Source organism: Embleya sp. NBC_00896 (assembly GCF_045207785.1).
Classification (GTDB): domain Bacteria; phylum Actinomycetota; class Actinomycetes; order Streptomycetales; family Streptomycetaceae; genus Embleya.
In genome coordinates, this window is record NZ_CP108776.1 from 3,668,526 (window position 1) to 3,726,196 (window position 57,671).

At 70.8% G+C, this 57,671-nt stretch carries 47 protein-coding genes, 2 pseudogenes and 1 riboswitch (1 of these 50 only partly in view); of the genes and pseudogenes, 25 read left to right on the plus strand and 24 right to left on the minus strand.

What is annotated here, in order from left to right; all coding sequences use genetic code 11:
- Nucleotides 1-48 precede the first annotated feature (48 nt).
- Entirely contained in the window at nt 49-447 is a 399-nt protein-coding gene (locus tag OG928_RS16625) for an SseB family protein (RefSeq protein WP_078976240.1), read from the minus strand.
- A gap of 203 nt (nt 448-650) precedes the next feature.
- Between OG928_RS16625 and OG928_RS16630 the strand changes: the two genes are divergently transcribed.
- The 3 genes from OG928_RS16630 to OG928_RS16640 all read left to right on the plus strand — a co-directional run bounded on the left by OG928_RS16630 (nt 651) and on the right by OG928_RS16640 (nt 4,525).
- Nucleotides 651-2,477, plus strand: a complete 1,827-nt coding sequence (locus tag OG928_RS16630) for an acyl-CoA dehydrogenase (RefSeq protein WP_406284378.1) — start codon at nt 651-653, stop codon at nt 2,475-2,477.
- A gap of 372 nt (nt 2,478-2,849) precedes the next feature.
- Nucleotides 2,850-4,136: a M18 family aminopeptidase gene (locus tag OG928_RS16635; protein ID WP_406284380.1), complete on the plus strand. Its 1,287-nt coding sequence runs from the start codon at nt 2,850-2,852 to the stop codon at nt 4,134-4,136.
- Nucleotides 4,137-4,249: 113 nt separating this feature from the next.
- Entirely contained in the window at nt 4,250-4,525 is a 276-nt protein-coding gene (locus OG928_RS16640) for a DUF6458 family protein (protein ID WP_406284382.1), read from the plus strand.
- Nucleotides 4,526-4,652: 127 nt separating this feature from the next.
- Here the strand turns inward: OG928_RS16640 and OG928_RS16645 are convergent.
- Nucleotides 4,653-6,095 (minus strand): annotated as a pseudogene (locus OG928_RS16645) (thioredoxin-like domain-containing protein); the annotation flags it as partial.
- Nucleotides 6,096-6,242: 147 nt separating this feature from the next.
- Between OG928_RS16645 and OG928_RS16650 the strand changes: the two are divergent.
- From OG928_RS16650 to OG928_RS16660, 3 genes are all read left to right on the plus strand, one after another.
- A complete protein-coding gene (locus OG928_RS16650; RefSeq protein WP_406284384.1) occupies nt 6,243-6,794 on the plus strand; it encodes an LURP-one-related/scramblase family protein in 552 nt (183 codons plus the stop codon).
- A 112-nt stretch (nt 6,795-6,906) separates the two neighbouring features.
- Nucleotides 6,907-7,476 carry a SigE family RNA polymerase sigma factor gene (locus OG928_RS16655; protein WP_406284386.1) on the plus strand — a complete coding sequence of 190 codons (570 nt, stop codon included), beginning with the start codon at nt 6,907-6,909 and terminating at the stop codon, nt 7,474-7,476.
- Between the two features lie 11 nt (nt 7,477-7,487).
- On the plus strand, nt 7,488-8,156 hold the full coding sequence (locus tag OG928_RS16660; RefSeq protein WP_406284388.1) for a hypothetical protein: 669 nt from the start codon (nt 7,488-7,490) through the stop codon (nt 8,154-8,156).
- A 41-nt stretch (nt 8,157-8,197) separates the two neighbouring features.
- Here the strand turns inward: OG928_RS16660 and OG928_RS16665 are convergent, their stop codons facing one another.
- Nucleotides 8,198-8,971 (minus strand): carbon-nitrogen family hydrolase, encoded by a 774-nt coding sequence (locus OG928_RS16665; RefSeq protein ID WP_406284389.1) that lies wholly within the window; start codon nt 8,969-8,971, stop codon nt 8,198-8,200.
- A gap of 148 nt (nt 8,972-9,119) precedes the next feature.
- On the opposite strand from OG928_RS16665, the gene OG928_RS16670 reads away from it, so the two are divergent.
- The gene (locus OG928_RS16670; protein WP_406284391.1) at nt 9,120-9,932 is read left to right on the plus strand and encodes a maleylpyruvate isomerase family mycothiol-dependent enzyme; all 813 of its coding nucleotides are present in this window, start codon (nt 9,120-9,122) and stop codon (nt 9,930-9,932) included.
- 22 nt (nt 9,933-9,954) lie between these two features.
- On the opposite strand, the gene OG928_RS16675 is transcribed toward OG928_RS16670, so the two are convergent.
- From OG928_RS16675 to pdhA, 4 genes are all read right to left on the minus strand, one after another.
- Nucleotides 9,955-11,232: an MFS transporter gene (locus OG928_RS16675; RefSeq protein WP_406284393.1), complete on the minus strand. Its 1,278-nt coding sequence runs from the start codon at nt 11,230-11,232 to the stop codon at nt 9,955-9,957.
- Between the two features lie 223 nt (nt 11,233-11,455).
- Complete coding sequence (locus OG928_RS16680) at nt 11,456-12,841, minus strand: dihydrolipoamide acetyltransferase family protein (protein ID WP_406291025.1); 1,386 nt, start codon at nt 12,839-12,841, stop codon at nt 11,456-11,458.
- Between the two features lie 32 nt (nt 12,842-12,873).
- The gene (locus tag OG928_RS16685; RefSeq protein ID WP_406291027.1) at nt 12,874-13,839 is read right to left on the minus strand and encodes an alpha-ketoacid dehydrogenase subunit beta; all 966 of its coding nucleotides are present in this window, start codon (nt 13,837-13,839) and stop codon (nt 12,874-12,876) included.
- Between the two features lie 35 nt (nt 13,840-13,874).
- On the minus strand, nt 13,875-15,005 hold the full coding sequence (gene pdhA, locus OG928_RS16690) for a pyruvate dehydrogenase (acetyl-transferring) E1 component subunit alpha (RefSeq protein ID WP_406284395.1): 1,131 nt from the start codon (nt 15,003-15,005) through the stop codon (nt 13,875-13,877).
- A gap of 364 nt (nt 15,006-15,369) precedes the next feature.
- Between pdhA and OG928_RS16695 the strand changes: the two genes are divergently transcribed.
- Nucleotides 15,370-16,026 (plus strand): response regulator, encoded by a 657-nt coding sequence (locus OG928_RS16695; RefSeq protein WP_406284397.1) that lies wholly within the window; start codon nt 15,370-15,372, stop codon nt 16,024-16,026.
- Between the two features lie 39 nt (nt 16,027-16,065).
- On the opposite strand, the gene OG928_RS16700 is transcribed toward OG928_RS16695, so the two are convergent.
- The 6 genes and pseudogenes from OG928_RS16700 to OG928_RS16725 form a co-directional block, all read right to left on the minus strand.
- Nucleotides 16,066-17,604, minus strand: a complete 1,539-nt coding sequence (locus OG928_RS16700; RefSeq protein WP_406284399.1) for a hypothetical protein — start codon at nt 17,602-17,604, stop codon at nt 16,066-16,068.
- Between the two features lie 437 nt (nt 17,605-18,041).
- Nucleotides 18,042-19,562 carry a flotillin family protein gene (locus OG928_RS16705; protein ID WP_406284401.1) on the minus strand — a complete coding sequence of 507 codons (1,521 nt, stop codon included), beginning with the start codon at nt 19,560-19,562 and terminating at the stop codon, nt 18,042-18,044.
- 84 nt (nt 19,563-19,646) lie between these two features.
- Nucleotides 19,647-19,856 carry a hypothetical protein gene (locus OG928_RS16710; protein ID WP_406284403.1) on the minus strand — a complete coding sequence of 70 codons (210 nt, stop codon included), beginning with the start codon at nt 19,854-19,856 and terminating at the stop codon, nt 19,647-19,649.
- An 86-nt stretch (nt 19,857-19,942) separates the two neighbouring features.
- Nucleotides 19,943-20,566 (minus strand): hypothetical protein, encoded by a 624-nt coding sequence (locus tag OG928_RS16715; RefSeq protein ID WP_406284405.1) that lies wholly within the window; start codon nt 20,564-20,566, stop codon nt 19,943-19,945.
- A 168-nt stretch (nt 20,567-20,734) separates the two neighbouring features.
- Nucleotides 20,735-21,676 (minus strand): metallophosphoesterase family protein, encoded by a 942-nt coding sequence (locus OG928_RS16720; protein WP_406284407.1) that lies wholly within the window; start codon nt 21,674-21,676, stop codon nt 20,735-20,737.
- Nucleotides 21,677-21,906: 230 nt separating this feature from the next.
- Nucleotides 21,907-22,969 (minus strand): annotated as a pseudogene (locus tag OG928_RS16725) (LacI family DNA-binding transcriptional regulator); the annotation flags it as partial.
- Nucleotides 22,970-23,173: 204 nt separating this feature from the next.
- Between OG928_RS16725 and hisC the strand changes: the two are divergent.
- From hisC to OG928_RS16750, 5 genes are all read left to right on the plus strand, one after another.
- The gene (gene hisC, locus OG928_RS16730; protein ID WP_406284409.1) at nt 23,174-24,280 is read left to right on the plus strand and encodes a histidinol-phosphate transaminase; all 1,107 of its coding nucleotides are present in this window, start codon (nt 23,174-23,176) and stop codon (nt 24,278-24,280) included.
- Between the two features lie 309 nt (nt 24,281-24,589).
- Entirely contained in the window at nt 24,590-26,026 is a 1,437-nt protein-coding gene (locus OG928_RS16735) for a cytochrome ubiquinol oxidase subunit I (protein ID WP_406284411.1), read from the plus strand.
- A 12-nt stretch (nt 26,027-26,038) separates the two neighbouring features.
- Complete coding sequence (gene cydB, locus OG928_RS16740) at nt 26,039-27,076, plus strand: cytochrome d ubiquinol oxidase subunit II (protein WP_406284413.1); 1,038 nt, start codon at nt 26,039-26,041, stop codon at nt 27,074-27,076.
- A 31-nt stretch (nt 27,077-27,107) separates the two neighbouring features.
- Complete coding sequence (cydD, locus tag OG928_RS16745; protein ID WP_406284415.1) at nt 27,108-30,758, plus strand: thiol reductant ABC exporter subunit CydD; 3,651 nt, start codon at nt 27,108-27,110, stop codon at nt 30,756-30,758.
- 178 nt (nt 30,759-30,936) lie between these two features.
- A complete protein-coding gene (locus OG928_RS16750; protein WP_406284417.1) occupies nt 30,937-32,676 on the plus strand; it encodes a GAF domain-containing protein in 1,740 nt (579 codons plus the stop codon).
- Between the two features lie 12 nt (nt 32,677-32,688).
- On the opposite strand, the gene OG928_RS16755 is transcribed toward OG928_RS16750, so the two are convergent.
- Nucleotides 32,689-33,120 carry an ester cyclase gene (locus OG928_RS16755; protein ID WP_406284419.1) on the minus strand — a complete coding sequence of 144 codons (432 nt, stop codon included), beginning with the start codon at nt 33,118-33,120 and terminating at the stop codon, nt 32,689-32,691.
- Between the two features lie 380 nt (nt 33,121-33,500).
- Between OG928_RS16755 and OG928_RS16760 the strand changes: the two genes are divergently transcribed.
- Both OG928_RS16760 and OG928_RS16765 read left to right on the plus strand, forming a co-directional pair.
- Nucleotides 33,501-34,481, plus strand: coding sequence for a helix-turn-helix domain-containing protein (locus OG928_RS16760; protein ID WP_406284421.1), 981 nt, complete (start codon nt 33,501-33,503; stop codon nt 34,479-34,481).
- Nucleotides 34,435-34,728 carry a putative quinol monooxygenase gene (locus OG928_RS16765; protein ID WP_406284423.1) on the plus strand — a complete coding sequence of 98 codons (294 nt, stop codon included), beginning with the start codon at nt 34,435-34,437 and terminating at the stop codon, nt 34,726-34,728. Before OG928_RS16760 ends, OG928_RS16765 begins: the two co-directional genes overlap by 47 nt.
- A 66-nt stretch (nt 34,729-34,794) precedes the next feature.
- On the opposite strand, the gene thiC is transcribed toward OG928_RS16765, so the two are convergent.
- The 4 genes from thiC to OG928_RS16785 all read right to left on the minus strand — a co-directional run bounded on the left by thiC (nt 34,795) and on the right by OG928_RS16785 (nt 38,038).
- Nucleotides 34,795-36,519: a phosphomethylpyrimidine synthase ThiC gene (thiC, locus tag OG928_RS16770; RefSeq protein ID WP_406284425.1), complete on the minus strand. Its 1,725-nt coding sequence runs from the start codon at nt 36,517-36,519 to the stop codon at nt 34,795-34,797.
- A riboswitch (TPP riboswitch) is annotated at nt 36,511-36,619 on the minus strand. It overlaps the preceding gene by 9 nt.
- Nucleotides 36,620-36,679: 60 nt before the next feature.
- The gene (locus OG928_RS16775) at nt 36,680-36,880 is read right to left on the minus strand and encodes a hypothetical protein (RefSeq protein ID WP_406284427.1); all 201 of its coding nucleotides are present in this window, start codon (nt 36,878-36,880) and stop codon (nt 36,680-36,682) included.
- Between the two features lie 119 nt (nt 36,881-36,999).
- Complete coding sequence (gene tenA, locus OG928_RS16780; protein ID WP_406284429.1) at nt 37,000-37,665, minus strand: thiaminase II; 666 nt, start codon at nt 37,663-37,665, stop codon at nt 37,000-37,002.
- A 55-nt stretch (nt 37,666-37,720) separates the two neighbouring features.
- Entirely contained in the window at nt 37,721-38,038 is a 318-nt protein-coding gene (locus OG928_RS16785) for a cupin domain-containing protein (RefSeq protein WP_406284431.1), read from the minus strand.
- Between the two features lie 81 nt (nt 38,039-38,119).
- On the opposite strand from OG928_RS16785, the gene OG928_RS16790 reads away from it, so the two are divergent.
- From OG928_RS16790 to OG928_RS16805, 4 genes are all read left to right on the plus strand, one after another.
- Nucleotides 38,120-38,497, plus strand: coding sequence for a phage holin family protein (locus OG928_RS16790; protein WP_406284433.1), 378 nt, complete (start codon nt 38,120-38,122; stop codon nt 38,495-38,497).
- Between the two features lie 62 nt (nt 38,498-38,559).
- Entirely contained in the window at nt 38,560-39,681 is a 1,122-nt protein-coding gene (locus tag OG928_RS16795; protein ID WP_406284435.1) for a cystathionine gamma-lyase, read from the plus strand.
- A 74-nt stretch (nt 39,682-39,755) separates the two neighbouring features.
- Nucleotides 39,756-40,655, plus strand: coding sequence for a LysR family transcriptional regulator (locus OG928_RS16800; RefSeq protein WP_406284437.1), 900 nt, complete (start codon nt 39,756-39,758; stop codon nt 40,653-40,655).
- Nucleotides 40,656-40,756: 101 nt separating this feature from the next.
- On the plus strand, nt 40,757-41,218 hold the full coding sequence (locus tag OG928_RS16805) for an NUDIX domain-containing protein (protein ID WP_406284439.1): 462 nt from the start codon (nt 40,757-40,759) through the stop codon (nt 41,216-41,218).
- 99 nt (nt 41,219-41,317) lie between these two features.
- Here OG928_RS16805 and OG928_RS16810 read toward each other — a convergent pair whose 3' ends face one another.
- Genes OG928_RS16810 through OG928_RS16820 form a run of 3 tightly spaced genes read right to left on the minus strand, consistent with a single transcriptional unit; the run spans nt 41,318 to nt 45,500 of the window.
- Complete coding sequence (locus OG928_RS16810) at nt 41,318-41,986, minus strand: response regulator (RefSeq protein ID WP_406284441.1); 669 nt, start codon at nt 41,984-41,986, stop codon at nt 41,318-41,320.
- Nucleotides 41,983-43,308 (minus strand): sensor histidine kinase, encoded by a 1,326-nt coding sequence (locus tag OG928_RS16815; protein WP_406284443.1) that lies wholly within the window; start codon nt 43,306-43,308, stop codon nt 41,983-41,985. The genes OG928_RS16810 and OG928_RS16815 overlap by 4 nt, the downstream gene beginning before the upstream one ends.
- 23 nt (nt 43,309-43,331) lie before the next feature.
- Nucleotides 43,332-45,500, minus strand: coding sequence for an MMPL family transporter (locus OG928_RS16820; protein ID WP_406284445.1), 2,169 nt, complete (start codon nt 45,498-45,500; stop codon nt 43,332-43,334).
- Nucleotides 45,501-46,172: 672 nt separating this feature from the next.
- On the opposite strand from OG928_RS16820, the gene OG928_RS16825 reads away from it, so the two are divergent.
- The 5 genes from OG928_RS16825 (at nt 46,173) to OG928_RS16845 (ending at nt 50,938) form a co-directional block, all read left to right on the plus strand.
- On the plus strand, nt 46,173-48,128 hold the full coding sequence (locus OG928_RS16825; RefSeq protein ID WP_406284446.1) for an AAA family ATPase: 1,956 nt from the start codon (nt 46,173-46,175) through the stop codon (nt 48,126-48,128).
- Nucleotides 48,129-48,145: 17 nt separating this feature from the next.
- Entirely contained in the window at nt 48,146-48,457 is a 312-nt protein-coding gene (locus OG928_RS16830; protein WP_406284448.1) for a response regulator transcription factor, read from the plus strand.
- A gap of 72 nt (nt 48,458-48,529) precedes the next feature.
- Nucleotides 48,530-49,030, plus strand: a complete 501-nt coding sequence (locus tag OG928_RS16835) for a nuclear transport factor 2 family protein (protein ID WP_406284450.1) — start codon at nt 48,530-48,532, stop codon at nt 49,028-49,030.
- A gap of 170 nt (nt 49,031-49,200) precedes the next feature.
- The gene (locus OG928_RS16840; protein ID WP_406284452.1) at nt 49,201-50,142 is read left to right on the plus strand and encodes an ABC transporter ATP-binding protein; all 942 of its coding nucleotides are present in this window, start codon (nt 49,201-49,203) and stop codon (nt 50,140-50,142) included.
- A gap of 124 nt (nt 50,143-50,266) precedes the next feature.
- On the plus strand, nt 50,267-50,938 hold the full coding sequence (locus tag OG928_RS16845) for a hypothetical protein (protein WP_406284453.1): 672 nt from the start codon (nt 50,267-50,269) through the stop codon (nt 50,936-50,938).
- Between the two features lie 39 nt (nt 50,939-50,977).
- Here OG928_RS16845 and OG928_RS16850 read toward each other — a convergent pair whose 3' ends face one another.
- The gene (locus OG928_RS16850) at nt 50,978-51,538 is read right to left on the minus strand and encodes a MepB family protein (RefSeq protein WP_406284455.1); all 561 of its coding nucleotides are present in this window, start codon (nt 51,536-51,538) and stop codon (nt 50,978-50,980) included.
- Nucleotides 51,539-51,540: 2 nt separating this feature from the next.
- Entirely contained in the window at nt 51,541-54,123 is a 2,583-nt protein-coding gene (gene dnaB, locus OG928_RS16855; protein ID WP_406284456.1) for a replicative DNA helicase, read from the minus strand.
- Between the two features lie 422 nt (nt 54,124-54,545).
- Here dnaB and OG928_RS16860 point away from each other — a divergent pair, with 422 nt between their 5' ends.
- Nucleotides 54,546-55,913, plus strand: coding sequence for an MATE family efflux transporter (locus OG928_RS16860; RefSeq protein ID WP_406284458.1), 1,368 nt, complete (start codon nt 54,546-54,548; stop codon nt 55,911-55,913).
- Between the two features lie 79 nt (nt 55,914-55,992).
- Here OG928_RS16860 and OG928_RS16865 read toward each other — a convergent pair whose 3' ends face one another.
- On the minus strand, nt 55,993-57,671 hold the 3' portion of the coding sequence (locus tag OG928_RS16865) for a heavy metal translocating P-type ATPase (protein ID WP_406284460.1). Its footprint extends 661 nt past the window's final position; 1,679 of the gene's 2,340 nt are visible here — the last part of the coding sequence; the start codon falls outside the window, past its right edge — the gene reads right to left on this strand; the stop codon is at nt 55,993-55,995.

Consider the following 57,671-nt stretch of genomic DNA (forward strand, 5'->3'; position numbering starts at 1 on the left):
CATCCGGGTGACGCGTGGGTGTCGATCCGGGCGGTTCGGTCGATCGCGTCAGCCGTACATCCGGCGCATCGCGAAGGCGATCATCTGTTCTATGGCCTTCGCGTCGAACATCACGCGGTGCTCGCCGTCCAGGTCGAGCACGAAGCCGTAGCCGTTCGGCAGCAGGTCCAGGACCTCCGCGCCGGTCACCGTGAAGTGTCGGGATTCCTCGCCGGCGTACTTCTTCAGCTCGGCGAGCGAGCTGAACATCGGGATCACCGGTTCCGGGGTGTTGTGCAGGGCCAGGAAACCCGGGCGATCACCTCTCGGGCAGAAGACCTTGGACGCTATGAAGATGGACTGGAAGTCCTCGCCGTTCATGACACCCGTGGCGAACGCGCGCACGGCGTCGGTGAGCGCCGGCGCTTCCGCTCGGGCCTGGGGTTCTTCCGTTGCGTAGCCGTACACACCACGAGGCTAGCGGGTCCGGGGCCCGGGTTTGAGCCCTCCATCGAGACGGTCACATGTACCTGGTGGTAACCGGATGGGAACCTCACGGGCATTGAAAAAGTTACCCATGGGTACGATCATTATGTTACTCACCAGTACACTGGGTTCAGTTCAGTTCAGTCAGCGCAGTTCACCAGACGCAACCACGGGCGGAGCCTGTCATGGGTCACTACAAGTCGAATCTCCGCGACCTGGAGTTCAACCTGTTCGAGGTCTTCGGACGCGAGCAGGTCTATGGCACGGGTCCGTACGCGGACATGGACGTCGACACCGCGCGGTCGATCCTCGAAGAGGTCGAGCGCCTCGCGGTCAACGATCTCGCCGATTCCTTCGCGGAGGGCGACCGCAACCCACCGGTCTTCGACCCGACGACGCACTCGGCCACGCTGCCGGAGGCGTTCAAGAAGTCGTACAAGGCGTACATGGACTCGGAGTGGTGGCGCCTCGCGCTCCCCGAGAACATGGGCGGCACCAACTGCCCGCGTTCGCTGCGCTGGTCGGTGGCCGAGCTGGTGCTCGGCGCCAACCCTGCCCTGTGGATGTACGCGGCCGGTCCCGACTTCGCCCAGGTGCTGCACTCGCTCGGCACCGAGGAGCAGAAGCAGGTCGCCATGCACATGGTCGACCGCCAGTGGGGCTCCACGATGGTGCTGACCGAGCCCGACGCGGGCTCCGACGTCGGCGCGGGCCGGACCAAGGCGATCAAGCAGGAGGACGGCACCTGGCACATCCAGGGCGTCAAGCGCTTCATCACCTCGGGTGACCAGGACATGACCGAGAACATCATCCACCTGGTGCTCGCGCGCCCGGAGGGTGCGGGCCCCGGCACCAAGGGCCTGTCGCTGTTCGTCGTGCCGAAGTTCCACTTCGACCAGGCGACCGGCGAACTCGGCGAGCGCAACGGCGCCTTCGTCACCAACGTCGAGCACAAGATGGGCCTCAAGGTCTCCACGACCTGCGAGCTCACCTTCGGCGAGCACGGCGTCCCCGCGGTGGGCACGCTCGTCGGCGAGGTGCACAGCGGCATCGCGCAGATGTTCAAGATCATCGAGTACGCCCGAATGATGGTCGGCACCAAGGCCATCGCGACGCTGTCGACCGGCTACCTCAACGCGCTCGAGTACGCGAAGGAGCGCGCGCAGGGCGCCGACCTCGCGCAGATGACGAACAAGGCCGCGCCGCGCGTGACCATCACGCACCACCCCGACGTGCGCCGCTCGCTGCTCACCCAGAAGGCGTACGTCGAGGGCATGCGCGCACTCGTGATGTACACGTCCTCGTGGCAGGACCGGATCGAGGGTGCCGCGCTCGTCGGCGAGACGGACGAGACCGCCGACCGCGTCAACGACCTGCTGCTGCCGATCGTCAAGGGTTACGGCTCGGAGAAGTCGTACGAGCAGCTCGCTCAGTCGCTGCAGACCTTCGGCGGCTCGGGCTTCCTCCAGGAATACCCGATCGAGCAGTACATCCGGGACGCCAAGATCGACACCCTCTACGAGGGCACCACCGCGATCCAGGGCCAGGACTTCTTCTTCCGCAAGATCGTCCGTGACCAGGGCAAGGCGCTGACCGTCGTGGCCGGCGAGATCCAGGAGTTCATCGCCGCGAACGCCGAGGGCGCGCTGGCCGCCGAGGTCAAGCTGCTCGCGACCGCCGCCGAGGACGTCCAGGGCATGGTCGCCGCGATGATCAACCAGCTGATGGCGTCCGAGCAGGAGATCGACTCGATCTACAAGGTCGGCCAGAACACGACGCGGCTGCTGATCGCGGCGGGCGACCTGGTGGTGTCGTGGCTGCTGCTGCGCCAGGCGAGCGTGGCGCTGGAGAAGCTGGGCGGGACGCCGGGTCGGGACGAGGCGTTCTACCAGGGCAAGGTCGCGGCCGCGAAGCACTTCGCGCGGGAGATCCTGCCGCTGCTCACGCCGCAGCGGTTGATGGTGGAAGAGATCGACAACGCGATCATGGAGCTGCCGGAAGCGGCTTTCTGATTGGGCGGCTGCTTTTTTTGGGCGGCTTCGCCGCCGGCTCGCGAGGCGCCGCTTTTTGCTCCCCCGCTTCGCTCCTCCGCAAAAAGCGGCGCCTCGCTCGTGACGTCGTGCCCCTCCACTTCGTTCCGGGGCACGACGTCTTACCTCGCGGCTCCGCCGCTCTCCTCGCTTCGCTCGTCGATCCCGAGCGTGGCGCCGTCGGTGGGCGCTGACGCACCGGGGGTGGGGGGCTCGGTGGGGGTTGTTCAAGGCCGTCCTTCGTCCTCCCGTGTCGGGGGCGGGGGGCGGTCTCGTGGTTTTGGCGGGCGTAGTCTCGGGGGCGGAGTGCCCGAAACGATCTTCGCGGCGGCCGCCGTGGACCTTGGAGTGTGTATGACCTCGCGCCGGTTCGACCGGACCCACACCGACGACCTGATCGAGTTCATCGGAGCCAGTCCGTCCCCGTACCACGCGGCGGCGAACGTGGCCGAGCGGCTGGAGGCCGCAGGCTTTCGGCGGCTCGTGGAGACGGCCGCGTGGGACGGCGAGGCGGGCGGGCGGTACGTGCTGCGCGGCGGTGCGATCGTGGCCTGGTACGTGCCCGAGGGCACCGAGGTCACCCGCGGGTTCCGGATCTTCGGCGCGCACACCGACTCGCCCACGCTGCGGGTCAAGCCGCACCCCGACACCGGTGCGGCCGGGTGGCGGCAGGTCGCCGTCGAGCTGTACGGCGGCACGCTGCTGAACACCTGGCTCGACCGCGACCTGGGGCTGTCGGGGCGGATCGCGCTGCGCGACGGCACCGAGCGCCTGGTCCTCGTGGACCGCCCGCTGCTGCGCGTGCCCCAGCTCGCCATCCACCTCGACCGCACGGTCAACGAGGCGGGCCTCCAGCTCGACAAGCAGCAGCACATGACCCCGATCTGGGGGCTCGGCAAGATCGACGAGGGGGCGCTGATCCGCTTCGTCGCGGACGAGGCCGGGGTCGACGCCGAGGACGTCGCCGGGTGGGACCTGATGGTCCACGACGTGCAGAAGCCGGCCTACATCGGCCGCGACGGCGAACTGCTCGCGGCCGCCCGCCTGGACAACCTGCTGTCCGTGCACGCGGGCCTGGCGGCCCTGCTCGCGGCGGCGCACGACGGTGCGGCGCACATCCCCGTGTTCGGTGCGTTCGACCACGAGGAGACCGGCAGCGAGTCGACCACCGGCGCGGCCGGGCCGCTCCTGGAGACCGTGCTGACCCGGGTGGTCAGCTCGCGCGGCGGGTCGCTCGACGACCGGGCCCGCGCGTTCGCCGACTCGTTCCACCTCTCCAGCGACGTCGGCCACGCGGTGCACCCGAACTACGTCGGACGGCACGAGCCCGGCCACCACCCGGTGCCCAACGGCGGCCCGATCCTGAAGGTCAACACGAACCAGCGCTACGCGACCGACGCGCGCGGGCGGGCCGTGTGGGCCGCCGCGTGCGAGCGCGCCGGGGTGCCGTGGCAGACCTTCGTCGGCATCAACTCGATGGGCTGCGGGACCACGATCGGCCCGATCACCGCGACCCGCCTGGGGATCGAGACCGTGGACGTCGGCGCGGCGTGCCTGTCGATGCACTCGTCGCGCGAGCTGTGCGGCGCCGAGGACCCGCACCTGCTCGCCTCCGCCGCGGCCGCCTTCCTGGCGGGCTGAGCGCGTTCCGAATCCGTTCGCATGGGTTGCGACACTCCGGGTAGACGCGAGCCGACAGACAATCGGGCACAGCGAAAACCCGCCGCACGCAAGCGGATCGGAGTGAACGACTCATGGGCATCGGAGCGGGCATCCTGCTGATCGCGGTGGGCGCGATCCTGACCTTCGCAACCGACTGGAGCGTGTCCGGCCTCAACCTGGACATCGTCGGCATCGTGCTCATGCTCGCCGGCGTCGTCGGCATCGCGATGTTCCTCGTCGTATGGGCGCCGCGGCAGCGCGACGCGTCGCTCAACCCCGGCCCGCCGCCGGTGGACGGCTACATCGAGCAGCCGCCGGTCGAGCGCGTCGTCCAGGAACGGCCGACCCGCCGCTACTACCGGCGCTGAGACCACGACCACCGCCCCCTGACGACCGCGGCCCCGGAGTCCTTCCCCTCCCGCTCCGGGCCGCGGTCGTCGCCGTCCGGCCCGGGAGCAACCCGAGAGCAGCACCCGGGAGCGCCGCTCAGGTGTGCGGCATGCGCAGCCGGCGCACGCGGTGCCCCGCCGACTCGACCACGGTCAGGTACAGCTCCTCGTCGAGGTCGGCGACCACCGCCGCCGGCTCCTCCAGGCTCGTCAGCAGGGTGGAGACGAACCCGTCGGCCGGGTCGTAGCGACGCAGCGCGCCGTTGTAGGTGTCCGCGACCACCACCGAGCCGTCCGGCAACGCATCGACGCCCAGCGGGTGTTGGAACAGCGCGTGGTCGGCCGGGCCGTCCCGCAGACCGAAGTCGAACAGGCCGCGGCCGACGACCGTCTCGATCCGGCCGTCGACCAGCCGGCGCAGCGCCGAGCTCTCCGCGTCCACGATCCACAACGTGTGCCGGTCCGGCGAGACCGCCAGGCCCGAGGGCTGGGCGAAGTTGGCGGTGTCGACCGGGCCGTCCTCCATCCCCTCGTCGGTGGTGCCGGCCAGCACGCCGACCCCCTCGCCGACCGGGTCGAACTCCCAGAGCTGGTGCACGCCGGCCATCGCGACGATGATCCGGCCGCCGAACCACGCGAGGTCCCACGGGCTGGACAGATCGATCGAGCGGGCCGCGCCGTGGTCGGACGCGCCGCTCCGCCACTGCCGCCCGGTGCCCGCGACCGTCCGGGTCGAGCCGGTGGCCAGCGAGACGCCGCGCAGGGCGTGGTTGGCGGTGTCGGCGACCACGATGTCGTACCGCACGTGCGCGGCGACCTCGGTGGGCAGCAGGGCCATCCCGTGCGGCTCGGCGAACATCGCGTGCCGCGGGCCGCCGTCGAGCATGCCGCGCCGGCCGGTACCGATCCGGCGCAGGACCGTGCGGCCGTCGTCGGACAGTTCGGCGAGCGAGTGGTGGCCGGTGTCCGCGACCAGCAGCGCGCCGGAGGGCAGCCGCAGCACCTTGCCCGGGAAGCGCAGGTCGGTGCGCGGCGATTCGAGCCGCTCGTACTCCTCCGGGACCCGGCGCAGCGTGCCCTTGCCCTCGTGCTCGGCCGTCAAATCGCGGATCAGCGCCTCGATTTCGGTGCTGTGCCCCGCACCGGACAACTGTGCGACGACATAGCCCTCGGGGTCGACGACCACCAGGGTGGGCCACGCGTGCACCGCGTACTGCTTCCAGGTGGACAGCTCGGGGTCGTCCAGGACCGGGTGCCGCACCTCGTGCCGCTGTACGGCGCACACGACCGTGCCGTGCTCGGCCTCGTGCTCGAACTTGGGCGAGTGCACGCCGATCACGGTGAGCACGTCGCGGTGGCGGTCCTCGATGTCGCGCAGTTCCTCCAGCACGTGGTGGCAGTTCACGCAGGCCGACGTCCAGAAGTCGAGCAGCACGATCCGCCCGCGCAGATCGGCCAGGGTCGGGCCGGGCCCCTCGGTGTTGATCCAGCCGCCGGAACCGGACAACTCGGGGGCCCGGACCCGGGCTCGGCGCGCGGAGCTGCTCATGATCCGAAGTGAACCATCCGGGTCGGCCACAGTCGGCCGCCGTGGGCGTGTACGGGACGCACCCCACCCAACCGGGCGTATCCGGACAGTGCCCGCACGACTGATCGCCGTCGAACGGGGAAGTCTGCTCGACAACGTGTCGCGACCGTGGAGGCAGCAGTGTTCGGGGACGAGTACGACGGAGCCCAGGTGTATCCGGGAGTAGCTCCCGGCCGCTATCTCGTGCGCGAGAAGATGTTCGCGATCGGCGACGACTTCTGGGTCACGACCGAGGACGGCGAGAAGGTCTATCTCGTCGACGGCAAGGCACTGACCCTGCACGACCGGCTGGAGCTCAAGGACGCGGCCGGCACGGTGCTCGCCACCGTGAAGAAGAAGATCATGACGATCCACCACGCGATGAAGGTAGAGGACTCGACCGGCGAAACGGTCGCGACGGTGCGCAAGAAGATGTTCACGCCGCTGCACGAGGCGTTCGAGGTGGAGCTCGCGATCGGGCTCGAACTGTCCGTCCGCGGCGACATGTTCCACCACGAGTACGGGATCTCGGGCCCGAACGGGCCGGTCGCGCAGATCACCCGCAAGTGGTTGCGCGTGCGCGACACGTACGGCGTCGACATCGCGCCCGGGTGGGACCACGCGCTGATCATCGCGATCGCGGTGTGCGTGGACCGGTTGAGCAGCGAGGACGACGACTGAACCGCACGGATCGACGCCGAGCGATCGGTGGGCACGCCGCTCGAAATCGAGTTCGAGGCGCGGCATAGATTTCCCCCTTCCCCCCTGTCTTTACGGGTGGAAGGGGGCACGGTTGAGATCCCGAAGCGAAGAAGACGAGTTCCGAACCTACGTCGAGCTACACCGCACGGCCCTGGTGCGCACCGCGTACCTGCTGTGCGGTGATCGCGACGAGGCCGAGGACCTGGCCCAGACCACGGTCACCAAGGTCTTCACGGCGTGGGAGCGCGTGCGCGCGGCGGAGAATCCGGACGCCTACGTCCGCCGCATCCTCGTGAACGTCAATCTGTCGCGGACCCGAAGACGCCGGGTCCGGCAGTTCCTGACCGACCGCCTGCCGGATCGGGCGGGGCCCGATCCGACCTCGGCCGTGGCCCAACGCAGCGTGCTGATGGCCGCGTTGAGCCGGCTGCCGGCCGGGCGGCGGGCGGCCGTGGTGCTGCGGCACTGGGAGGACCGGTCCGAGTCCGAGGTCGCGAAGATCCTCGGGTGCACGGTCGGTACGGTGCGCAGCCAGACGTTCAAGGGCCTCGCCCAACTCCGCAAGGACCCCCAACTCGCCGATCTGATCCCACGTCAGACGGATACCCCTTCCACTTCGGATACGGAGGTGCGGCCATGGCCGACGACGGCACCGCACTGAGGGAGGCCTTCATGGCAGAGATCCAGGCGACCGAGTTGACTCCGCCGTCGGCGGAGGTGGCGATCGAGCGGTCGAGGAAGCGCCGGTGGCGCGGGTTCACGGTGGGGGCGACCCTGGCGACCGCGCTGGTGGTGGGTGGCGGCGGTGCCGTCATCGCGGGAGGTGTGCTGGACGAGGACGGCCGATCCACCGACATCGTCTCCGTCGACGGCGGCACCAGGCCGCCCGGCGCGGGTCCCGACATCGTGGCCGCGGGCGTGGTGGCCGGGAAGCCGTGGAAGTTCCGGGCCTGGACGGAGGGTTCGGAGCGCACCTGCTTCGAGGAGGTCGAGAAGCAGGTGTTCACCGAGACGCTGAAGATGTGCGGCAGCACGCCGGGCCGGACCGAGCAGGACAAGGCGGCCGACCGGAACCGGTTCGGCGGTGGCGGCACCACCGGACCGGTCGTGGGCGAGGACGACCTCTTCGCGGCGGTGTACCAGGCCGAGGTGTCGCCCGACGTGGACCACTTGGAGGTCACCTGGAAGGGACACAAGGACCCCGTGGTGATCCGCCCCGTGCAGATCGCCCCCACCACGCGCGTCTACGTACTCGTGGTGACCTCGCGCAAGGCCGACCCCGCGTACGACCTCAAGGCGTACGACGCGGCGGGCAAGGAGCTCAAGAACATCCACCTCTAGGGCGCCCTAGGTGTATTCACCCGTGCGGCCCGCTCGGCGGCTCAGAACACCCGGTTCTGCAGGACCGGGAAGTCCTCGCGGGTCTTGGCCACCAACGCCGGGTCGATCTCGGCGGTCAGCACGGTCTGTTCGGCACCGGCCTCGGCGACGATCTCGCCCCACGGGTCGATCACCATGCTGTGACCGCCCATCGCCTGGCCGCCCTGGCTGCCCGTCACGTTGCAGGCGAGCACGAACATCTGGTTCTCGATCGCCCTGGCGCGGGCCAGCACGCGCCAGTGCTCGACCCGCCGCGCCGGCCACGCGGCGGGGATCACCAGCACCTCGGCGCCCGCGTCGAGGATGCGTCGGAACAGCTCCGGGAAGCGCAGGTCGTAGCACGTCGCCAGGCCGACCTCGGCCCACGGCATGCGGACCTGCGCGGTCTCGGTGCCGCGCGAGATGAGGGTGGCCTCGCCGCCGGTGAAGCCGAAGCGGTGGATCTTGCGATAGGTGCCGCGCAGCGCGCCGTCGGGGTCGAAGACGAGCGAGGTGTTGTAGAGGTTGTCGTCCGCGCCGCGCTCGATGATGCTGCCCGCGTGCAGCCAGACCCCGGCGTCGCGCGCCGCGCGGGCCATGGCCTGGGCGACCGGGCCGTGTACGCCCTCGGCACCCGACGCCCAGCCGTCGTAGACCCACCCGGTGTGCAGCCACAGCTCGGGGAGCACCACCAAGTGATCGCCGCTCCGGCTCCGGACCAGGGCGGAGACCTCGGCCAGGCGGTCCTCGGCGGGGACCGCCGGATCGACGTCGAGTTGTACGAGCGAAACGCGCACTTTCCTCACCTACCAGCGCTTACTTCCCGCGAACGGGCTGACCGCGGGATCTGTGGCAGCGTAACGTGCCTGCAAGGATCCCGGACCACGTCAAAGCAGCGGTCGCACCCGTCCAGTCGACCGGTGACGCAGCGACAAGAGGTAGTACGTGACCAACGACCTGAAAACGCACGCCGACGCTTGGGAGCACTCGGTACGCTCCCTCAAAGATCTGGTCTCCACCCTCACCGAGGGCCGATGGAGCAGCGCGACCGAATGTCCGGGCTGGTCGGTCCGCGACATCGTGTCGCATGTGATCGGGATCGAGCTCGAACTGCTCGGCGATCCGCGGCCCATCCACACGCTGCCGCGTGATCTGCGGCACGTGCACGACGAGTTCAGCCGCTACACGGAAATACCCGTCGATGTCCGGCGCTGCCACACCTCGCCGGAGATGACCGGCGAGCTGGAGTACGTGATCCTGCGTCGGCGCCGGATGCTCGACGAGTCCGACCGCGGCCCGGAGGACGAGGTGCGCGGCATCATGGGCCGCAGCGTCCCCTACCGCTTCCTGCTCAGCCAACGCGTGTTCGACGTATGGGTGCACGAGCAGGACGTACGGCGCGCGATCGGCGCGCCCGGCAACCTGGACTCGCCCGCCGCGCTGATCACGCGCGACTTCCTGCTGGCCGGGCTGCCCCGGGTGGTGGCCAAGGACGCGAAGGCACCCGCCGGCGCGTCCGTCGTGTTCGACGTGACCGGGGCGGTCGAGTTCATGCGCACCGTCACGGTCGACGAGAACGGCCGGGGCCGGCTCGACGGGCAGGTCCCGCTCGGGCCGCTGGTGACGCTGTCCACCGACTGGGAGACGTTCGTCCGGCTGATGTGCGGGCGGGTGTCCGCGGGCCGTGCCGAGGTGAAGATCGAGGGCGATCCCGACCTCGCGCAGCGGATCCTGGGTTGTATGGCCGTCACGCCCTGACCGGTGGGTGTCGGGCGCGGCGTCAGCCGGCGTCGGGGACGCTCTCGCGCTCCGGCAGCCGCCGCGCCACGACACACACCGCGTCGCGCGACCGGCCCTTGGCCCGGACCCGGCGGGCGTAGTGCACGACCAGGCCGACGCCGAGCAGCAGCGGCACCGCCTGTACGGCCATCGCGACCCGGTAGGCGTCCAGGCTGTGCGCGCCGTCGCCGGGCTCGACCAGGTCCAGGACCAGGCCGATCGCGAACAGGCACAGGGTCGCGGCGGCGAACCCGCCGACGTTGACGATGCCCGACACCGTGCCGAGCCGGTGCGGCGGATTGCCGGCGCGCGCGAACTCCATGCCGACCAGGGACAGCGCGCCGCCCGGGCCGATCACGAGCGCGAGCAGGACGAGCAGCCACAGCGGCGAGGGCTCGGACGGGATCAGCACGGCCGCCCACAGCAGGCCGGCGAGCACGGGCATGCCGACGCACAACGGGAGCTTGCTGCGCGGGCGGCGGGTGATCAGCGGGCCGACCACCAGGCACGCGACCATGTTGATCACGATCGCCACGGTGAGCAGCGTGCTCGCGGTGCCCTTCGACAGGCCCTGGCCCTCGACCAGGAACGGGAAGCCCCACAACATCAGGAAGACCTGGGGCAGGCATCCGCACGCCCAGTGCGCCCACAACCCGAGCCGGGTGCCGGGCTCGGCCCACGCCGCGCGCACCTGGGACCACATGCCGGGCCCGCCGACCGGCCTGGCCCGAACGACCCCGTCCGGGTGGTCGCGCAGCACCGCCAGGACCACGAGCAGTACCAGGACCCCCATCCCGGCCGAGACCGCGAACGTGCGGCTCCACCCGAACGCGTGCAGCGCGCCGGCCAGCGGCGTGGCGCTCGCGAGGTTGCCGGCCATCCCGAGCAGCGCGGTCAACTGGGTGAGCACGGCTGCCCGCTGCGACGGGAACCACACCGAGACCACCCGCAGCACGCTCACGAAGGTCATCGCGTCGCCCATGCCGACCAGCACGCGCGCGAACACCGCGCCGGTGAACCCGTGCGCGAAGGCGAAGGTGAACTGACCCGCCGTCATCAGCACGAGTCCGCAGGTGAGGACCCGTTTGGCGCCGAACCGGTCGGTCAGCGCGCCGACGGGTATCTGCAGGCCGGCGTACACGAGCAGTTGCAGCATCGGGAACAGCGACAGCTGCGACGCGGAGACGTCGAACCGCTCCTGCGCGTCGATGCCGGCCACGCCGAGGCTGCTGCGATGGAACACCGCGACGACGTATACCGAAGCCGCGACCGCCCACATGATCCAGGCGATCTTTCCACCGGGCCGGGACGGGGCTGTGCTCGCGGATGGCTTCACAGTACATAGACATTAGGGGGCGCCCCCGGACATACATGCGACCGGGCCCTCGGAAGGCACGGCCGACCCGCGGCCGGTTCGTCCGCAAAACGCCGGCCGGGCTTGGTTTTCAAGCCCGGCCGGCGTTCGAGGCCGGCATCGCCGGCCGCCGGGCCGCGATCAGCCGTCAGCCACGCGCAAAGAGCAGCTTCGGCCGCTCCAGCATCTCGGCCACGTCCGCCAACACGCGCGAACCCAACTCACCGTCCACCATGCGGTGGTCGAACGACAGCGACAGCGTGGCCACCTGACGAGGCTTCACCTTGCCCTTGTGCACCCACGGCTGTTCGCGAATCGCGCCGACCGCCAGGATCGCGGCCTCGCCCGGGTTGAGGATCGGCGTACCGCCGTCCACCCCGAACACGCCCACGTTGGTGATCGTGACCGTGCCGCCCGCCATGTCGGCGGGGGACGTACGGCCGTCCCGAGCCGTCGCGACCAGCTCGGTCAGCGCGCTCGCCAGCGCGGTCAGGCTCTTCGCGCCCGCGTTCTTGATGTTCGGCACGATCAGCCCGCGCGGCGTCGCGGCGGCGATGCCCAGGTTGATCCGGTCGCGGATCACGATCTCCTGGTTGTCCTCGTCCCACGACGCGTTGACGTCCGGGTGCCGCGCGATCGCCACGAGCAGCGCCCGGGCGACCACGAGCAGCGGACTCACCTTGATGTCGGCGAAGTCGGGCAACTCGCGCAGCTTGCGCACGAGCTTGACCGTGCGGGTCACGTCGACCGTCACCCACTCGGTGACGTGCGGCGCGGAGAACGCGCTCGCCACCATCGCCTGGGCGGTCGCCTTGCGGACGCCCTTGACCGGGACGCGCCGCTCGCCCGCGATGGTCTCGCCCGGCAGCGTCGCGGGGAACGCGACGGCGGGTTCGGGCCGCGTGGCGGCGTGTACGTCCTCGCGCGTCACCGTCCCGCCGGGGCCCGACGGGCGCACCGCCGCGAGGTCCACGCCCAGGTCCCGGGCCAGCTTGCGGACCGGTGGCTTGGCGAGCACGATCGAGCCGCCGCCGGCCGGTCCGCGGGCGGCCGAGCCGTTCGCGGTCGGGACGACCGGGGTGTCGGTCCTGCGGGGCCGGCGCCGACCGGTCGTGGTGCGGACGCCGTAGCCGACCAGGACCGCCGTGCGGGCGTCCTTCTTCGCCGCCGGCGCGGCCTCGGCCGGCTCGGGCACCAGGTCCTCGGCGAGGGCCTGGCCGCGATCGGCCGGCGCGGGGGGCGCGGGGATTGGGGCCGGTGCGGCCGGCTCCGCAGCGGGAGCCGGTACGGGCGCGGGAGCCGGTACGGCGCTGCCGGCCGGAGCGACCGCGATGATCGGCGTACCGACCGCGACCGTCTCGCCCTCGCCCGCCAGCAGCTCGGTCACCACCCCGTCGAACGGACAGGGCAGTTCGACGAGCGCCTTCGCCGTCTCGACCTCGACGATGACCTGGCCGTCGCTGACCTCGTCACCGACCTTGACGTGCCACGCGACGATGTCGGCCTCTTCGAGGCCCTCGCCGACGTCGGGCATCAGGAACTTCTTCACCTCGGACACGTGGTTCCTCACCAGGCCAGGGAGCGGTCGACGGCATCGAGCACACGGTCCAGGTCGGGGAGGTACTCCTCCTCGACCCGGGACGGCGGGTAGGGCGTGTGATAGCCGCCGACCCGCAGCACCGGCGCCTCCAAGTGGTAGAAGCACCGCTCGGTGATCGTCGCGGCGATCTCCGCGCCGATCCCCAGGAACGAGGGCGCCTCGTGCACGACCACGAGGCGGTGGGTCCGCTCGACCGACTCCTCGACCGCGTCGAAGTCCAGCGGAGACAGCGAGCGCAGGTCGATCACCTCCAGCTCACGCCCCTCCTCGGCGGCCGCCGCGGCAGCCTCCAGGCAGGTCGCGACCATCGGCCCGTACGCGACCACCGTGCACGCGTCACCCGAGCGCACCAGCCGCGACCCGTGCAGCGGGTCGGGCGTGGCGGTCGGGTCCACCTCGGCCTTGGTCCAGTAGCGCCGCTTGGGCTCCAGGAAGATCACCGGGTCGTCGGACTCGATGGCCTGCTGGATCATCCAGTAGGCGTCCACCGGATTCGAGCAGGACACCACGCGCAGCCCGGCGGTGTGCGCGAAATACGCCTCCGGCGACTCGCTGTGGTGCTCGACCGCGCCGATGCCGCCGCCGAACGGGATGCGGATCACGATCGGCAGCTTCACGAAGCCCAGCGACCGGGCGTGCATCTTCGCGACCTGGGTGACGATCTGGTCGAACGCGGGGAACACGAAACCGTCGAACTGGATCTCCACGACCGGCCGGTAGCCCGCGAGGGCGAGGCCGATCGCGGTGCCGACGATGCCGGACTCGGCGAGCGGGGTGTCCACCACCCGGTCCTCGCCGAAGTCCTTCTGCAGGCCGTCGGTGACCCGGAAGACGCCACCGAGCTTGCCGATGTCCTCACCCATGATCAGGACCTTGGGATCGGTCTCCAGCGACTTGCGCAGACCCGCGTTGAGGGCCTGTACCAGCGACATCTGACGGGCCGTGCCCGTCGACTGTGCGGGAGCCATCAGTGCCCGTCCTCCCCGGCGTCGACGAAGGACGCGTGGTAAGCCTCGAACTCGGCCCGTTCCCGATCCACGAGCGTGTGCGCGTCGGCGTACACGTGCTCGAACAACGCCACCGCCGGATCCGGATCCGGCATCGTCCGCACGCCGTTGCGCACGCGCTTGCCCAGTTCCTCGCTCTCGGCCTCGAGCGCCGCGAAGAACGCGGGGTCGGCGATCCCACGCTTGTGGATGTACGCCTTGAGCCGTTCGATCGGATCCTTGTGCTTCCACTCCTCGAGTTCCGCGCTCAGCCGATAGCGGGTCGGGTCGTCGGAGGTGGTGTGGGCGCCCATTCGGTAGGTGAACGCCTCGATCAGCATCGGGCCCTCGCCGCGCCGGGCCCGGGCCAGTGCGGCCCTGGTCACCGCGAGGCAGGCGAGGACGTCGTTTCCGTCCACCCGAACTCCGGGAAAACCGAATCCCGCGGCGCGCTGATACAGCGGCACCTTCATCTGCCGTTCGGTCGGTTCCGAGATCGCCCATTGATTGTTCTGGCAGAAGAACACCACGGGTGCGTTGAACACGGCCGCGAAGGTGAATGCCTCGTTGACATCGCCCTGGCTGGAGGCGCCGTCACCGAAATACGTGACGACCGCGGAATCGCCTCCGTCGCGTTGCCGGCCCATCGCGTATCCGACGCCGTGCAGCGTCTGCGCGCCGATGACGATCGTGTAGAGGTGGAAATTGTTCTCGCGCGGATCCCAACCACCGTGGTTGACGCCGCGGAACATCCCGAGCAGGTTCAAGGGGTCCACGCCGCGACACCACGCGACACCGTGCTCACGGTAGGTGGGAAACACATAGTCGTCCGAGCGCAGCGCTCGTCCCGACCCGATCTGGGCCGCCTCCTGGCCCAGCAGCGAGGCCCAAAGGCCCAGCTCACCCTGCCGTTGGAGGGCGGTGGCCTCGGCATCGAAGCGCCGCACCAGAACGAGGTCCCGGTACAGGCTCAGGTATTCGTCGTCGGAGAGGTCGATCGCGTAATCGGGGTGTTCGACGCGCTCGCCCTCGGGGGTGAGCAACTGGATCAGTTCTGGACCGGCTCCGGAATCGGGCGGAAACAATGTCCCGTCCCTACTGTCCACTGCCACGTTCTCTCCTCCGTCTGTCCGGTCCGCGGGGTCGCCGTGGACCGGGTCCGGATCGCCGGGCCCGGTTCCGCGCGGGGTGTGCGCGGCTACCTTGATGTGCAGACACGGCGATTGGTGGCTGTACTTCCTAGGATTTCCTAGGAATTCCCGGGTGAATCCGGGTGGCACCTGCGCACAGGCATGCGGTTCGGAAACCGCACACCGCAACGTTACCCACCAGTCCCGCCCATACGTAGTGGCGACCGGCCCGAACGAGGAGTTGCCCTTTGTGGACCCTCGACAAAAGGCCGGCGTGTCGCGCCCGACACGCCCCTTCCCGGGGTGCCGCAAGGCCCCTGGGCGGTCCCCGTGGGAACCTGTACAAGTGACTGATCAGGGAAGTATTCGGGTATTTCTCCTCGATGACCACGAAGTGGTCCGCCGCGGCGTGCACGAGTTGTTGTCCATCGAGGACGACATCGATGTGGTCGGCGAGGCCGGTACGGCCGCCGAGGCGCTCGTGCGCATCCCGGCGACCCACCCGCAGGTCGCGGTGCTCGACGTCCGGCTGCCGGACGGGAGCGGGGTCGAGGTGTGCCGGGAGATCCGCTCGCAACTGCCCGACGTGCGCTGCCTGATGCTCACCTCGTTCTCCGACGACGAGGCCCTGTTCGACGCGATCATGGCGGGCGCGTCCGGCTACGTGCTCAAGGACATCCGCGGCTCCGACCTGGTCGGCGCGGTACGCGACGTGGCGTCCGGCAAGTCGCTGCTCGACCCGGCGGCGACCGCCCGCGTGCTGGAACGGCTGCGCGGCGGCAACCGCGGCGACGAGCGCCTGGCCGCCCTGAGCGACCAGGAGCGCCGCATCCTGGACCTGATCGGCGAGGGCATGACGAACCGCCAGATCGGCACCGAGATGCACTTGGCCGAGAAGACGGTCAAGAACTACGTGTCCAGCCTGCTGGCCAAACTCGGCATGGAACGCCGCACCCAGGCAGCGGCATACGTGGCCCGCCAGAAGGCGGAACGGAGGCGGTAGCCCTCGGCGGGCCGGGCCGGCGCGCTCGTCCGGCCCCGATCAATCCGGTAGATGACGTCCGACATGGCCGATGACGAGCAATTTCTCGTCACTGTCGAGGTACCAGTAGATGCGCAGGCACTGGTCCGGGCTGGTCGACTCGTCAACCTTCAGGTGGGGTCCCAGGGTTACCGTCCTGCCCTTGTACCTGACCTGGTAGTGGCGCTTGTGACGTCTGTCGTGGGCAGCCGGATTGCGCGCAGAATAGCGATATCCATGGGCGGAAAAGAACTCGCCGAAGGGTTGACCCATCGTCTGCTCTCTCCATTTGCGACCGGCTTCCGCAACATGCAGAATCGCCTGGAAAAGCTTACTGGTGTCCTTATAGTTGACAAAATCTCTGATGCTGTCGTCCGCACTGGGCAGAAAAACAAGATCGTCGCCGATCTCAGCTTTTGCTCGATCATACGCATCGATTACCGCGAGTTGTGAAATATCAACTCCCCCGGTCGAGCCGGACGTGCTGTGCGCAGAAGACGAAGAGGACACATTTCGTTGTTCGAGATCGTACTGCTCGCTGATGGCCGCGAGGTTCGACAGGGCGATCGCCAGGGAGCTTTTGAGTTCATTCCGCTCGTCTCTGAGCGAACGAAGCTCGGCATCCGTGCTGTCGAGATACTCGCGAACCCATTCCGGAAGCTCGGTGCTGGCAGCGACTTGGCGTCGGCGCGCGAGTCGGATCCGATCGATGACCGCATTCTCCGGAACGGATGCGGCACTGACCGAACCGAGCAATCTCCTGAGTTCGTCGACCAGTGCACTGCCATCCGTCATGAGCCGCGACGCGATCCAGAGCTTGTGGTCCCGAGGATCTGCCTCGACGTCGAACTTGGGCCAGTACAACCGCACGGCGCCTTGCCGCACTGATCGTTGGGCGCCGGCCCGGTCGCTCAGGGCGAGAGAGGCCAGGTGTGTCGCGAGCACGACGACGTGCGCGACCCCCGCCATTTCCTTGGCCAGCACCTTCGGGTTGACCAGGGGCCGGCCCGTCGAAGGGTGCTTGGTCACCACGATGACAGGAAGTGCTCGTCGACTGTCCGTCAGCCACTCGAAGAACTTGGAAATGTCGCCGGCCAGGAGCGCGTTGAAATCGGGAGTGACCGGCCATCCGGCATCGACGACCTCGAATTGACGTAACAGCGTGCGGACGATTGCCGGCGAGGAAAATAGATAGGAGGGTCTCCGCAAGTGGAAATCCCGACCGGCCGACTGAAGCCCGATGCGGAATGTTGCACAGATGGCATCCCCGTCCATTGACAGGGCCAGGTCCAGACACCATCTCACTGATGGATCCTCGGCGTCGGGGAAACGCCATATGCACGTCCAGCCGGAAAGGCTGCTATCCACCGAATCATATCTTGCGGACGATGTCACATGTCCGTCCTCGGACTTGAAATGACCGTCGCGGAGAATCTCGGGATCTATTTTGGCCGGGCGGGCAATCCACTCCCGCACGAGTCCTTCAGCCCGCTCCAGTGCCACAGCAGGGGGCACTTGACGATCAGCCAGCAAGAGCTGACATGCATACAGTTCACGCATGCTGTCCCCTTTATTGCGCATCCACCGACGTAGCGAAGACTCGCTGATGTGACCTGATATCAGGCTAGACGTTGTCCATGCGGCCGCGTGGCGACATTCCGCAATCAGCAGCTCGCCGAGCCCGGTTCGCCGGCGAATCCGCGAACTCGACGGCGGGATGAAGCCCATCTCGCGCAGCCGGCCGAGAGGCTTTCCCGCCTTCGGGGTGGGGCGCGGGGACGTACGACAACGACCGGCCCCGCGCGCCGAGGCGCGAAGGGCCGGTCGGGACAGGACATCGGTCGGCACATCGGCACTGGGGATGTTCGGTGAGTCGGTCCGGCTACCCGCCGGGTCGACCGCCACCTCGATACGGCTGCTTCCGGGGCAAGTCGTCCGAGTGCCGGTTCGTCCACGATCGCCGGCCGGGGGACATCGGCCCGGGCGGCGCCTATGGGTCAGTGGTGGTCGTGCTTCTCGTGCTCCGGGGCCGAGGCCAAAGCCAAAGCCGGGGCCGGGTCCGAGTCCGGGGCCGGGTCCAGGTCCGAGTCCGGGGTCCGGTTCGGCTCCGGGGCGGAGTCCGTGTCCACCGCGACTCGGACCGCCTTCGGGGTCGGTGTGCCGTTGTGGGTGGGGTCGGGCTTGGTGCCGTTGCCCGTGCCGCCGGCCAGGAGTTGGCGGGCGATGCCCAAACCCGTACCGCCCATCGTGAGGGCCTTGGCGAACAGGTCGCCCATGCCGTCGCCGCCGTTGAGCAGGACCATGTGGTCGACGTTGCCGAACGCCTCGGCGCCGGCTCGGACGATCTCCGGCCAGTTCTCCGCGAGTTGCTGGGCGACCACGGCCTCCTGGTTCTCGGCCAGTGCCGCCGCCCGGGCGGCGATCGCGGCCGCCTCGGCCAGGCCCTTGGCCTTCGCCGCCTCGGCCTGGGCCTTGCCCGTCGCCAGGGTGGCCTCGGCGGCGGCCAGACCGCGCACCTTGGTCGCCTCCGCGTCGGCGATCGCGGCCAACTCGGTCTCCCGGGCGTTCGCCTCGGCCGCCGAGATCCGCGCGTCGCGTTCGGCCTGGGCCCGGGTGCGCGTCTCGTACGCCTGCGCGTCGGCCGGCTTGCGCACGTCGGCCTGGAGCTGCTGCTCGCGCCGCATGGCCTCCAACTCGGCGACCCGGGTCTCCTGGACCACCACCTCCTGCTTGGCGGCGGCGTCGGCCAGCGGGCCCGCCTGCCGCGACCGCGCGGTGGCCTCGTCCCGCTCGGCCTGGTAGCCGGCCTGCTGGATCTCGCTGTCCCGGGTGGCCTGGGCCATCCGTGCCTTCGCGTCCTGCTCGGCCTCGGTGGCCTTGCGGGTGGCCAGCGCCTCCGCGATGCGCGCGTCCCGGATCACCGCCGCGGTGTGCGGCGCGGCCATGTTCTTGATGTAGCCCGTCGGGTCGTCGATCTCCTGGATCTGGAGGCTGTCGACGATCAGTCCGAGCTTCTCCATGTCCGACCCCGAGGCCGCGCGCACGTGCGCGGTGAGCTTCTCCCGGTCGCGGATCATGTCCTCGACGGTCAGCCCGCCCACGATCGAGCGCAGGTGTCCGGCCAGCACCTTGCGGACCCGGGACTCCATCTGCTTCTGCTGGTCGAGGAAGCGGCGAGCCGCGTTCGCGATCGAGACGTAGTCGTCGCCGATCTTGAAGATCACCACGCTCTGCACCCGCAGCGGGATGCCCTGCGTGGTCACGCACTCCACGGACAGCTCGGCCTCGTTCAGGTCGAGCGAGAGCTTGCGCACGGCCTGTACGAACGGCAGCACGAGCGTGCCGCGGCCGGTGACGATCCGAAAGCCCATGCCTTCGCCGAGGCCCTCGGTGTGGTGCCGGGAACCGGAGATGACCAGTGCCTCGTTGGGCTCGGCCACCCGCCACATGAGTTTGAAGACGACCACCGCTACGACCAGCAAACCGAGCACGACGAGCACGGTATAGAGCACGAGCATCCCCCCACGTTGGCTTGTCTCGGAGTGTCCTCGTACCGCGAGTGCACGCCAAGAGGGAGCTCCCCATGGGGAGTTCGCGCCGGTTCACCCGAACGCGGCGGCCACGTACACCGTGCGCGGCGGCAGGTATTCCACGATCACCACGAGCGAGCCGGGGCCGTGTTCCTCCCCGGGCAGCGCGGAGTACGCGAGGAACGCCTCGACCCCACCGCGCACCTCGACCATGACCTCGCCCACCAACCCGGGACCGATTCCCCCGGTGACCTTGCCGCGTTTGCCGATCATGTCGCCCATTGTGTGGCCCCACCCGGTCCCGCCGCCCCGATCGGGCCCTCCCGTTTTCGCCGCGGGTGCACGGGAGGGCCGATGCCGACGGCCCGTCAGCCCAGGAGCGTGGTGCCCTCGTCGGACACCTCACGCAGGCGCGTACGCATGAACGGCAGGATGCCCCGGTGCAGGATCGCGCGTCGCCATTCCTCGCGAGCCAGATACACCTCGACCTCGCCGGTCGGACGGGCCCGGTTTCGGGCGGCCACCGCGACCATCGCGAGTCCCCCGATCGCCGCCGCCCCGGCCGAGATGCCGACCGCCGCGAGCGACGCGAGCTGCATCGTGTGCTGCATGCCCTCGTCTTCCATGGTGAGCGGCAACAGCACGTAGCCCACGATCAGGAAGACGACCGCCGAGATCCCGGCCACGATCACCGCCATGGCCGTCGCGAGCGCGAACCACCCGAAGCCCTCACCGGCCTCGATCATCGACGCGCCGAAGTCCTGCCGGACCCCCGACTCGAAACGCTGCTCTGTACGTTCGTAGCGGTCGTACTCGTCGCGCGCCGCGTCGGCGATCGACGGGGTCGCGTCCAACGTGGCCGTCCGCAGTTGCTCGACGTTCAGGTTGGGTGCCGCCGCCAGACCGGAGATCGTTTCCTCCAGGTGCAGTGCGTCGTCGACGAACTGCTCGTACTGACGGCGGTGCTCGTCACTTCCAAACCAGTGTTGCATCGGATCCCCCGAGTGAGGCGCGCGGGCGTTTCCCGCGTCCGCCGGGCCCGTCAGGGGACCCGTGCAAGCAGTCGGTGGATCAACGACCCGCATTGAAGCACCTGACGGTGACGAGGCGGATACCTATTGATGATAGGGTGCATTCCCGCCTTTTGGGCAGGGAGTTCCCTACGACCGTCGGTCGTCACCCGCATCGCTGCCGAGGCCCTTGAGGTCGTATTCGCGGCCCTGCGTCTCCTCCAGCGCGCTCGGGAGCGCGCTCGGTCGGGACGCCGCCAGCGGCAGGCGCGCCACCAGGCACGGACCGCCGAGGTAGATGCCGCCGTCCAGGTTGACGACCTGTCCGTCCGCGTACACCCGCGGCTCGACGATCGTCGAGGGGTCCTCGCCCGTCTGGTACGGGATGGGGGTGTGGCCGTGCACGATCCGCCGGCCGCCGAGCTCGCTCAGCAGGTCGGCCGCCGCGTACGGGCCGACCTCGCCCATGAAGGCGCCGCGCCGGGTGAGGTTGCGGAACAGGTCCCACCACGAGTGCGGGTCCGGGGTGCGCAGTATGTCCGACACCGCGCTGTCGACCTCTTCGACCGTGTCGCCGTACTCGAGGTAGGCGTTGCTGTCGGAGTGGATCAGCAGGTGTCCGTCGACCACCGCGGCGACCGGCTGCGCGGCGAGCCACGTGGCCTGTTCGTCGGTGAAGCGGTCCAGGTCGGACTGCATGCCGCCGTTGCGCAGCCAGATCTCGCGGAACGTGGTCGAGCCGCCGGCCACGGGCACGGGGTGGTCGCCGAAACGGAACACGCCGAGCAGCAGGATCTCGTGGTTGCCGAGCAGCATGCGGGTGCTGCCGCCGGCCTCGGCCGACTCGCGGGCGAGGCTCATCGCGAGTTCGACCACGCCGATGCCGTCGGGACCGCGGTCGGTGAAGTCGCCGAGGAACCACAGGCGGGCCTCGCCGCCGCACCAGTGCGCGTCCGCGTCGATCAGGTCCTTGGCCCGCAGGGCGGCCTTGAGCTCCTCCAGATGACCGTGGACGTCGCCGACCACGTACAGCGGGGCGTCCTGCTCCGCTGCGGCGCCCATCGGGGCCGGTGTAGCCGAGACGTTGCTCACCAGAAGGGTCCTTTCTTCAGCTTCGCACCAGCGTAAGGCGGCGGTTGCGACACTCGTTGTGAATCAAGACGCACAACGTGCCTGTTCGGCTGCGGTTCACCGGGTCCGATTCGGATGTTTCATGGACCGTATCTTGCGTGTGGGCACGGCGGAACGGACCACGCTCAATTGTGCGCGGACCCGCGCGGCCGAAACGGGCGGCCCCGGCTCTCGGCGAGCCGGAGCGGAGTGCTGCCACGGGGCCACCGGGACGGCGTCGGATCGGTCGTCCGATCAGGGGCGGCGGGAGGAGTCCCGGACCGAGAGTCGGGTCGGGACGGTGCGCTGGGCCGGCAGCAGCGGCCCCGCGGCGGCGTCCTCGATCACGCCCACGAGCAGCTCGACCGCCCACGCGCCGGCCAGCGCCGGCTGCAGGCTCAGCGACGTCACCGACGGGTCGGCCCCTTCGCCGCAACACGCGAGCAGGAGGTCTTCGGGCACCCGCAGGCCGCGCGCGCGGGCCGCGCCGAGCAGCTCGGCGGCGCAGCCCTCGTGCAGCCCGAACACCGCGTCGGGCGCGTGGTCGAGCAGCCGGTCCGCGGCGCGGCGACCCGCGCCCGGGGTCCGCGCCTCGTACTCCTCGGTGATCGGCTCCACACCCAGGTCCGCGCACCACGCCCGGTAGCCCGCGACGCCCTTGCCCGCGCCCGGTCCGTCCGCCGCCGCGAGCAGGCCGATCCGGTGGGCGCCGGCCTCGGCGAGGTGGTCGAGCACGCACCGGACCGCCGCCGCGTGGTCGTTGTCCACCCACCCGTACACCGGGGTCGAGCCGGGGTGGCCGCCGCTGACCACGGGCACGCCGCGGTTCAGCAGTTCGAGCACGAGCGGGTCGTCGTCGACCGGGTCGACCACGATCGTGCCGTCGAGCGCGACGTTGCCCCAGACGTCGTGCGGCGAGGACGCGGGCAGCACGACGAGCGCGTAGCCGCGATCGAGCGCGGTGGCGGTCGCCGCGCGGACCAGTTCGGCGAACCACGCGAACTCGGTGAGCGCGAACGGCTCGGCCGAGCGCATCGTCGTGGTCAGCCCGAGCAGCCCCGATCTCCCGGTCCGCAGTGTCCGCGCGGCGGCCGAGGGTCGATAGCCCAGCCGATCCGCGACCTCACGCACGTGCACACGGGTCGTGTCCGGCAGTCGACCCTTGCCGTTGAGTGCGTCGGAGACGGTCGTGATCGACACTCCGGCGGCCGCTGCGACGTCCCGGATGCCGACCCGGATCCGTCGCCCCGCGCGCGGTACCTCAGGCGCTGTCATCGTCCCGACAGTAGGCCGAATGGGACGCACTGGCCGGGTTCATGTCATTGCTTTACGAAGAAACGGTTCACCCCATACCTGCACCTGAATCTCCGGCCGGGGTCCCGAGCCGCCCGGCAATCCACCCCCGGGACGACGGACCATAGGGTGAGAAGACCGGGACGTGCGCCCAGGCACCCCGAACAGTATGCGAGGAGGACGGGCGTGACCCAGCAGCCCCGAAACACGGACGAGACCGGTGCCGCCCCCAAGCTGCGCGCGGCTCTGGCCGGGTTGCCCGCCTACAAGGCGGGCCGACCGGCGGCGGTCTCCGACGGCACTCCGGCGTTCAAGCTCTCGTCGAACGAGAACCCCTACCCGCCGCTACCGAGCGTGCACAAGGTGGTCGCCGACGCCGTCGGCGAGATGAACCGTTACCCGGACCCCGCGAACACCGAGCTGGTCGACACGCTCGCCGAGCGCTTCGGGGTGCCCGCGTCGCATATCGCGGCCGGCACCGGCTCGGTGACCGTCGCACAGCAGCTCGTGAACGCGACGGCGGGCGAGGGCGACGAGGTGATCTTCGCGTGGCGCTCGTTCGAGGCCTACCCGATCCTGGTCCGGCTCGCGGGCGCGACCCCGGTGCAGGTGCCGCTGCTCGCCGACGAGAGCCACGACCTGGACGCGATGGCGGACGCGGTCACCGAGCGGACCCGGCTGATCTTCGTGTGCAACCCGAACAACCCCACCGGCACCGTGATCCACCGCGCCGAGCTGGAGCGCTTCCTGGACCGGGTCCCGAACGACGTGCTCGTGGTGCTGGACGAGGCGTACCGCGAGTTCATCCGCGACGAGCGGGTCCCGGACGGCTTGGACCTGTATCGCGAGCGGCCCAACGTCGCGGTCCTGCGCACCTTCTCCAAGGCGTACGGCCTGGCCGGCCTGCGGGTGGGCTTCGCGATCGCGCACGAGCCCGTGGCCGAGGCGCTGCGCAAGACCGGGCTGCCGTTCGCCGTGAACCGGCTCGCCCAGGTCGCCGCGGTCGCGTCGCTGGGCGCCGAGGCCGAACTTCTGGAGCGGGTGGAGGCGTTGGTCGCCGAGCGCACGCGCGTCCTGGAGACGCTGGTCGGGCAGGGCTGGACGGTCTTCGACTCGCAGGCCAACTTCGTCTGGCTGCGGCTCGGCGAGCGCACCGCCGAGTTCGCCGCGATGTGCGAGGCCGCCGGGGTCACGGTCCGGCCGTTCGACGGCGAGGGCTGCCGGATCACCATCGGCGAGACCGAGGCGAACACGATCTTCCTGGCCCAGGCCGAGCGCTTCATGGACCGGTAGCCCCGGGGCGGCCTCGCCAACTCCGGTCGCCACGCAGCTTTTTCGGTCCGTTCGGACCACTTCGGGCCCTCTCGGGTACCCCCCTCAAGGGGTGCCCGAGGGGGCTCGCTAGTGTTTGTGAACGGATGCACAAGCTCTTCCTTGTGAACACATTCACAAAGTCGGGCCGGTGAATCGGCACGTCCACCCCGTTTCCTCCGGGTTTACTCGGCGGAGTGTCGGGCGGATGCGCGGGTTCGGCGCGTGCATCGTGAACCAATCGTGCACTCGCGCGAGACACGACCGGCAAGCAGGAGGAATGAGGGGCCCATGGACCTCGCCGTCGAAACACTCGACGTAGCCCGGTGGCAGTTCGGCGTCACGACCGTCTACCACTTCCTCTTCGTCCCATTGACGATGGGTTTGTCCATTCTCGTCGCGTGTCTGCAGACCGCATGGGTGCGCACGGGGAAGGAGCACTATCTCCGCGCCACCAAGTTCTGGGGCAAGCTCTTCCTGATCAACTTCGCCCTGGGCCTGGTCACCGGCATCGTGCAGGAGTTCCAGTTCGGGATGAACTGGTCCGACTACTCGCGCTTCGTCGGCGACGTCTTCGGCGCCCCGCTCGCGATCGAGGCGCTGGTCGCGTTCTTCCTGGAGTCGACCTTCCTGGGCCTGTGGATCTTCGGCTGGGAGCGGCTGCCCAAGCGGATCCACCTCGCGACGATCTGGGCCGCGGCGATCGGCACCATCCTGTCGGCCTACTTCATCCTGGCCGCGAACTCGTGGATGCAGCACCCCGTCGGGTACCGGATAAACCCGGAGACCGGTCGCGCCGAGCTGACCGACTTCCTCGCGGTGCTCACCAACAACACCGCGATCGCCGCGTTCCTGCACATCCTCCCGGCCGCGTTCCTGGTCGCCGGCGGCTTCCTGATCGGGATCAGCTGCTGGCACCTGCGCAAGCGCAACGAGGTCGCGGTCTTCCGCCCGTCGCTGCGGCTCGGCCTGTGGGTGTCCGTCCTGGCCGGCATCGGCCTCGCGCTCACCGGCGACATGCAGGGCAAGCTGATGTACGAGCAGCAGCCGATGAAGATGGCCTCGGCCGAGGCGCTGTGGGAGACCTCCAAGCCCGCGCCGTTCTCGATACTGTCCGTCGGCGACGTCAACAGGGGCCACAACAAGATGGCCCTGGAGGTTCCCGGCGCGCTCTCCTTCCTCGCGAAGAACGACTTCGACGCCGAACTGCCCGGCATCAACGACCTGCAAAACGAGTCGGTGGTCAAGTACGGCCCCGGCGACTACCGGCCCAACATCTTCGTCACCTACTGGTCGTTCCGGCTGATGATCGGCGTCGGCATGGTGACCGCGGGCATCGGCCTGGTCGGACTGTGGCTGACCAGGCGCAAGCGCGAGCTGCCGACCAACCCCTGGGTGTACCGGATCGGCCTGTGGACGATCGCGTTCCCGTTCGCGGCGAACTCCTTCGGCTGGATCTTCACCGAGATGGGCCGCCAGCCGTGGCTCGTCTTCGGGGTGCTCAAGACCGAGGCGGGCGTGTCGCCGAGTGTGTCCACGGGTGAGGTGCTGACCTCGCTGATCGTGTTCACGCTCTTGTACGGCGCCCTCGCGGTGGTCGAACTCGGCTTGATCCGCCGCTATGTCAAGGCCGGGCCCGAGCCGATCAAGCCGGCCGCGAGCAAGGATCCGGACCACCCATCGGGCGACGGCGACGACGCCGACCGGCCGCTGGCCTTCGCGTACTAAGGGAGACGCGTCATGAGCCTCAACGAATTCTGGTTCCTGCTCATCGCCGTCCTCTGGATCGGCTACTTCTTCCTGGAGGGCTTCGACTTCGGCGTCGGCATCCTGACCAAGGTGCTGGCCCGGAACGAAACCGAGCGGCGGGTGCTGATCAATACGATCGGTCCGGTCTGGGACGGCAACGAGGTCTGGCTGATCACCGCGGGCGGCGCGACCTTCGCGGCCTTCCCCGAGTGGTACGCGACCCTGTTCAGCGGGTTCTACCTGCCGCTGCTGCTGATCCTGGTGGCGCTGATCCTGCGCGGCGTCGCGTTCGAGTACCGCGCCAAGCGCGACGAGGACCGCTGGAAGCGCGGCTGGGAGGCGGCGATCTTCTGGGGCTCGCTGGTCCCCGCGTTCATGTGGGGCGTCGCGTTCGCGAACATCACCCGCGGGGTGAAGATCGACGCGGACAAGGAGTACGTCGGCAACCTGCTCGACCTGCTCAACCCGTACGCGCTGCTGGGCGGCGTGGTCACCACGGTGCTGTTCACCTTCCACGGCGCGGTGTTCGTCGCGCTCAAGACGAACGGCGACATCCGCGGCCGGGCCAACGCGCTGGCGAGCAGGCTGGGACTGCTCACCGCGGTGCTCGCGCTCGCCTTCCTGACCTGGACCCAGGTCGACAACGGCAACGGCAGGACCCTCGCCGCGATGATCGTCGCGGTGGTGGCCCTGCTCGCGGCACTGGGGATGAACCGACTCGGCCGCGAGGGCTGGGCCTTCGCCCTGTCCGGGGTGACCGTGATCGCCGCGGTGGCGATGCTGTTCCTGTCGCTGTTCCCGAACGTGATGCCCTCCAGCCTGGACTCGGCGTGGAACCTGACCATCGACAACGCGTCCTCCACGCCCTACACGCTCAAGATCATGACCTGGGTCGCCGCCTTCATGACCCCGATCGTGCTGTGCTACCAGGCGTGGACGTACTGGGTGTTCCGCAAGCGGATCAGCACCAAGAGCATCCCGACCAAGCCGGCCTTCGGGGCGGCGGCGTCCGACCTCGTCGGGAAATAACCCCCGACACCGGCACGACGAGAGAGCGTTCGTGAAGCCTGTAGACCCGCGCCTGCTGACCCATGCCCGAGCCACCCGGGGCTTTCTGGCCCTGACCGTGGTGCTGGGCACGGCGGGCGCGGGTCTCGTACTCGTCCAGGCCGGCCTGCTCGCCCGCATCGTCGTGCGGGCCTTCGAGCAGGGGGCGGGCGTCGCGGACCTGTGGTCCGAGCTCGGGTGGTTCGCCGGGGTCACCCTCGGCCGCTCGGTGCTCGCGTGGCTCACCGAAGTGGTCGCGCACCGCACGTCGGCGGCGGTGAAGTCGCAACTGCGCTCGCGACTGTTGGCACACGTCGTCCGGCTCGGCCCCGCGTGGCTCAACCACGAGCGCTCCGGCGAGCTGACCACCCTCGCGACCCGCGGTGTGGACGCCCTGGACGGCTACTTCGCGCGCTATCTGCCGCAGCTGATCCTGTCGATCACCGTGCCCGTGGCGGTGCTCGCGCGGGTCGTGTTCGGCGACTGGATCTCGGCCCTGACGATCGCGGTCACGCTCCCGCTGATCCCGCTGTTCATGGCGCTGATCGGGATGGCCACGCAGAAGTACATGGATCGCCGGTGGACGGTCCTGAACCGGCTGGCCGGGCACTTCCTCGACGTCGTCGCGGGATTGCCCACGCTCAAGGTGTTCGGCCGCGCGAAGGCGCAGGCCGCGTCGATCCGCACGATCACCGACGACTACCGCAAGGCCACCCTCAAGACGCTGCGGATCGCGTTCCTGTCCTCGTTCGCGCTCGAACTGCTCGCGACCATCTCGGTCGCGCTCGTCGCGGTCGGCGTGGGCCTGCGCCTGGTGGACGGCGACCTGAGCCTGGAGACCGCGCTCGTGGTGCTGATCCTGGCGCCCGAGGCGTATCTGCCGCTGCGTCAGGTGGGCGCCGAGTACCACGCGAGCGTCGAGGGCGTGAGCGCCGCGGACCAGGTGTTCGCGGTCCTGGAGACCGCTCCCGAGGTCCCGGCGGGCACCACCGAGGTGCCGGACCCGCGCTCGGCCGACCTCGTGCTCACCGGCCTGACGGTGCAGCACCAGGGGCGTACGGACGCCTCCCCGGCCGACGTGGACCTGGTCGTGCGCCCGGGCGAGACGCTCGCGCTGACCGGGCCGAGCGGGTGCGGCAAGTCCACGCTCCTGTCGGTGCTGCTCGGCTTCACCCGACCGACCGCGGGCCGGGTCACGGTCGGCGGGGTGGACCTGGCGGAGCTCGATCCGGCCGCGTGGCGCGCGCACATCGCGTGGGTTCCGCAGCGGCCGTACCTGTTCGCCGGCACGATCGGCGCCAACGTGCGCCTGGCTCGGCCGGACGCCGACGACGCGCGGGTACGGCGCGCGCTCGCGGACGCCGGCGCGGCCGACTTCGTCGCGGCGGCGGGCGGGCTCGACGCGCCGCTCGGCGAGGACGGCGCGGGCCTGTCGGCGGGCCAGCGGCAACGCCTCGCGCTGGCCCGGGCGTTCCTCGCGGACCGGCCGATCCTGCTGCTCGACGAGCCGACCTCGAACCTGGACGGCGACAGCGAGGCCACCATCGTCGAGGCGGTCCGTCGGCTGGCACGGGGGCGCACGGTCGTCCTGGTCGCACACCGGCCGGCGCTGCTGCCGTTGGCGGACCGGGTCGTGGCGCTGACCTCGGCGCCCGCCGAGCGGGGCCCGGCCGGGGCACACGCGGCGGCCGGCGCGCGGGCGACGGTGGACGCCGCGCGGGCGGCGGAGGCGGCCGGCGAGGCGGACCTGACCTGGGACGCGGTGACGCCGAACGCGGTCGGGGGCGGGGTTGCGGTCGCGGGCGCGGGCGCGGGCGCGGTCGGGGTCGCGGAAGGGCCTCTCGACGACGCGTCTCCCGGGGAACCGCTCGGCGAAGACCGGCTCGGCGAGTACCCACCGACCCCGGTCGGCGCGGCCGGCTCCGGTCCGGGCCGCAGGCTGCTCGCGCTGGCCCGGCCGTTGCGCGGTCGCCTGGCGCTCGCGGTGTTGTGCGGGGCGCTCGCGCTGGGCAGCTCGGTCGCGCTGATGGCCACCTCGGCGTGGTTGATCTCGCGCGCGTCGGAGCACCCGCCGGTGCTCACGCTCATGGTCGCGGTCACAGGGGTACGCGCCTTCGGCGTCTCGCGCGCGGTGTTCCGCTACGTCGAGCGGCTGATCGGGCACGACGCGGCCTTCCGGATCCTGGCCCGGCTGCGCGTACAGGTGTACGAGCGCCTGGAGCGGCTCGCGCCGGCCGGGCTGCCCGCCTTCCGGCGCGGTGACCTGCTGTCCCGGCTGGTCGCCGACGTGGACGCGGTCCAGGACTTCTTCCTCCGCGCGCTGCTGCCCGCGTGCGTCGCGGCCGTGGTCGGCGCGGGCGCGGTGGTCACCGTCGCGATCGTGCTGCCCGAGGCCGGTGGCGTGCTGCTGCTCGGGCTGCTCGGCGCCGGCGTCCTGGTGCCGTGGCTGGCCGGCCGGGTCGCCCGGCGGGCGGAACGCCGGGTGGCCGCCGTGCGCGGCGAACTCTCCGCCGCCGTGGTCGACCTGCTGCGCGGCACCCCCGAACTGATCGCTGCGGGCCAGGCCCCCGCACGCCTCGCGGCCGTGGCCGAGGTGGACGAACGCCTGCGCGCGACCGAGGCGGCCCAGGCCCGCGGCGCGGGCGTCGGCGCGGGCCTCGCCGCGTTCGTGACCGGCGCGACCGTGTGGGCCTCCGCGCTGGTGGGCGTCGCCGCCGTACACGCCGACCGCCTCGACGGCGTCCTGCTCGCGCTGGTGATCCTGACCCCGCTCGCCGCGTTCGAGGCCACCGTCGTGCTGCCCGCGGCCGGCCGGCACCTGGAGGGCTCGCGCCGCGCGGCGGCCCGGGTGTTCGAGGTGATCGACGCCCCCGAACCGGTATCCGAGCCCGCCGACCCGCGCGCGCTGCCCGCGGCGCCGCGCACACTGTGGGTGCGCGACCTGCGCGCCCGCTGGACCCCGGACGGCCCCGAGGCACTGGCCGGCGTCGACCTCGACCTCACCCCCGGCAAGCGGCTCGCGGTGGTCGGCCCGAGCGGCTCCGGCAAGACCACGCTGGCCAACGTGCTGCTGCGCTTCCTGGAGCCCGCGGGCGGCGCCGTGACCCTGGGCGGCGTCCCCGTCGCCGACCTGGCCGGCGACGACGTGCGCCGCGTGATCGGGCTGTGCGCGCAGGACGCGCACGTCTTCGACAGCTCCCTGCGCGAGAACCTGCGGCTGGCCCGACCCGGCTGCGACGAGGCCGCGATCCGCGCGGCGCTGGCCCGGGCCCGCCTCCTCGACTGGGTCGACACCCTCCCCGAGGGCCTGGACACGATGGTCGGCGAACACGGCGCGCGGCTGTCCGGTGGCCAGCGGCAACGGCTCGCACTGGCCCGCGCGCTGCTCGCCGACTTCGAGATCCTGCTCCTCGACGAGCCCGCCGAGCACCTGGACCTGCCCACCGCCGACGCGCTGACCGCCGACCTCCTGGACGCGACCCGGGGCCGGACCACGCTGATGGTGACGCATCGGCTCACGGGTCTGGCCGCGGTCGACGAGATCGTCGTGCTGGTCGAGGGGCGCGTGCTGCAACGCGGCACCTGGGCGCAGCTCAGCGAGTCCCCGGGCGCGTTCCGAACACTGCTCGATCGCGAGCACGCGGCCGCCGCGGCGATGGCCTAGGCGTCTTCGAGCCCGTGCGGTCGGTGACCGGGCACCGGTCCGGGTCCGGGTCCGGGTCCGGCAGGGGTCCGGCTCCGCTCCGGCTCCGGCGCCCGCACCGAGGCACGTCAACGGATCCGTACGCATTTCCGGGGAGTTTCGACCGGTTCATCCGGATTGGCGCGCATAGGCTCTACTTATGGCGAACGGCACCGGCAGTCCCACCAGCGCCGAAGGTCCCGGCGAACCGGATCGCGACAAGCGCATGCCCGAACTTGCCGCGCTCGGTCTGGACGATCTGGTGGCCGAGGTGGTCGAGCGGCTGGGTTCGGCGGCGGCCACCGGCGATCGCCTCCAGCGGCTGCTCGAAGCCGTGATCGAGGTCGGCGCCGACCTCGACCTGCACACCACGCTGCGCCGGATCGTCGAGGCCGCGGCCGACCTCGTCGACGCGCGCTACGCCGCGCTCGGCGTGATCGGCGCCGACAACGACCTGTCCGACTTCATCACGGTCGGCATCGACGCGGCGGAGCGCGAGCGGATCGGCGAGCTCCCACACGGTCGGGGCATCCTCGGGCTGCTGATCGACCATCCCGAACCGGTGCGGCTCGACGACCTGACCCGGCACTCGGCGTCGTACGGCTTCCCGGAGAACCATCCCGCGATGCACTCGTTCCTCGGCGTCCCGATCCGGCTGCGCGACGAGGTGTTCGGCAATCTCTACCTGACCGAGAAGCGCGGCCGGCCCGGCTTCAGCGCCGAGGACCAGCAGGTCGTCCGCGCGCTCGCGGCCGCCGCCGGGGTCGCGATCGAGAACGCGCGCCTGTTCCAGAGCGCGGCCCGCCGGGAGAAGTGGATCATGGGCTCGGCCGACGTCACCACGACGCTGCTGAGCACACACGACCCCGACGAGGCGCTCACCGTCGTGGCGGAGCGCGCGCGCAACCTGGCCGAGGCCGATTTCGCCGCGATGTACCTTCCGCAGCCGGACGGCTCCTACCAGGTCGAGGTCACCGCCGGCGACGACCTCGCCGGCTTCGGCGGCACGGTGGTCGGGAAGGACACGCCGCTGGCGGAGGCGATCAACGCCGGGCGGAGCATCTTCATCCCCGACATGAGCACCGACGCGAACGTGACGCTGGACAAGTCCCGCTGCTACGGCCCGGGCCTGCTCGTGCCGCTGATCGCGAACGACCGCGTCCTGGGTGCCCTCGAACTCGACAAGCGGATCGGCGCGGTCCCGTTCGCGCAGACCGAACGCTCGATGGCACAGGCGTTCGGCGGCCAGGCCGCGATCGCGATCATGCTCGCGAGCGCTCAGCGCGACCGGGAACGACTCGCGGTGTTCGAGGACCGCGACCGGATCGCCCGCGATCTGCACGACCTGGTCATCCAGCGACTGTTCGCGACCGGGATGCTGCTCCAGGGCGCGGCCAGGCTCGCGAAGGTGCCGGGCGTGGTCACCCGGGTCAACCAGGCCGTGGACGAACTCGACGCGACGATCCGCGAGGTCCGCAGCACGATCTTCGCGCTCCAGAACCCGCCGCGCGAGGGACCGACCGGAGTGCGCGGCGGAGTCCTGCGCGAGGCCGGCGCCGCGGCGTCCGCGCTCGGCTTCGACCCGACGGTGACCTTCGCGGGGCCGGTCGACTCGACCGTGCCGGACGACGTCGCCGAGCAACTCCTCGCGGCACTGCGCGAGATCCTGTCCAACGCGTCCCGGCACGCGCGGGCCTCGCGGGTCGAGGTGTCCCTCGTGGTGGCGGGCGGGAGCATCGAACTCGCCGTCACCGACGACGGCGTCGGCATCCCGGCGGGCGGCCGCCGCAGCGGCCTGCGCAACCTGGCCGGCCGCGCCGAGGAACTGGGCGGCCGAGCCGGCTTCGGCCCGGGGCCCGAGGGCAAGGGGACGACGGTCACCTGGTCGGTGCCGGTGTGAGGGCGTGACCCGTCACGCCATGCCGGGGAGGAGCCCCAGCTGCCCGAGGAATTCCATCTGGTCGAAGTAGAGGCGGTAGCTGACGATCCGGCCGTCCTCCACCGTGGCGAAGTCGCAACCCCGGATCCGGACTTGCTTGCCGGTGGCCGGCAGCCGATCCCCGGAGGGCAACACCAGCGGGCCGGTGTTCGTCCCCTGGAAGAACCCCTCGTCCATCGCCGTGTCACCCGACTCGAACTTGTACACCGGTATGTAGGTGCCGTCCGGCACCGCGTCCGTCATCTGACGCCAGTATTCGACAATGTTCTCCCGCCCCCGGATCTCGCCCTGGTCCGGTGTGACGGCGATCGCCTTCTCGGCGAATAGCTCGGCGAGGGCCTTGAGATCCTTGGTGGTGGTAACCGCCTCGGTGAGCCGATCCATGGCTTCACGTGCCTGTCCCATGATCCACCTCCTGGCTGTGAGGTATACTCTCCAATTTTCTCACATATCGGTACAAATCGTCCTTGTCCGTCAGACCGCACCCACGCCTCGACGACCCTGCCCGGGGGTGGCGCGTCACGCCACCGAAAACCTCGCCACGTACTCGTCGAACGGCTCGATGCCGACGTCCGAGCGCCGTTCGTCAGAACCCGGTCACCGGAAACGGCTCGTCATCTCCGGTGACATCGCCGGCGAACGCACGGCGGCCCGCACCCACGTGATCGTGAACCTAGTGCAACCGCTCAAGGACGTCCCCGAGGTCGGCCGCTTGCTCGCCGCCCATGGGCACCTGCTCACGAGCTCAAGCAAGCCGCGCGGCCGGGGCTGCCTACGCTGGTCCCGTGTCGTCATTCCCCGTCGCCGCCGCGCTCGGACCGGCGGTGGGCGCATCGCTGCCTCCGCGCATCGGGTGCGCGTCGCCAAGCGGTGCCCTCGCCGGATACGTCGAGCGCTACTGGTGGTGTGCGACCGCGCCGGACCCGCTGGCCGCGTCGCTGCCGGATCTGTGGCCGGGCACCGGCGCCGAGTTGTGGATCCACCTGCGCGGCCACGTGACCGCGCACGCCCACGATGGTTCCGTGCCGGCCCGGCTGCCCCCGGCCCATCTGGTCTGCCTGCGGCGCAACCGCTGGTCGCTCACCCCCTCACCGGACGGAGCGGCCTTCCTCGCGGTGCGTTTCCGCGCCGGGGCGCTGCGGTGCCTGCTGGCGGCGGATGTCGACGATGTGGCGGACACGACGGTTTCCGCCGAAGACGCGTGGCACGCCGCGGGACGGCGGCTGGCCGACGTGGTCCGCGCGGCCCCCGCAGGGCCGACACGCGTCGCGGCCCTGGACCGGGAACTGCGCGCCCTCATCGACCGCCGCCGGTCCGAGAGCGCGGGCGAGTCCCGCGTCCTGGCCGCGGCCGACCTCGTCTATCGGCGCCGCGGGGCCGTGCGCGTGGACCACTTGGCCGCGGAAACCGGCCTGAGCGTACGGCAGTTGCAAAGACGCTTCCCGCCTGCCGTCGGAGTCGGGCCCAAGGAGTTCCAACAGCTGACCCGCATCCAGCACGCCGCGCGGACACTGCTGCTGGACGACGAACCGCGCTACCTGGCGACGGCCCTCGACGCCGGGTTCTACGACCAGAACCACTTCATCCGCGAGTTCCGCCGATTCACCGGGCGCACGCCCGCGGCGGTCCTCGGGCGTGGGATGTCGCATTTCTACTATGAGTCGTCCGCTGTCCGGGGCCAGGGTTGGACACCGACGACCCCGAGTGAAAGGCGACACCATGACCATGGTCACCGCGATCCTGCGCCCCAAGCCCGACCGCGCTGACGCCCTCGCCGACGCGCTGCGCGAGGTGGCGGGACACACCCGCGGCGAAGCGGGCGCGGTCGCGTACGCGATCGGCCGGCGCGAGGACGGAAGCTTCGTCGTCACCGAGCAGTTCGTCGACCGGGACGCCTGCGACGCGCATTTCGCGGCACCGTACGTGACCGGCCTGCTGGCCCGGCTCCCCGAACTGCTGGTGGGAGACCCCGAGGTCGAGTTCGCGGAAACCCTCACCTCATTCGTCGCCTGAGCCCGAACCAAGGGGTGACGTCCCGAGCGCAACAGCGCTCCCGGGACGTCACCCATGGCCCGATCGTCAGTCGGCCAGCGGCAAATAGAGCCGGTTGCCCGCCGCCGCGAACTCCGCGGACTTGGCCGCCATCCCCGCCTCGGCCTCCTCACCCGCCGCCCGAATGTCGTGACTGATCCGCATCGAACAGAACTTCGGACCGCACATCGAGCAGAAGTGGGCGGTCTTGGCGGGCTCCGCCGGCAGCGTGGCGTCGTGGTAGGACCTGGCCGTGTCCGGGTCCATCGCCAAGTCGAACTGGTCCTGCCAGCGGAACTCGAAGCGCGCGTCCGAGAGCGCGTCGTCCCACGCCTGCGCGCCCGGGTGGCCCTTGGCCAGGTCGGCCGCGTGGGCGGCGATCCGATAGGCGATCACGCCCGCCTTGACGTCGTCCCGGTCCGGCAGGCCCAGGTGCTCCTTCGGCGTGACATAGCAGAGCATCGCGGTGCCCCACATGCCGATCATCGCCGCGCCGATCGCCGACGTGATGTGGTCGTAGCCCGGCGCGACGTCGGTGGTCAGCGGGCCGAGCGTGTAGAACGGCGCCTCGTCGCAGATCCGCTGCTGGAGGTCGACGTTCTCCTTGATCTTGTGCATCGGCACGTGGCCGGGGCCCTCGATCATCACCTGCACGTCCATCGACCGCGAGATCCGGCCCAGCTCGCCCAGCGTCTCCAGCTCGGCGAACTGCGCCGCGTCGTTGGCGTCGTGGATCGATCCCGGGCGCAGGCCGTCACCCAGCGAGTAGGTCACGTCGTACGCGCGCAGGATCTCGGTCAGCTCGGCGAAGTGCGTGTACAGGAAGTTCTCCTGATGGTGCGCCAGACACCACGCGGCCATGATCGAGCCGCCGCGCGAGACGATCCCGGTCTTGCGCCGCGCGGTCAGCGGCACGTAGCGCAGCAGCACGCCGGCGTGCACGGTCATGTAGTCCACGCCCTGCTCGCACTGCTCGATCACGGTGTCCCGGTACAGCTCCCAGGTCAGCGCCTCCGGCGCGCCGTTCACCTTCTCCAGAGCCTGGTACAGCGGCACCGTGCCGATCGGCACCGGCGAATTGCGGACGATCCACTCGCGCGTGGTGTGGATGTCCTTGCCGGTGGACAGGTCCATCACCGTGTCCGCGCCCCACCGGATCGCCCACACCAGCTTGTCGGTCTCCTCCTCGATCGAGGAGGACACCGCCGAGTTGCCGATGTTCGCGTTGACCTTCACCAGGAAGTTCTTGCCGATCACCATCGGCTCGATCTCGGGGTGGTTGATGTTCGCGGGCAGCACCGCGCGCCCGGCGGCGATCTCGTCCCGGACCAGCTCGGGCGACAGGCCCTCGCGGATCGCCACGAACTCCATCTCCGGGGTGATCAACCCCCTTCGCGCGTAGGCGAGTTGGGTCACCGCGTCGGACCCCTTGGCGCGCCGCGGGCGAGCCCCCGCGCCGGGCACGGCCAGGTCGGCGGGGGTGAGCGCGGCGATCCGGCCGTCGTAGCGCGTGGTGTCGCCGCGTTCGTCGATCCACGCGGAACGCAGCGCGGGCAGGCCGCGCCGCACGTCCACCTCGAAGGCGGGGTCCGTGTACGGCCCCGACGTGTCGTACAGGCGAACCGTCTCGCCGTTGGTCAGATGCACCGTGCGAACCGGTACGCGCAGGTCCTCGCGCGATCCGGCGACATAGCCGCGGTGGTGGGCGGGGGAAATCGGCCCGCTGGTGACCGTCTGTCGGGCAGCGGACATCGAGGCGTCGTGCTGGGTCATGGAAAAGCTCCCTACGCCGGCATTACCCGGTCAGGTTCTGCGGTCGGCGCGGCTACAGCGCCCTCTCAGCCCGGTGCCCCGAGCTCCCGTGTATCTCCGTATGTGCGTGCCCACCCTGACACACCCCGGGCCGCACGACCAGCACGCCCCCGCCGGCGAATCAGCGCAGCGGGTCGCGCGGCTCCCGGCCGACCATCGCCGAGCGCGCGAGCACGACCATCCCGACCACGACGAACAGCCCCACGACGCCCTTGACGATCGGCATCAGGAACGCGGAGAAGAGCCAGATCAGCAACCAGCACACGAGCACCAGCGCGACCACCGGAACGGCGATCCGTACCCACTTCGGCCATGTCTGCATCGTCAACTCCCAGTCACGCGATCCCACGCGAGACGTACACCCAAGGACCACCTTCCCCGGGTGGACACGTCATACCCGGACCCACGGTTCCGGCCCGGTCGGCGGGGCGGCGTCCGAGCTCAGACCGGCCAGCTCTCCCCGCGCCACGCGGCGTCCCAGAACATCCACTCGTAGCGCGCGGTCGTGGTGAAGTGCTCGATCATCCGGGCCCGCTCGGTCGCCGAGAGGTCGGTGCCGATCCGGTCGACCAGGTCGAGCACGGCCCGCACGGTCTGCTGGAACTCCTCGGCGCCGTAGGTCGCGATCCAGCGCTGGTACAGCTCGTCGGGCGAGCCCTTCGCCAGCAGCGCGTCGCCGACCCGCGCATAGATCCAGTAGCACGGCAGCACCGCGGCCACGCCCTCGGCGAACGAACCGTTGTACACGGTCGCGAGCAGGTAGCTGGTGTACGCGCGGGTCGCCGGCAGTACCGGCTCGGTCGCGGTGGCGTCGGCCACCGAGCTGCCGAAGTCGACCATGAAGCCCTCGTGCAGCGAGCGCTCGGCGGCGATCGCCCCGGCGGCGTCGCTCGCGAACTGTACGGTCGTCGCCTCGTCCGGCGCCTTCGCCGCACACACCGCGAGTGCCTTGGCGTAGTCGCGCAGGTAGTGCGAGTCCTGCACCACGTAGTGCCGGAACGCCTCGCGCGAGAGCGTGCCGTCGGTCAGCCCGTGGATGAAGGGGTGGTCGAGGATCGACGCGTAGACGTCCTCTATCGCCGCCCACAGTTCGTCGCGAAACGCCATCAGATGTACTCCCGATCGTTCGACCTTGACACCCGATTGTCGTACACGCGCCTGTTCAGGCTTCCGGTGGCGAGAAGAACACCAGGACGCGCAGCGGTTCGGTGATCCGGTGGAAGCGGTGCGGGACGTGCGCCGGCACGTACACGACGCTGCCGCGCGCGACGTTCGTGGACTCCTCGCCCACGGTCAGCGAGCCCCGACCGCTGATCACGACGTACGCCTCGTCCCGATCGTGCGGCTTCTGGGTGTCGGTCTCGCCCGGTTCGAGGCCGTACAGGCCGATCGAGAAGTTCCGCTCGTTGAGGAACCGGAGGTAGGCACCCTTCTCGAAGACGCGCTCGGCGTCCAGATCGTCGAGCCGAAACGCCTTCATGTGACCAACTCCTTGCCGACACGAACAGGCTTTCCCGTCAGGCTCAAGCGGGAGGACCCCACCTGATGCCAGCATCAAGATATGAAAAACCTGTTCATCAAACTGGTAGTCAACGCCCTGGCCATCTGGTTCGCCAGCTGGCTCGTGCACGGCATCGACCTCGCCGAAGGCGAGTCGACCGGCACCAGGATCAAGACACTCCTGGTCGTCGCGCTCATCTTCGGGATCGTCAACGCGATAATCAAACCGGTCGTGAAGCTGTTCTCCCTGCCGCTTTTCGTCCTGACCCTGGGTCTGATCACGTTCGTCATCAACGCGTTGATGCTGTGGCTGACCGAGTGGATCTCCAACAAGCTCGATCTCGAATTCCACATCGACGGCTTCTGGACCGCGTTGCTCGGCGCGCTGGTGATCAGCATCGTGAGCTGGTTCCTGAGCCTGGTCCTGGACCGCGACTGAGCATCGGGTTTCACGTGAAACGTGAAACGTGAAACCACCGCACGACCGACCGAAGGAGCCGGGTGACCTCCGAGTGGACAGACGGGACGCGCGCCGTCCGGGCCGGCAGCCCGGGGCACGCGGCGGGCGACCCCTTCCTGCCCGGACCGGTCTTCGCGGGCACCTACCACCTGCCCGGCGAGCCGGCCGGGCCCTACCAGTACGGGCGCTACGCGAATCCGACCTGGACCGCCCTGGAGGATGCCGTCGGCGCGCTCGAGGGCGCCGCCGGCACCGTAACCTTCGCGTCCGGGATGGCCGCCGTCTCGGCCGTGCTGCTCGGCCTCACGACGCCGGGCGACGTGGTCGTCCTGCCCGGCGACGGCTACCCGGCCACCCGCACGGTCGGCGAGCACCTCGCCGCGCGCGGGGTCACCGTACGGCTCGCGCCGACCGCCGGCGACGAGATCGAACAGGCCCTGATCGGCGCCCGGTTCGTGTGGCTGGAGACGCCCAGCAACCCCGGCCTGGACGTGTGCGACATCGAGCGGATCGCGACGCTCGCACACGAACAGGGAGCGCTGGTGGCCGTCGACAACACGCTTGCGACGCCGCTGGGCCAACTCCCGCTCGCCCTCGGCGCCGACCTCTCGGTGGCCAGTGGCACCAAGGCGTTGACCGGGCACAGCGACGTGCTGCTCGGATACGTCGCCTGCGCCGGTGCCGAACTCGCCGCCCGGGTGCGATCGTGGCGCTCGCTCACCGGCGCGGTGCCGGGGCCGATGGAGGCGTGGCTCGCCCATCGCTCGCTGTCCACACTGCAGTTGCGCGTGGACCGCCAGGCGGCCAACGCCCTCGCGATCGCCGAGGCGCTGCTCGGTCGCGACGACGTCGCCGACGTGCGACACCCCGCACTCAAGGGCGATCCGGCCTACGATGTGGCAACCCGTCGGATGCGGCGGTTCGGCTGCGTCGTGAGCTTCACGCTCGCCGACGCGGACACCGCTCGCCGGTTCCTGGGCGCGCTCGAACTGGTCGCCGAAGCCACGAGTTTCGGTGGCGTGCACAGCATGGCCGAGCGCCGCGCGCGCTGGGCCGGCAACGATGTACCGGAGGGATTCGTCAGGTTCTCGGCCGGTTGTGAGGACACCGGGGATCTCATCACGGACATCCTGCGCGCACTGGACGCCGCTTCCTCGGGCTGACCTGCGACTTCGGGCAAGATCACGTGATGTCCCCGACTCTGCGGAGTGGTCGGGGGGCACGAGACGGGGGACCCGTGGACCTGACGCTGTTGCGCACTTTCCTGGCCGTACACCGCGCGGGTTCGTTCACCCGGGCCTCCGCGTCGCTCGGGCTCTCGCAGCCCGCCATAACCGCGCAGATACGCACCCTGGAGAAGCAGGTCGGCAAGCAGTTGTTCGAACGGCTGCCGCGCGGCGTCGCGCCGACCGGCCCCGCCGACGAGCTCGCCCGCCGACTCGCCCCGCACCTGGACGCGATCGAGGAGATCGCGGCCCGCGAGGTGCACGGCACCGACCCGATGCGGCGCACCGTGCACCTGGGCGGCCCGATCGAACTGACCGGTTTGCGCGTGCTGCCCTCACTCGGCGACCTGGTCCGGCGCGGTCTGCGGTTACGAGTCACCCTGGGCCCCGGCGACGAACTGCTCGCGGGCCTGGCCGCGGCCCGACTCGACCTGGTGATCTCCGACGTGCGCCCCCGCACGCGCGGGATATCCGGCACGCCGCTCACCGACGAGGAGTACGTCCTGGTGGGCGCGCCGAACTGGGCCGCGCGGATCCCGCCGAGCCGGATCCTGGCCCAGGGTCCGCCCGCGTTGGAGGCCGCGCCGCTGGTCAGCGAGGCCGAGGAGCAGCCGCTGATCCGGCGGTACTGGTCGACCGTGTTCGACGCGAAGCCCACCGTCCCGGCCGCGGTGGTCGTCCCCGACCTGCGCGCCGTCCTGGAGTGCGTACGCGCCGGTCAGGGCATCGCGGTGCTGCCGCGCTACCTGTGCGCGGACGCGCTCGAGCGGCGCACGATCGTCGCGCTGCTCGAACCCGAACTGCCGCCGCTGCGGACGGTGTTCCTCGCGGTTCGGGAGGGCACGCTGAGCCAACCGCACATCGCGCACCTGCACGGCGAGCTGATCGCGCGCGCCGCGCGCTGGGCGTGATCCCGAACGTCGCCCCGCACAGGCATAAACCCCCCGTCCGGCCGGAAAGGGAGACATCAGACGGGGAAACCGCCCGGCGGAGAAAGCAGAGGGACCCGACGATGCGCTCAGTGGTGAAGCGGACGGCACGCGCGATCCTGCTCGACGAAGACGACCGGATGGTGCTGATCAAACGCACGAAGCCGGACAGTCCGCCCTACTGGATCACCCCCGGCGGCGGGGTCGAACCCGAGGACACCACGGTGGCCGAGGCGCTGCGGCGCGAGGTGTTCGAGGAGCTCGGCGGCAAGATCGGCCGCCCGGTGCCCGCGTTCGTGGACACCGTGCCCGAGCCCGGCGGGGTCAAGGTCCAGCACTTCTTCGCGTGCCGGCTGGAATCGATGGACCCCGCGCTGCGGCACGGGCCCGAGGTCGACGAGCCCAACGGCGAATACGACATCGTGCGCGTGCCGTTCACGCCGGAGGGGCTGGCCTCGGTCGGCCTGGTCCCCGCCAGCCTCGCCGCCTACCTGGGGGCCAACATCGAGGGCATCCACACACTGCTCGCGGGCGACCTGGGCTGACCCGGCGCCGGGTGCCGGGTGCCGGGTCAGCCCAGGCCGCCCGGCACTCGCGGCACTCGCGGCACTCGTCGCTCGTCGCCAAGGGCCCGGGGGCGGCGCTCAGCCGCGTCCGGGCCGGACCATCCCCGACTCGTAGGCGATCACCACGAGCTGGGCCCGGTCGCGCGCGCCGAGCTTGACCATCGCGCGGCTGACGTGGGTCTTGGCGGTCAGCGGGGACACGAACAGGTGCTCGGCGATCTCGTCGTTGCTCATCCCGGCCGCCACCAGCGAGAGCACCTCGCGCTCGCGGTCGGTGAGCGCGTCCAGGCGATCCGGCGCGGCCACCTTGGGCTCGGGCTGGGACAGGAAGCGGGCCACCAGGGCGCGGGTGGCCCCCGGCGAGAGCAGCGCGTCGCCCGCCGCGACGGTCTTGATCGCCTTCAGCAGGTCCTCGGGGTCGGTGTCCTTGACCAGGAAGCCGCTGGCCCCCGCGCGCAGTGCCTCGAAGACGTAGTCGTCGACCTCGAACGTGGTCAGCACGAGCACGCGCACGCCCACGAGGTCGTCGTCGCGGACGATCCGGCGAGTGGCCTCCAAGCCGTCCATACCCGGCATCCGGATGTCCATCAGGACCACGTCGGCGCGGGTCTCCTTGGCCAGCGCGACCGCCTCGGTGCCGTTCGCGGCCTCGCCGACGACCTCCAGCTCCGGGTCACTGCCGACCAGCACCTTGAAGCCCGACCGGACCAGCAACTGGTCGTCCGCGATCAGCACGCGCACCGTCATGAGGAATCTCCGTCCCGACGCGCGACAAGCGCGCCCTTGTGGTGCGGTAGCACCGCGTGTACCGAAAAACCGCCGTTGGGGCCGGGGCCGACCGCGAGCGAACCGCCCACGGCGACCGCCCGTTCCCGCATGCCGAGCAGCCCGTGGCCGGTGCCGTCGGCACCGTTCCCCGATTGCGCCGGCGGCGTGCCGCGGCCGTCGTCGAGCACGTCGACCTCGACCGCGCGCTCGCCGTACACGACCCGCACGATCGCCGAGGCGCCGTCGCCGGCGTGCTTCATCGCGTTGGTGAGCGACTCCTGCACGATGCGGTACAGCGCCAGGCCGACCGGCGCGGACGGGGTCCACGTCTCGCCGGACTCCTCCAGGAGAACCGGCAGGCCCGCGTTGCGGTACGACGCGACAAGCGCGCCCACGCCGTCCACGCCGGGCGTCGGCTCGGTGGGCATGTCGCTGTCGCCGTCCTGGCGCAGCACGCCGAGGGTGGTGCGCAGTTCGGCGAGCGCGTCCCGGCTGGCCACCTTGATGTGCACGAGGGCCTCCCTGGCCTGCGGCACGTCCCGGTCGATCACGTGCGCGGCCACGCCCGCCTGGATGTTGATCATCGCGATGCTGTGCGCGACCACGTCGTGCAGCTCGCGCGCGATCCGCATCCGCTCGGCGGTGACCCGGCGACGGGCCTCGTCCTCGCGCTCGTGCTCGGCGCGCGCGAGCCGGGCCTGGACCTCGGCCCAGTAGGCGCGCTTCGCGCGGACCGCCTCGCCGATCGCGACCGGCAGGTACATCCAGATGCCCGAGAGGTACTTCTCGGGCGACAGGAACCCGTCCGGGGTGAGCCCTATCCGCATCAGCGTGTGGAACACGGCCACCGCGGACGCCAACCACACCGAGCGGCGCAGTTGTCCGCGCGAGGCGAGCGAATACAGCGCGACCATGGTCGGGATCAGGATCGGGCCGTCGGGCCCGTCGGCGGCCAGGTAGAACACCTGGCCCGCCTCGGTCAGCGCCAGCACCGTCAGCGGCCACTGCCGGCGCCGGATCAGCACCAGGCAGGTCAGCCCGGCGATGGTCAGGTTGAGCGCGTCGGGCGTGCCGGTGGTGTCGTGCTGCTTGGGCTGCGCGAGCGTGCCGCAGATCACCATGAACAGGACCAGGCCGATCAGCAGCAGGTCGCCGACCCAGGCTCGACACGGCAGCCGACGCGCCAGCGCCTTGGGCAGCGGCAGCAGCCAGGGCTCCTCCGGGTCGCGCTGCCCGGCGGGGTCGGCTCCGCGCGCGGAAAGGCCCCGCACGGACGCTCGCGCGGGGCCTTCCTTCGCCATCTGTTCTCCTCGGTCCTACCGGGTCATCGGTCCCCGGCGAGTACCGGCTCCCTGTCCTCGTATCCGCGACCGGTCTCCGGGCGGGCCCGGTCGCCGTGTCCCGGCCACCATGCCTTGTGCCCGATGAGGGCGGTCACCGAGGGGACCAGGAACATCGACATCACGAACGCCGAGATGCAGATACCGATCGAGACCGCGAAGCCCATCTGGGTCATCATGTCGATGCCCGCCATCATGAGCGACGCGAACGTCCCTGCCAGGATGACACCCGCGGCGGCGATCGAGGGACCGGCGTGCTCGACTGCGAGGGCGGCGGCCTTCCGCGGCTCGTGGCCCTCCTTCGCCTCCTCGCGCAATCGGGCGACCATGAGGATGTTGTAGTCGGTGCCGATGGCCACCACGAACATGTAGATCATCACCGGCAGCATGAACATCACGCCGGAGTTGCCCATCAGCGTCTGGAAGACCAGGACGGTCGCGCCGATCGTCGAGATGAAGCCCAGGACCACCGCCAGCATCAGGTACCACGGGGCCACGACGCTGCGCAGGAGCAGACCCAGGACCAGGGCGATCAGCAGGCCGGCGACCGGGAAGATCACCGAGAGGTCGCGGTTGGTGGCCGAGCGGATGTCGGTGAAGGACGCCGTCGAGCCGCCGACCATGACCTTGGTGCCCTCGGGCGCCTTCTCGTGTACCTCGGCGCGCAGCGGCTTGATCGTGTCGAGTGCCGAGTTCGCGAAGGGGCTGTCCTTGAGGATGATCCCGATCTCTGCGGACGTGCCGTCGTCGCTGTACTTGGCGTGCGGCTTGGGCTCGACGTCGCCCACGGCGCTGACCTCGTCGACGCCCTTGGTGTCGGTGAGCGAGGTCGCGAACCTCTCGACGGCCGCACGGTCCAGCTTCGCCCCGGCCTTGCTCTGCACGTAGACCTTGGTCGGGTTGAGCGTGCCCGCCGGGAAGGACAGCTGCATGTCCTTCATCGCCTTGGCCGACTCGGTGTCGCTCGGCAGCTGGCTCAGTTGGTCGTAGTCGGCCTTGAAGTTCAGCGCGCCGGCGGCGAAGGCCACCATGATCACGCCGGAGACGATCGCGACCGCGGCCGGCTTGCGGCCGACCAGGCCGCCGATCTTGTTGAACGCGGTGCCCTTGGGCGTCTTCTGCCACGTCTTGGACGGCCAGAACACCTTGGGGCCGATCAGCGACACCACCGCGGGCACCAGGGTGAGCGCGGCGATCGCCATCACGATGACCGCGATGGCCAGCCCCGGACCCATCGACTTGAACGAGCCGAAGGTGGCGAGCAGCATCGCGCCGAAGGCGATCACGACGGCGCCGGCGGCGGAGGCGATGGCCTCGCCCACGCGCTCGACCGAGACGATCATCGCCTGCTTCTTGTCGTCGCCCGCGCGCAGTCGTTCCCGATAGCGGAAGAGCAGGAAGAGGATGTAGTCGGTGCCGATGCCGAACAGCACGACGATCAGGATCGTGTTGAGCGACTGGTCGACCTGGAGGCCGGTCGCCTTTCCGACGATCGCGATCACGGGCGACGCGACCATCGAGACCAGGAAGACCATGAGGACCGGCAGCAGCGCCGCGATCGGGCTGCGGTAGATCGCCAGGAGCAGCACGATGATCAGCACGATCGTGACGATGCCGACGATCGCCTCGGCCTTCTTGAAGGCCTCTTCGTTGTCGACGTTGATCGCCACGCCACCGGTGAAGCCGAGCTTGAGGTCGGTCCCCTCGACCATCGGCTTGGCCTTGTCCCGCAGGTCCTTGAGCGCCTCGTTGACGAACTTGTCCTGCTCTTCGCCCTTGATGTAGGAGGTGGCCAGGGCGATCTTGCCCTCGGCGGGACCGGCCTCGACCTTGCTGACGTGCTCGACGCCGGCGCCACCGAGATCGGCCGCGATCTGCTTCACCTTGGTCTTGTCGGCCTCGGTCAGATCGTTGCCGTCACCGCGCTTGAACACGAGCAGCGCGGTCTGTTCGGTGGACTGCGGGAAGGCCTTCTCGGCGAGTTTGTCGGCCTGGACCGACTCGTACTTGCTGGGCAGGAAGCTCGCCTGGTCCTGGTTCGTGAGGTCGCTCAGGCTCGGAGCGAACAGAACCAGGGCCACCGCGGCTACGACCCAGCCCGCGATGACCTTCCAGGGATTGTGGACGACGAGCCTGCCGAGTCGTCCGAACATCGAATCTCCTCAGATACGTGCGCGATCCCGCGGTGTGACCGGCCCCCGATGGCGTCTTGTGAACCATTTCACAAGCCGCGCCGATCGCCGCACGAGCCGAGAGAACGCTGGTGGTGTCAGCCTCGAAGGTAGGCGGGGCCCAGGGCGGCGTTCAAATGAAAAGCACACTGCCAACGCAAGTTCCGCCCCCGGGACTAGAGGGGCGCACCACGCACGCATACGCGGGTGTGACGTCGTACTCCAGCGGGAGTACGACGGCCTCGTGCCCCGGGATGAACCCGGCGGGCGACGGGACGAGCTCCGCGAACGCTCCGGGAACGCTCCGGGAACAGTGATCGCCAAGCACACGCCCAACGAATCCCAAGCGGCCCCCGACAGGATCCTCGGCATGCGGCCGGCCTCCGGCGGACCCCGTGCCCGGAGGCCGCCGCGCAGGGGAGGGAGCGGTTCGGAGTCCGCCGGGGGGAGGGACTCCGGACCGGCCCCCGGCCGGGCGACCACCGGCGCCGGGCGCTCGGTGTCGGCCGTCGCGCCGACCGCCGGCGCCGACCGCCGGCGCCCGGCCACGCACGACATCGCCCGCCGGGGCGGAGGGCGTCCCGGCGGGCGATGCGATCTCGGCCCACCTCCGCCACCGGCCGCGCCGGGTGCCGGCCGGCTATCGTGGCGACCATGGCGGAGGTCGCGGTCCACCCAGGAGGCCCCGAGCAGGCCCGGCGGCTCGTCGCCGCCAAGCTGCGGGTGCCGCGACCGCTCACCCCACTGGCCCCGCGACCGCGGATCCTGGACCTGCTGCGCGCCGCGGTGGACCGCTCGTTCGTCGTCCTGGTCACCGGGCCGAGCGGCATCGGCAAGACCGTCGCGCTCACCGAATGGGCCGCCGCCGAGACCCGCCCCGTGGCCTGGGTCACCGTCGACAACCGGGACAACGACCCGCAACGCCTGTGGCCGCACGTGGCCGCGGCGCTCGCGTGGGCGACCGGCGACCCCGCCCTGGAGGCACCCGCCGCCGACGTCGAACCGGGCGGCGACGAGTACGTGGCCGCACTCGCCGACCGCCTCGTCGAGCAGAACGCGCGCCCCGTCCTGGTCCTGGACGAGTACGAGCACATCGTGAACCGGGACGTGCACGACCGGCTCGACCTGCTCACCAGGATCTGCGCCGACCGGCTGACCCTCGTGATCGCCGCGCGCGGTCGGCCGGCCGTCCCGGTCGAGCGGCTCGGACCGGCCGGGCGGCTCGCCCGCGTGTCGTGGGCCGACCTGCGCTTCGACGCGGACGAGGCGCGCGGGCTGTTCGAGGCCCACGGTCGTGCCGTCGGGCCCGACCGCGTCGAGGAACTGGTCGCGGTCACCGACGGGTGGGCGAGCGGGCTCACCCTGGCCGCGGTCCGACTGCGCGCCGGCGTCGAACCGGGCGCGCTCGTCGCCGAACTCCGGCGCGGGGACCCCGAGCTGACCGACTACCTCCTCGACCACGTCTGGCGCGCCCTGGACCCGGACCTGCGCGAGTTCGTCCTCGACACCGCCGTCCTCACCCGATTCACCGTCCCGCTCGCCGACGCCGTCCGCGAACGAGCCGACTCCGCCGGGTTCGTCGACCGCCTGCGCCGGGACGGGCTCTTCCTCGCCGCGTCCGACGGGGAACTGCACTACCAACGCCTGTTCCGACAATCGCTGGCCCTGCGGCTGGCCGGCACCGATCCCGAACGCGCGCGCCGGCTGCACCGGGCCGCCGCCCGTCGATACCGGCTCGACGGGCACCCCGAGGAGGCCGTCGACCACGCGCTGCTCGCCCGGGACCACCGGCTCGCCCTCGACCTGCTCGACACCCTGTTCGACGAGTGGTTCGCGGCCGGGCGCCTGGTCACCCTGGAGCAGTGGCTCGGCGCGCTGCCCGACGAGGCGATCGCGGCCGGCCCCCGACTGATCGACCGCGGGCTCAATCTGTGGTGCACGCTCGGCCGGTTCGACGAGCGCGACCGCTGGGCGCGCCTGCGCCGGCCCGGTGCCGACCGGGAGGCGCGCGCCGAGGACGCGTGGCGGCTGTGCCTGCCCCGGGAGCGGGGCGACTTCGTGACCGCCCTGCGGCAGAGCCGGGCCTTCCTGGGCCGCGACGCGCACGCCCTGGGCATCGGGTGGATCCAGGTCCGGATCTCCGTCGCGCGCACGCTGCTGCTCGCCGGCCGACTCGGCGAGTGCGAACGGCTGTTGGCCGAGATCGAGACGGGGCACGACCCGCCGGCGCCCGCGCCGCTGCGGGTGACCCTGCACGGCCTGTACGGGCTCGCCGCGCACCTCGGCGGCGACGCGCCCACCGCGCGGCACCGGGCCGGCGAGGTGGACCGGGCCCTCGCCGAGTGCCCGACCCGCCCGCGGCCGCGGGCCGCACCCGAGACGGTCATCCTGCGCGCGGCGCTGGCGGCGGACCGCGACGAGGACGGTCCGGCCCTGCTCGCCGAACTGATCGACGCCGCCCCCGGGTTCGGCACCGACCACTCGATGGCCGCGTTCGCGTCGCTGCTGCTGGCCCGGACGCTGGCCGACCGCGGCGACACCGCGGATGCCGCGCCCGACTCGCGGCGGCCGACGCGCTGCTCGCCGCGTGCCCGAACCCGCTCGGCCTGACCAACCTGCGCGACGCGGTGGCCGCCACCCGCGCGGGTGGTGCCGGCGGCGTCGGCCCCTCCGCCGGCTCGCTCGGGATCGGCCGCGGTGCCGCCCTCGGTGCCGCCGGTGCCGTCGAGCCGCTCAGCGAACGCGAACTGACGATCGTCCACTACCTGCGCAGCGACCTCACCCTGCGCGAGATCGCGGCGGACCTGTACATCTCGGTCAACACGATGAAGACGCACACGCGCCACATCTACCGAAAGCTCGGCGTCACGGGCCGGCGCGACCTGATCACCCCCCGGGAAACGTCGATCACCCCCTCGCCCACCCCCACTCACCCCTGACCCGACCCGACGCTGGAGGCAAGCACGCGGGGAGCACGTCCCCGCCCCCACCGCCGCCGGCAAGGAGTCGACATGTTCGTCACCCGCCCCACCGCACTCGCCGCCACCACCGCCGACGAGACCGTCCGCGAACTGCGCGACCGCGAGGAGATCCTGGACGCTCTGCTGCGCTTCGGCCTGGGCTTCGACCTCGGCGACCGCGACCTGTTCCGGTCCGCGTTCACCGCCGACGCCGAGTTCGACTTCCGCCGCGTCGCCGCCGAACTCGGCTTGGACATCCCGGTGATGGTCGGCATCGAGGCGATCGACGCCGTGCACTTCAACCCGGACGTCCGGCTCGACACCACGCACACGGTGACCAACGCGCGGATCGAGATCACCGGCGACCTGGCCCGGCTGACCGCACTCGTCGAGGCCCAGCACCTGCCCGAGGGCGACCACAGCCGACACCTGCTGCTGAAGAACCGCTACGCCGTGGACCTGGTCCGGGCCGGGGCGGCGTGGGCGATGCGCCGGCTGTACGTCGAGAACGTCTGGCGCACCGGCGACCCGAAGGTCCTGATCGGCGGGTAGCCGCGGATGGCGGCCGGGCGCGGGCGCACCCCTTACGAAAGTCGCGGGTGGGGGTGTCGAACGTGCGATGCCCCCGTCCCCTCGCGCCCGCCAGGCTCGTGGTCGAAGGATCCGAGGGACTCGAAGGACCACGTCGAGGACCGCGGCGAGGATCAGGGCGAGGGGACACGATGATCACGCTGGACCGGCTGACCAAACGCTACGGCGAGCACACCGCCGTCGACGAGCTGAGCCTGGAGATCGAAGGCGGCAAAGTGACCGGCTTCCTGGGACCGAACGGCGCGGGCAAGTCGACCACGATGCGGATGATCCTCGGCCTGGACCGGCCGACGTCGGGCCGCGCGTCGATCGGCGGCCGACCGTACGCGCAACTGCACCGACCACTGCGCGAGATCGGCGCGCTGCTCGACGCCAAGGCGGTACATCCGGGCCGCACCGCGCGGGCGCATCTGCGCGGGTTGGCGCGAACGCACGACATCCCGATCCGGCGGGTGGACGAGGTGCTCGACCTGGTCGGGCTGACCGAGGTCGCGAACCGCCGCGCGGGCCTGTTCTCGCTCGGCATGAGCCAGCGGCTCGGCGTCGCGACCGCGCTGCTGGGCGACCCGCGCGCACTCGTCCTGGACGAACCCGTCAACGGCCTCGACCCGGACGGTGTGCGCTGGATCCGCGAGCTGATCCGCTCGCTCGCGGCCGAGGGGCGGGCAGTGTTCGTCTCCAGCCACCTGATGAGCGAGATGGAGCAGACGGCCGACCGGCTCGTGGTGGTCGGCCGGGGCCGGCTGATCGCGAACGCGCCGATCGCCGAGCTGATCGGGGCGGCCGGCTCGGCGGCGGTCGTGGTGCGCAGCCCGGATCCGGTGGGGCTGCGGACGTTGACCGACCACCTGGTCGGCGCCGGCGCCCGGATCGGCGCGGTGGGCGGGGACGGGGACACGGAGGTGGACACGGGCGGGGACACGCGCACGTTCTCGGGCACCTCGATCGAGCAGGTGGGCCGGGCCGCGCACGGCCTCGGCGTGCTGCTGTACGAGCTGAGTCCGCGCCGGGCGTCGCTGGAACAGGCGTACATGGAACTTACGGAGGGGGCGGTGGAGTATGCGGCCGGCTGAGGCGGGGACACGGACCGGGAGTCGGACCGGGAGTCGGACCGGGAGTCGGACCGCCGGCGGCGGATACGGCTCGAACATCGCGCTGCGCGGTTCGATGGGCTCGGAGTGGATCAAGTTGTGGTCGGTGCGGTCCACGTGGTGGGCGGCGGCGACCGCGGTGCTCCTGATGAGCGTGAGCGCGGCGATCATGGGCATGGACTTCGCCAACGACGTGGAGTCCGGGGACACCAAGGACGGCCTGACGCTGGCCGTCGGCGATCCGGCGACAGGCTCGGTGCTGCTCGCGCAGTTCGCGATCGTCGCGCTCGCGATGGCGGTGTTGACGGCCGAGTTCGCCAACGGCGCCATCCGCACCACGCTGGCCGCCGACCCGAGCCGGGGCCGGGTGCTGTTCGCGAAGACCGCGGTGGTGGTCGCGGTGACCACGCCGCTGGCCCTGGTCCTCGCGGTGGCCGGCGTCGGGGTCGGCCGGATGACGCTCGGGTCGCACGGGGTGACGTCGGCGCGCGCGGTCGCCGGGGACATCGGGGCGATCACGGCCTACCTGGTGCTGACCGCGATCCTGACCGTGGGCCTGGCCGCGGTGCTGCGCAGCTCGGTCGCGACGTTGAGCGTCGTACTGACCCTGATGCTCGCGCTGCCGATGCTGATCGCGACATCGGTCGCCGACCACCTGCCGGGCCGAGCCGGCATGGACCTCCTCGACGGCGACGCCGCGGCCGGCCTGACCCTGGCCGCGTGGGCCGTCGTGGCCCAGCTCGCGGGCTGGGCGGCACTGCACCGGCGGGACGTCTGACCCACACCCGTTCCGGGGACCGCGGCCGTGCCGCGGTCCCTACGGGCGGTAGAGCGCCCGCGAACGCGCGGTGTCGATCGGCCCGTCCGCCGGGATCGACAGGAAGTGCTCCACCTGCCAGGCCTGCGCGGCACGCGCCTGGCGGTTCTCCGTCACCACCCACGGCGGATAGACCCGGAATCCCCGCTTCCCGCCGACACCGTCCACGGAGACGACCCCGCGAGCGCGGAGCACCGCACGGGGAAAGACGAACTGCCCGAAGTGCTCGCCCATCCGGGAGCCGATCACGAACAGATCCACCGGATCCGCCGCGTCGAAGGGCCGAATCGGCCCCTCGGCCGACCGCTGCCACACGGTCACGAACTGACCGACCTTCGTCGGCGTCGTCCGGCCCACCCGAAACCGGACGCGGGCACCGTCCACGGTGAACGCGTAGGCGCCGTAGTCGGCACTCTCCGGCTCGGCCTCCGGCCGCGAACAGCGGAACCCGCACGGGTCGTACACCGACGCCTTCACCGCGAGCAGTTCCCCCTGCACCCGCCCCGCGGCCGCCCACGCCTCGGCGTCGGCATCGGCCGCGCCGGCGTCGATGGTCGCCATCGTCAGCTCTGCGCCATGTCGACGAAGCGCGAGTAGTGCCCCTGGAAGGCCACGGTGATCGTCGCGGTCGGCCCGTTGCGGTGCTTGGCCACGATCAGGTCGGCCTCACCCGCCCGCGGGGACTCCTTCTCGTAGGCATCCTCACGATGCAACAGAATGACCATATCGGCATCCTGTTCGATCGAACCACTTTCACGAAGGTCGGAAACCATCGGCTTCTTGTCCGTGCGCTGCTCGGGGCCACGGTTCAGCTGGGACATCGCGACGACGGGGACCTCGAGTTCCTTCGCGAGGAGCTTGAGGTTTCGCGACATCTCGGAGACCTCCTGCTGACGGTTCTCGGCCCGGCGCGAGCCGCCCGACTGCATCAACTGGAGGTAGTCGATGATCACCAGACGCAGATCGTGCTTCTGCTTGAGCCGCCGGCACTTGGCCCGGATCTCCATCATCGACAGGTTCGGCGAATCGTCGATGTACATCGGCGCCGCCGTGACCTCACCCATCTTGCGCGACAACCGGGTCCAGTCGTCGTCGGTCATGCTGCCCGACCGCATGTGATGCAACGCGACCCGCGCCTCCGCCGACAGCAGACGCATCATGATCTCGTTGCGCCCCATCTCCAGCGAGAAGATCACACTGGCAAGACCGTTCTTGATCGAACAGGCGCGTGCAATGTCCAGACCGAGGGTCGAGTTGTGGGTGGGGATCCACGAGCGGCCGGCCAGATACAGATGGTCCTCGTTGTCCACCTCCACACACCGCACCGGCACCGAGTCGATGCGCCGCACCGCGCTGACGTAGCGCAGCCGGGTGGTCGGGTAGGCCAGGGTGCCCTGCCGGGCGATCTTGCGCGACAGCCGAAAGACCTTCTCCGCCGGCGTGAAGTTCACCTGGTAGCCGATCGACGACTCGGCGCTCCGGCCCTTGACCGGCTTCGTGCGCATCGTCGCGCGATAGCCCAGGCTCAGCACGAGTTCGAGGGCGCCCTCGGCGAGCCGGCGATTGGTCACCGCGAACTGCACGGTGCCGCTCGGGCTCACGTATCCGTCGGTGTCCAGCAGTCCGGCGAGCAGATCCCGCCGCTGCCGTTCGGACGCGCGCAGGTACGCCTCGGGAATGTGCTTGTCGTTCAGGACACCGAGCGTGCGCAGGATCGCGGGAACCGTGCCGTGTCGGTCGCGACAGGACTGGCACTGCACCAATCCGCTCGACGGTCCGCCGCAGTCGGGGCACGCGGGCTCGCCGACCGGCGCCGAAACCGCCTTCGCCTTGCCACCACAGGACTTGCCACACGAGCGCACCTGCGAGGTGCGCGGCACGAACGGCTTCCCGCAGACGACACACGCGCGTTCCACGACAGCCGCCGGCTCCGGAAGCCGCAGGTTGTACACCATGGCACTCGAGCTCGGGACGACGCGAATGCCCTCGCGCTCGATGTTGTCGATCATCTCGGGATCGGCCGTGGTGAACCGGCTCCCCGCGCTGTGCCCGTCGCCCAACCAGGCCCCCAGCACATAAGGCGGCAAAAGCAGGTCGCGCTCGGGGAACTGCGCGGGCGCGGCCACGCGGACGGCGTGGTTCAACCGCCGGTCGGCCGTCGCACAGAGCACGGTGGCCGCGATCTCCTCGGTGGTGCGCACCGTCCCGACGACTGGGCTCTCGTCACGCACCGCTCGGCGCTCGGCGCGGGTCTCGGTCACCCACTGGTGGCTGCCGTCCGCGACGATCACCGCGCCGTCCGAGAACTCCACCTCGTAGCACGGCCGATCGGTCAACACCTCGGTCGCCGCTACCACGCGCGTGGGTGCTCCGTCGGCGCCGACGAGCAGATCGCCGACGCGCACCTGGGCCATCGTGGTCCAGCCGGTCGGCGTCGGCAGGGGCGTGTCCAGAGCCAACGCCTTGCCCATCGCCGGACGGGCCGCGATCACGATCATCTGGCCGGAGTGGAGGCCGTTGGTGAGGGAGTCGAGGTCGGTGAAGCCGGTGGGGATGCCGGACATCTGGCCGCCGCGGGAGCCGATCGCCTCGATCTCGTCGAGGGCGCCCTCCATGATGTCGGCCAGCGGCGCGTAGTCCTCGGTGGTGCGCTGCTCGGTGACCTTGTAGACCTCGGCCTGGGCGTTGTTGACGATGTCGTCGACCTCGCCGTCGGCCGCGTAGCCCATCTGCACGATGCGGGTGCCCGCCTCGACGAGCCGGCGCAGGACCGCCTGTTCGCGCACGATGCGCGCGTAGTACTCGGCGTTGGCCGCGGTGGGCACCGACGAGATCAGCGTGTGCAGGTAGGGCGCGCCGCCGACGCGGCCGATCTCGGTGCGCTTGGTCAGCTCGGCGGCGACGGTGACCGCGTCGGCCGGTTCACCGCGGGCGTAGAGGTCGAGGATCGCGTTGTAGACGAGCTCGTGGGCGGGCCGATAGAAGTCGATCGGCTTGAGGTTCTCCACGACGTCGGCGATCGCGTCCTTGGACAACATCATGCCGCCGAGGACCGACTGCTCGGCCGCGATGTCCTGCGGCGGGGTCCGCTCGAATCCTTCGCGGGCCGGTTCGGGCCTGGCCTCTTCGAACTCGGAGACGCTCATGCCCGGGGTCTCCTTTCACAAAGGCTCGCGCGAGATCGCACCGCTTGCACCGTGTCCTTCATACGCCACACGGCCGACAGATCAGCCACACGACGCGGCGTGCGGCCCTTCACCGTACGGGTGGACCCCGGGACCTCCAAGACGGTCATACACAGGGCCTGTGGATAACTGTGGACAACCTGTGGAGAGGGGTGGGTCCAGCTGTGCACAAGCTGTGCGCAGTCGACCGTCAACCCTTCGCAACCGTGTTCTCAAATGGCCTCCGACCTGCGGATTCTCTATCCACCGGCTGTGTATGTGAAAAACTGTTGGGCGAATCATGCGGCTATCGCCCCACGTGTGCACCCGCGTACGCCCCGCGCTCGGCGGTAATGACCAGGAGTGCATTGTGACCCTTACCTGTGGATGACTACGGTGGAGACGTGCCGACCACGGTCCCCGCCACCCCTCCGCAACCGCCGCGCCCCGCGCGCGAACGCCGCCCGGGCCGCGCCCAGGATCGGGACATCCTGCGCCTGGCGGTCCCGGCGTTCTTCGCCCTCGTCGCCGAACCGCTGTTCGTGCTCGTCGACTCCGCGATCGTCGGCCGCCTCGGCACCCCGCAGCTCGCCGGCCTCGGCGTCGCCGGCGCGATGCTGACCACCCTGGTCAACCTGTGCGTCTTCCTCGCCTACGCGACGACCGCCGCGGTCGCCCGGCTGCTGGGCGCGGGCGATCTGCGGGCCGCGATCCGCCAGGGCATGGACGGCGTCTGGCTCGCCGCGCTGCTGGGCGTGCTGCTGCTGGGCGTCGGGCTCGTCGGCGCGCCGTGGATCGTCGCGGCGTTCGGCGCGTCCGACAGCGCGACGCCGCACGCGGTCACGTACCTGCGGATCGGCTCGCTGGGCATCCCCGCGATGCTGGTCGTGCTCGCCGCCACCGGCGTGCTGCGCGGGCTGCAGAACACCCGTACCCCGCTCGTGGTCGCGGTGCTCGGGTTCGGCGTGAACCTCGTGCTCAACGTCGTGTTCGTCTACGGCCTGCACTGGGGCATCGCCGGCTCCGCGTGGGGGACGGTGATCGCGCAGACCGGGATGGCGCTGGCCTACCTGGTGACCGTGGTCCGCGGCGCCCGCACGCACGGCGCCTCGTTGCGGCCCGACCTCGTGGGCATCCGGGCCTCCGCCTCGGCCGGCGTGCCGCTGTTCGTGCGGACGGTCAGCCTGCGCGCGATCCTGGTGGTCGCGACCGTGGCCGCCACCCGGATGGGCGACGTCTCGATCGCGACCCACCAGGTCGCGTGGCAGGTGTGGACGTTCCTGGCGTTCGCGATGGACGCCCTCGCGATCGCGGCCCAGGCCATCGTGGGCCGCGCGCTCGGTGCGGGCGACGCCGCCGGGGCCCGCGCGGCGACGCGCCGGATGCTCGTGTGGGGGGTGTGGACGGGCGGGCTGTTCGCGGTCCTGGTGATCGTCGCGCGCCCGCTGTACATCCCACTGTTCACCTCGGACGCGGCGGTGCGGGACCTGCTGGCCGCCACCCTGATCGCGGTCGCCGTGCTCCAGCCGCTCGCGGGCGCGGTGTTCGTCCTGGACGGCGTCCTGATCGGGGCCGGCGACGGCCGCTACCTCGCGCTCACCATGCCGATCGTGCTCGCCGTGTTCTGCGCGGTGCTCGGCACCGTGCTGGCCCTCGGCGGCGGCCTGATCGCCCTGTGGTGGTGGGCCATCGGCACCTTCATGCTCACCCGCGTGATCCTCTTGGGCCTGCGCGCCCACGGTGACGCGTGGCTGGTCACCGGGAAGCGCTGACGCGCTTCGTCCTCGAACGCCGGACGGGCTGATTTCAGCCCGTCCGGCGTTCGAGGACAGTCCGGCCGCGGGCCGGACCTCAGCGCGCCGCGAGCTCCCGCGGCTCGACCCCGGCCGCCTCGCCGCCGACGCCGGGCGCATGTGCCACCGACGCGAACCGCCGCAGCCGCAGCGAGTTGCCGACCACGAAGACCGACGAGAAGGCCATCGCGGCCCCCGCGATCATCGGGTTCAGCAGCCCGGCCACCGCGAGCGGGATCGCCGCGACGTTGTAGCCGAACGCCCAGAACAGGTTCGACTTGATCGTCCGCAGCGTCGACCGGGACAGCCGGATCGCGTCCACCGCCGCCGTCAGGTCGCCCCGGACCAGGGTCAGGTCGGCCGCCTCGATCGCGGCGTCCGTGCCCGTGCCCATCGCGAGCCCGAGGTCGGCCACCGCCAGCGCCGCCGCGTCGTTGACCCCGTCGCCGACCATCGCGACGACCCTGCCCCGGGCCTGGAGCGCCTTGACCGCGTCGACCTTGCCCTGCGGCAGCACCCCGGCGATCACCTCGTCGATGCCGACCTTGGCCGCCACCGCCTTCGCCGCCCGCTCGTTGTCACCGGTGAGCAGCACCGGCGTCAGCCCGAGCGCCCGCAGTCCGGCGACGGCCTCGGCCGAGGTGGCCTTGATCGTGTCGGACGTGACCAGCACGCCGCGCGTCTCGCCGTCCCACGCGACGGCGATCGCGGTCCGCCCCGCCCCTTCCGCCTCGTCCAACGCGGCCGACAGTTCGGCCGGGAGCGCGAGCCCCCAGTCGGCGAGCAGCGCCGGCCGCCCGGCGACCACCGCGTGGCCCTCGACCACGCCCTCGACGCCCAAGCCCTCGCGGTTGGTGAAGCCCTCCACGGCGGGCAGCGGACCGAAGCGGTCCTCGGCCGCGCCGGCGATGGCCTTCGCGATCGGGTGCTCACTGGCGTGCTCCAACGCGCCGGCGATCCGCAGCAGCTCGGCGCCGTCCCCGCCGTCGACCGGGACGACCGCGGCGAGCGACATCCGGCCGGTGGTCACCGTGCCGGTCTTGTCCAGCACGACGGTGTCCACGCGACGGGTCGATTCGAGCACCTCGGGGCCCTTGATCAGGACGCCGAGCTGGGCGCCCCGCCCGGTACCCACGAGCAGCGCGACCGGAGTGGCCAGGCCCAGGGCGCACGGGCAGGCGATCACCAGGACCGACACCGCGGCGGTGAACGCCGCCTCGGCGCCGGAGCCCGTACCGATCCAGAACCCGAGCGTGGCGACCGCGAGCGCGATCACGACCGGCACGAACACGCCGGACACGCGGTCGGCGAGCCGCTGTACCTCGGCCTTGCCGGTCTGTGCCTCCGACACCAGCCGGGCCATCTGCGCGAGTTGGGTGTCCGCGCCGACCCGGGTGGCCCGCACGACCAGCCGACCGCCCGCGTTCAGCGTCGCCCCGGTGACCTCGTCGCCGGGACCGACCTCGACCGGCACCGACTCGCCGGTGAGCATCGACGCGTCCACCGCGGACGAACCGTCGGTGACCACGCCGTCGGTGGCGATCTTCTCGCCCGGCCGGACCACGAACCGGGTGCCCGCGGTCAGCTGCCCGACCGGGATCCGCTCCTCGCGGCCGTCCGCGCGCAGCACCGACACGTCGCGCACACCCAGTTCGAGCAGGGCCTTGAGCGCGGCGCCCGCCTTGCGCTTGGACTTGGCCTCGAAGTAGCGGCCGGCGAGCAGGAACATGATCACGC

Bases quoted from the DNA above. Each gene is read 5' to 3' on its own strand.
- OG928_RS16630 (WP_406284378.1), top strand. From the start codon at position 651: ATGGGTCACTACAAGTCGAATCTCCGCGACCTGGAGTTCAACCTGTTC.
- OG928_RS16635 (WP_406284380.1), top strand. From the start codon at position 2,850: ATGACCTCGCGCCGGTTCGACCGGACCCACACCGACGACCTGATCGAG.
- OG928_RS16640 (WP_406284382.1), top strand. From the start codon at position 4,250: ATGGGCATCGGAGCGGGCATCCTGCTGATCGCGGTGGGCGCGATCCTG.
- OG928_RS16660 (WP_406284388.1), top strand. From the start codon at position 7,488: ATGGCAGAGATCCAGGCGACCGAGTTGACTCCGCCGTCGGCGGAGGTG.
- OG928_RS16675 (WP_406284393.1), bottom strand. From the start codon at position 11,232: ATGTGGGCGGTCGCGGCTTCGGTATACGTCGTCGCGGTGTTCCATCGC.
- OG928_RS16680 (WP_406291025.1), bottom strand. From the start codon at position 12,841: ATGCCCGACGTCGGCGAGGGCCTCGAAGAGGCCGACATCGTCGCGTGG.
- OG928_RS16685 (WP_406291027.1), bottom strand. From the start codon at position 13,839: ATGTCGCTGGTACAGGCCCTCAACGCGGGTCTGCGCAAGTCGCTGGAG.
- OG928_RS16700 (WP_406284399.1), bottom strand. From the start codon at position 17,604: ATGCGTGAACTGTATGCATGTCAGCTCTTGCTGGCTGATCGTCAAGTG.
- OG928_RS16705 (WP_406284401.1), bottom strand. From the start codon at position 19,562: ATGCTCGTGCTCTATACCGTGCTCGTCGTGCTCGGTTTGCTGGTCGTA.
- OG928_RS16710 (WP_406284403.1), bottom strand. From the start codon at position 19,856: ATGGGCGACATGATCGGCAAACGCGGCAAGGTCACCGGGGGAATCGGT.
- OG928_RS16715 (WP_406284405.1), bottom strand. From the start codon at position 20,566: ATGCAACACTGGTTTGGAAGTGACGAGCACCGCCGTCAGTACGAGCAG.
- OG928_RS16735 (WP_406284411.1), top strand. From the start codon at position 24,590: ATGGACCTCGCCGTCGAAACACTCGACGTAGCCCGGTGGCAGTTCGGC.
- cydB (WP_406284413.1), top strand. From the start codon at position 26,039: ATGAGCCTCAACGAATTCTGGTTCCTGCTCATCGCCGTCCTCTGGATC.
- OG928_RS16750 (WP_406284417.1), top strand. From the start codon at position 30,937: ATGGCGAACGGCACCGGCAGTCCCACCAGCGCCGAAGGTCCCGGCGAA.
- OG928_RS16755 (WP_406284419.1), bottom strand. From the start codon at position 33,120: ATGGGACAGGCACGTGAAGCCATGGATCGGCTCACCGAGGCGGTTACC.
- OG928_RS16765 (WP_406284423.1), top strand. From the start codon at position 34,435: ATGACCATGGTCACCGCGATCCTGCGCCCCAAGCCCGACCGCGCTGAC.
- thiC (WP_406284425.1), bottom strand. From the start codon at position 36,519: ATGACCCAGCACGACGCCTCGATGTCCGCTGCCCGACAGACGGTCACC.
- OG928_RS16775 (WP_406284427.1), bottom strand. From the start codon at position 36,880: ATGCAGACATGGCCGAAGTGGGTACGGATCGCCGTTCCGGTGGTCGCG.
- tenA (WP_406284429.1), bottom strand. From the start codon at position 37,665: ATGGCGTTTCGCGACGAACTGTGGGCGGCGATAGAGGACGTCTACGCG.
- OG928_RS16785 (WP_406284431.1), bottom strand. From the start codon at position 38,038: ATGAAGGCGTTTCGGCTCGACGATCTGGACGCCGAGCGCGTCTTCGAG.
- OG928_RS16790 (WP_406284433.1), top strand. From the start codon at position 38,120: ATGAAAAACCTGTTCATCAAACTGGTAGTCAACGCCCTGGCCATCTGG.
- OG928_RS16805 (WP_406284439.1), top strand. From the start codon at position 40,757: ATGCGCTCAGTGGTGAAGCGGACGGCACGCGCGATCCTGCTCGACGAA.
- OG928_RS16810 (WP_406284441.1), bottom strand. From the start codon at position 41,986: ATGACGGTGCGCGTGCTGATCGCGGACGACCAGTTGCTGGTCCGGTCG.
- OG928_RS16815 (WP_406284443.1), bottom strand. From the start codon at position 43,308: ATGGCGAAGGAAGGCCCCGCGCGAGCGTCCGTGCGGGGCCTTTCCGCG.
- OG928_RS16820 (WP_406284445.1), bottom strand. From the start codon at position 45,500: ATGTTCGGACGACTCGGCAGGCTCGTCGTCCACAATCCCTGGAAGGTC.
- OG928_RS16825 (WP_406284446.1), top strand. From the start codon at position 46,173: ATGGCGGAGGTCGCGGTCCACCCAGGAGGCCCCGAGCAGGCCCGGCGG.
- OG928_RS16835 (WP_406284450.1), top strand. From the start codon at position 48,530: ATGTTCGTCACCCGCCCCACCGCACTCGCCGCCACCACCGCCGACGAG.
- OG928_RS16840 (WP_406284452.1), top strand. From the start codon at position 49,201: ATGATCACGCTGGACCGGCTGACCAAACGCTACGGCGAGCACACCGCC.
- OG928_RS16850 (WP_406284455.1), bottom strand. From the start codon at position 51,538: ATGGCGACCATCGACGCCGGCGCGGCCGATGCCGACGCCGAGGCGTGG.
- dnaB (WP_406284456.1), bottom strand. From the start codon at position 54,123: ATGAGCGTCTCCGAGTTCGAAGAGGCCAGGCCCGAACCGGCCCGCGAA.